Raw genomic sequence first — 45,808 nt, 5'->3', positions numbered from 1 at the left:
TTGTGGGGGCCCGAGACTCCCCCCGACAGCGAGTGGGGGGGGGGGGGGGGGGGGCCCGGCGCGGGGGGGGGGGCGCGGGGGGCGCCCCCCCCCCCCCCCCCCCACGCCACCGCCGCGTTCGAGGCCCAGCAGGAGGCCGGCTCCCGGACCCCGCTGCTGGACGTCCTCGTCGACCCGGCGAGCGGCGCGAACGCCTTGGTCTTCCCCACCTGCGACTTCACCGCGAACAGCATCCTGGTCGGCCGGGACGCGAGTGGTGCGGGCGTCGGGATCTTCTGGTCCAACTTCGACGGGTGATCCGCGACGGGCTGTCGCTGTGACGGCGGGCGTGGCTTCGGCTGCGGCCGCGCGAGGAGGGCGGGCGGCGGATCAGCGGCAGAGGGCCGTGTCCACGACCTGCTCCAGGCGGCGGGTGACGGCGCCGTCCGCCGGGATCTGCGTCACGGCGATGTTGACCGCCCGGCCGTCGTCGGTGGCCCCGCCCCGGGTCTCGAAACCCGGGATGTCCCCGCCGTGGCCCCAGTAGACGCCGCCGCAAGACAGCGGGCGGCTGATCAGTCCCAGCCCGTAGCCGGCGCCGCTGTCCGCGATCGGGACGGTCGTGCGCATCTCGGCGAGCTGGGCCGCCGGGAGCAGGCGTCCGCCGAGCAGCGCGGTGAAGAACTGGTCGAGGTCGGCGTTGGTGGAGATCATCTGGCCCGCCGCCCAGCCCGCCGAGGGGTCCAGCTCGGTGGTGTCGATCAGCGGGCCGCCCGGCTTCTCCTGGCGGTAGCCCTGCGGGTGGGCCTCCCGGATGCTCCGGTCGCCGGTGCCGGGGAAGGAGGTGTGGCGCAGCCCGATCCGCTGGACGATCCGCCGGTCGATCTCCTCGGCGAGGGGGCGGCCGGTCACCTTCTGGACGAGCAGGCCGGCCAGCACGTAGTTGGTGCTGCTGTACTCGAACTTCTCGCCGGGCGCGGAGCCGGCCTTGTGCCGGAAGGCCATGTCCAGCAGCTCGCGCGGCTCGAAGTACCGCTGCTGGAGGGTGGCTTCGTCGATGTCGCCCTCGTAGTCGGGCAGGCCGCTGGTGTGCTGGAGGAGCTGGCGCACGGTGATGCGGTGCCCGTCGATGCCGTCCCCGCGGACGAGGCCCGGCAGGTAGGTCTCGATCGGTTCGTCGAGGCGGACCTTCCCCTCGCCGACCAGTTGCAGCGCCACGACGGCGGTGAAGGTCTTGGTGTTGCTGCCGATCCGCACCTGGCTGTCCTTGGGCACCTTCGCGCCGGTGGCCAGGTCGCCGACGCCCGCCGTGTAGGCCTGGGTGCGGCCCTTGCGGTCCTTGACGGTCGCCAGTGCGGCGGGCAGCTTGTCCTGCCGCACCAGCGCGTCCAGGCCCTGCTGGACGGTGTCGGGCTTGGCGGCGGCGGATGCGGCGGTCGGTGTCAGGACACCCGCCGCCAGGACGCCGGCCGCCATCGCCACGGCCACCGAGGCCGCCACGGCGCTGCGCCGCCGGGGGGTGCGAAGCCTCTGCCAAGTCTGCTCACGCATACGTCAACTCCTGTGAATCGTAGGGAAACCGAAGGGAATTCGTCGGGAACACGGGCGCTGGGGGCGGTCGACCGCCGGTCAGCCCCGGTGGAACTGCTGCTGGACGCACTCCCGGTACTGCCGGAAGCTGTCGGGCCGGTAGCACGGCTGCGTCCGGTCGGCGTACCAGGCCAGCAGGACGGCGGCCAGGACGGACCCCGCGATCGCGAGGAGCGACAGCACCACGCCCGCGTTGGCCATGCCCCGGCCGGTACCCGTCCGCCGGGCCCTCCGCAGGGCGACGGCGCCCAGCACCAGGCCGAGGACGCCGAACAGGCCGCCGACGACGACGATCGAGGTGACCGCGCCGAGGACCCCCAGCGTCAGCGCGGCCACGGCCGGGCCGTTGCGGCGGGCCGGGGGCCGTACGCCGTGGTGCGGGCCGGGGCCGGGGCCGGGGCCGGGGCCGGGGTCGTGGTGCGGGCCGGGGGTGGGGCCCTGCCCGGGGGCGGGGTCGTGCCCGGGGGCCTGGCGGTCCAGGGTGCGGACGTCCGTCCGGGGCTCGTCTTCTCGGGTGTGCAACGGCCGTCCTCTCGTCAACTGGCAGGACACGATCCTGACTTCCGGAGCCCCGGGCGCACATCGCGGAAAAGCGGGAAAAGGCCCTCCCTCGATCGGGGGAGGTGGCCGCTGACCTGGCCGGACATACTGGCAGACATGATCAGGGGAATCCGGCCGCTGCTGCGCGGCTCCACGTACACGGGCGCGCTGTTCGCCTACTGCGGCGCGCTGGGGAGCCTCGCGCTGCTGCCGGTCGTGATGGTGCCGGCCCTGGCGTGGCGGTCCGCTCCGTACGGGGTGCAGGTCGTGCTGACCCTGCTGGTCTGGGCGGTGCTGATCGGCGTGGTCGGGCTGGCCCGCACCACGCGCCGGGTGCTGGTCGCGTCCGCCCGCCGACTGCTGGGGGTGGCGCTGCCGGATCCCGGTGCTGCCGGAGCGTCGGGAACGGCCGGGGCGGCCGTCGCCGACCGCTGGCGGACGCCGCTGTGGCTGCTGCTGCACGTGGCCCTGGGGTGGACGGGGGCGCTGGCCAGCGGCCTGCTGCTGCTCGCCGGCCTGTCGCTGCCGGGAGGCTGGCTCGACGGCCGGGCACAACTGAGCCTGTTCGGCCGGTCGGCGTCGGTGGCCGATGGCGGGTGGAGCTGGGCGGTGGCCGTCGTGTGCGTGCTGCTCGCGGTGGCCGGGTGCGCGGCGGTGGCGGCGGCCCTGCGGTGGCTGGCGCCGCGCCTGCTGGGGCCGTCGGCCGCCGAGCGGCTCGCGCAGGCCGCCGAACGGGAGCGCCGGCTCGCCGAACGCAACCGGCTGGCCCACGAGTTGCACGACTCGATCGGGCACACCCTGACGGCGGCCACCATCCAGGCCGCCGTCGCGGGCGAGGTGCTCGACGCCGACCCGGTGACGGCCCGGGCCGCCATGCGCAGCATCGAGGAGTCGACCCGGGCCGCGCTGGAGGACCTGGACTACGTGCTGGGCGTGCTGCGCGAGGAGGAGGCGGGCACCGCGCCCACCCGGACCCTGGCCGACCTGCCCGAACTCCTGGACCGGCTGCGGCACGCGGGCGCCGTGGCGGAGCCGGAGCTGTCCGGCGACCTGGCGCAGGTGCCGGGGACGATCTCCCGGGCGGCGTACCGGATCCTCCAGGAGGGGCTGACGAACGCGCTCCGGCACGGGGCGGGCGGCCCGATCACCGTCCGGGTGGCGGCGGGGCCGGACGCGCTGGAGCTGCGGGTGGTCAACCAGGTGGGGGCGGTCGCGGGGGCCGGGGTGGGCGGTTTCCCGACGTCCGGGCACGGCCTGCCCGGGCTGGCCGAACGGGTGCGGCTGCTGCACGGCGAGTTCGAGGCCGGACCGGTCGGGGGCGGGCCGGCCGGGGACGGGTCGGTCGGGGGCGGGCCGGCCGGGGACGGGTCGGTTGGGGACGGGCCGGCCGGGGACGGGTCGGTTGGGGACGGACCGGCCGGTGATGCGCGCTGGCGCCTCGCCGTCCGACTGCCGGTCCGGGCGGCGGTGTGAGCACCGCGCCCGAGGCTCCCGTCACGCTGCTGATCGCGGACGACGACGCCATCACCCGCAGCGGTCTGCGCACCCTGCTCGGCGTCCAGCCCGGGATCGAGGTGGTCGGCGAGGCCGCCGACGGGGTGGAGGCGGTCGAGCAGGCGCTGCGGCTGCGGCCCGACGTCGTCCTGATGGACGTGCGGATGCCGCGCCGCAACGGGATCGAGGCCACCCGGCAGCTGCTGGCGGAGTCCACCGAGCCGCCGAAGGTCGTGGTGATCACCACCTTCGAGAACGACGGCTACGTCACCGCCGCGCTCAGCGCCGGGGCCAGCGGCTTCGTGCTCAAACGCCTCCCCGTCCGGCAGATCGCCGAAGCGGTACGGGTGGTGGCGGCGGGCGAGGCGGTCCTCTTCCCGGCGGCGCTGCGCCGGATGGTCGCCGCCCGGCCGCTGGACTCCGCCGAGGCCCTGCCGCAGGCGGCGCTGACCGGGCGGGAGGAGGAGGTGCTGCGGCTGATGGCCACCGGGCTGTCCAACCCGGAGATCGCCGAGACGCTGGCGGTCAGCCTGGAGACCGTCAAGACCCACGTCGGCAACGTGCTCACCAAGCTCGGCGCCCAGAACCGCACCCACGCGGTGGTGATCGCGTACGAGTCCGGACTGGTGGTGCCGGGCTTCACCGGTTGAGCCTGCCTCACCTGCCGCTCCCGGCCCCTACTAGGCTGGGCCGGTCGGTCGGCTGGACGGCCGACCGGCTGGACGGCCGGACGCGCCTGGGGGAGGAAACGGCACGTGACCTTGTCGGAACACGATCCGCGGGAGATCGGCGGGTACCTCCTGGAGGGCAGGCTCGGCGCGGGCGGGATGGGCGTCGTCTACCGCGCCCGATCGGTGTCCGGGCGGCAGGTGGCGGTGAAGGTGATCCGGCCCGAGCTGGCCGCGGACGCCGAGTTCCGGGCCCGGTTCCGGCAGGAGGTCACGGCCGCGCGCAAGGTCAGCGGGGCATTCACCGCGCCCGTCCTCGACGCCGACCCCGACGCCCCGGCGCCCTGGCTGGCGACGCTCTTCGTCCCCGGCCCCTCCCTGGGCGAACGGGTCTCCGGCCAGGGCCCGTTGACCCCGCCCGAGGTGCGCAGGCTGGCCGCCGGACTCGCCGAGGCGCTCCAGGAGATCCACCGCGTCGGACTGATCCACCGCGACCTCAAGCCCGGCAACGTGCTGCTCGCCGAGGACGGGCCGCGCGTCATCGACTTCGGCATCGCGCGCAGCGCCGGCGAGACCCAGTTGACCAGCACCGGCGTCGCCGTCGGCACCCCGCCGTTCATGGCCCCCGAACAGTTCCGCAACGGCACGGCGACCACGGCCACCGACGTGTTCGCCCTCGGCTCCGTGCTGGCCTTCGCCGCCACCGGGCGCGGCCCCTTCGGCGCGGACTCCTCGCACGCCGTGGGCTTCCGGGTCGTCTACGAGGAGCCGGACCTGGCCGGGCTGGCGCCCGAGCTGTACCCGCTGATCATCGGGTGCCTGGCCAAGGAGGCGGAGCAACGGCCCACGGTGGAGGGGCTGTTGAGGATGACGGGGGAGGCGGCGAGGGAACGGACGGTCCAGCTGCGGACGGGGCCGGTGGCGCCTGCTCCGGCCTCGGCTCCTGCTCCTGCTCCTGCTCCTGCGACCGTTCCGGCTCCGGTCGTTCCGACGCCCACGGCCCCCAACCCGGTCGCCCCGGCGTCGGTGCCGCCACCGGCGCCGCCGACCGTACCGCCGTACCTGCCCACCGCCCCCTCCGCCGCTCTCTCCGTCGCTCCCTCCACCACCCCCGCCGGTCGATCCCGACCGCGTAAGGCCCTGCTGATCGGCGCCGCCGTGGCCGCCGCCGTCATCGCCGCGGCGGGCACGCTCGGCTACCTCACCTGGCACTCCGGTGCGCCGGAAACCGGGCAGGCCGGGCAGAGCGGTCAGACCGGCCCGTCCGCCGTCGCCTCCGGGGTCAGCTGCGCCCCGGCCGGGCAGGCCACGATCGGCGTGGACGGGATGGAGGGCGCCCTCGTCGAGCGGTGGACGGCGGATTTCGGCAAGGCCTGCCCGGGCAACCGGCTCACCTACAAGGGCCCTGCGGCCCCCAGCGCCGAGGACCCGTTCAAGACCGCCAACGCGACCCTCCTCGCCGACGGCGGGCTCGACGCCGCCGGATTCGACACCACGCTGACCGATCAGCAGGCGGTCACCTACGGCAAGCACTGTGCCACCGGCCAGGTGTCCCAGCTCCCGGTCACCGTGGCCCCCGTCGCGGTCGTCTTCAACGTGCCCGGGGTCGTCGACCTGGTGCTCGACGCCCCGACGCTCGCCAAGATCTTCCGGAAGCAGATCCAGTCCTGGAACGACCCGGCGATCAGGGCGCTCAACCCGGCCACGGTGCTGCCCGGTTCGCCGATCGACGTCCGGGTCCCGGCCGGGCTGTCCTGGTCCGCCTACGTGTTCTCCCAGTACCTCGGCAAGGCCGCGCCCGCCGACTGGCCGTACGAGGTGGGCGCGGTCTGGGACTCCGAGGCGAAGGCCCGGCCGGGGGCGACCGAGGCGAGCATCCCCGGCGCCGTCGCCGGTGCCCAGGGGTCGATCGGCTTCGTCCCGCTGCGGGACGTCGGGAACCTCCACGCGGCCCGGGTGCGCACCGGTGACTCCGACGCGGCCCCGAGCACCGCGACCGCCACCACGATGGCCGCGACCGGCACGGCGGAGACCTCGGGCGGCAAGGTGTCGGTCAAGCTCGACTACCAGAGGCCGGTCAAGGGCGGCTATCCGGTGGTCGGCTTCGGCTACCTCGCCTTCTGCGGGAGCGGCGGGAACTCCGCCGTCGTGGCGGGCCTCGCGTCCTACGCGGTCAGCGGCCCGGGCCAGGCGAGCGGCGAGTCGATGAAGTACGGCACGCTGCCCCCGGCAGTCGTCCAGCAGGTGCAGGGGGTACTGGCCGGGCTCCGCGCCCAGTAGCGGCGCCGGAGGCGCGCCCGGTCGGCCACAGCGCCGACCGGGCGCGCGCAACGGATCCGCCGGGGTCGCTACTCCTCGACCCGGACCTTGTCGGCCTGCAAGCCCTTCTGGCCCTGGACGGCCTCGAAGGAGACCTTCTGGCCCTCCACCAGGGACTTGAAGCCGGTCGACTCGATCGCCCGGAAATGCACGAACAGGTCGGGGCCGGACTCCGGGCTGATGAACCCGTAGCCCTTCTCGTCGTTGAACCACTTCACGGTGCCGTTCTGGCGCTCGGCCATGCCTACTCCTCGGGGTCGGGGCGCGGTGCCGTCGCGTGATCCTCTCACGGAGGGCGCGTGAGTCGACACGAAGAGTAGTCGAGCCGCCCTAGGTGTGCCGGGGTCGGAGCGCCGCCGAGGCGGCGACGAGGAGGTCGCGGAGGGCGGTGGCGGCGGGGGAGGGCGCGGCGGGCGTGAGGACGACCTGGTCGGCGGTGGTCGAGGGGCCGGTGAGGGGGATGACGTGCAGCCCCGGAGGCCGGTGGTCGAGGGCGGACTCGACGGTGATGCCGATGCCGGTGCCCGCGGCGACGTGGGCGGCGATGGCGTGGACGCTGTCGGCGGTGCGGATGATGCGCAGGTCGGCCCCGCCGATCCGGAAGGCGGTGAGGAGGCGGTCGCAGAGGCCGCTGTTGATCTGGTGGGGCCAGGTGAGCAGGCCGGTGGTGGAGAGTTCGGCGGTGCTCAACTCGGCGTGCCCGGCCAGAGGATGGGCCTCCGGGACGAGGGCCATGAAGCGCTCGGTGGAGAGCACCCGGGCCCGTACGCCGGTGATGCCGCCGGTGGCCCAGCCGATGCCCAGGCCGATGGTCTCCGCGCGGAGGGCGGCGACCAGGGCGGTGGTCGGCATGGCCTCCGGCACGATCGTCACGTCGGGGAAGCGCTCGCGCAGTTGCGGGAGGCAGCGCAGCAGCAGCTGGTGGCCGGTGTACTCGGCATGGCCGACGACGAGGGTGGTCCCGGTCCGCTCGCCGGCGGCGAGCGCGCGGCCGCGCTGCTGGAACCCGCGCAGCTGGGCGAGGGTGGCATGGGCGTCGGGGAGCAGGGCCGTGCCGAGCTCGGTGAGGGAGACCCGGCGGCTGGTGCGGTCGAACAGTCGGCCGCCGAGGGTGTGTTCCAGGCGCCGGACGGCGTCGCTGACGGTGGGCTGCCCGCGGTGGAGACGGGCGGCGGCGCGGCCGAAGTGCAGCTCCTCGGCGACCGCGACGAATGCTTCCAGTTCGATCCTGTCCACCGTCCCACGGTAGCGCGACCGGCCCGGCGATCGATCGGTGCCACCGATCGCTGCATGCCGGAGTTCGGCGTTGATGCCGGACCGCGCACGGGCTGAGATGGGAGGACAAGCAGCGCAGTCGATCGACGAGAACGGTGAAGAGACATGGCAGTCAACGGTGTTGAGTCCGGCCGGGCAGTGCCGGCGGTCACGGTCGGCGTGGTGTTCCACTCGGTGCACGGCCACACCCGGGTGCTGGCCGAGCACCTCGCCGCCGGCGCCCGGCGGGTGCCGGGCGCGGAGGTGCACCTGGTCGAGATCCGGGCCGAGGACGTCAATGCGGGCCGCTGGCACGACCCGGAGGTGCTGGCCCTGCTGGACCGCTCCGACGCCATCGTGTTCGGCAGTCCGACGCTGATGGGCAGCGTGTCGGCGGTGTTCAAGGCGTTCATGGAGGCCGCGTTCACGCCGTTCGTCACCCAGAGCTGGAAGGACAAGCTGGCCGGCGGGTTCACCATGTCGGCTTCGCAGAGCGGCGACAAGCTCGCCGTGCTGGAGCAACTGGCCGTCTTCGGTGCACAGTTGGGCATGCAGTGGATCGGCGTCGGCGACATGCCGGGCAACAACTGGAGCGGCGGCAGCCGGGACGACGTCAACCGGCTGGGCTCCTGGCTGGGGCTGATGAGCCAGAGCAACGCCGACCAGGGGCCGGAGCACGCCGGGTCGCGCGGGGACCTGGCCACCGCCGAACGGTACGGCGAGCGGATCGCCCGGCTGGCCCAGCGCTGGGTGAACGCGGTGCCGTACGAGACGACGCGGATGACGGAGCACGAGGCCCGTGCGCTGTCGGCGATCCTGCGGGAGGCGGGGGTGGAGGTGTCGGGTGTGCCAGGTGCGTCGGGGGCGCCGAGTGCGCCGGGGGTGCCGGCGGCGGGCTGAGGGGGTGGGCTGAGGGGGTGGGTCGCCGGGGCCCGGGGCTGGCGGCTGGGCGGCTGTTGGGCTCCCGGCGGCGGATCCGATACGGTTGCATCGGAATGTCCCGGGGTGGAGCCCGGAGGCGGGTGGAATCGGGCGGAGTCGGAAGGTGCGTGGCGGATGCCCAAGCAGGTCGACCACGAGGAGCGGCGCCGACGGATCGCCGACGCCGTCTGCGCGCTGATCGACGCCCAAGGCCTGGAAGGCGCGACCCTGCGGGACGTCGCCACCCGCGCCGACGTCTCCATGGGCGCCGTCCAACGCTGCTTCCGCAACAAGGAGGAGATGCTCCGGTTCGCCCTCGGCCACATCGGCGCACGCGTCACCGAACGGGCCCGGGGCCGACTCGTCGCCGGCCCCGCCCAGTCCGCCGCCAGCACGGTCGGCCACGTCGTCGGCGAAGTCGCGCTGCTGCGCGAGGAACACCGCGCCGAGGCCCGGATCTGGCTCGCCTTCCTCGCCGCGGCCGCCGTCAACCCCGCCCTGGCCGCCGACCTGCGGGCCGGCTACACCGACCTGGAGGGGCTGCTCGCCCGACTCGTCGCCGAGGCCGCCCCCACCCTCGACCCCCGGCGCGAAGCCCGTACGCTGCTCGCCCTCGCCGACGGGCTCACCGGACACGTCCTCATCGGCCACCGGACCACGGCCGAGGCCGAGGAACTGCTGCACGCCCATCTCGCGGGGCTGTGGCGGGAGCGTTAGGCGTCTCCGTCGGCTGGCTCCGTCAGCTGGCTCCGCCGGGCGTCTCCGCCTGGTGTCCCTGCCGGGTATCTCCGTTGCGGGGGTGGGGCTTTGCGGCGAGGATCCTGTTCGTGCCCGACTCCTGGTCCGAACTGACGCCCTATCCGAAGATCCCCACGAAGGGGCGCCCCGACGCGCCCGGCAGCCGGGAGTGGACGGCGGCGGAGAAGGTCCACGGCGCGCACTTCGCGGTGGTCTGCGAGGGCGACGCCGTACGGGCCGCCAAGCGGCGCGACCTGCTCGGGGACGAGGACCTCGACGCCTTCTTCGGCGTCAGCCGGATCTGGCCCCGACTGCGCGTCGCGGCGGGCCGGTTCGCGGCGGCGGTTCGGGCCGGCCGGGGCGGCGACGCCGTCGTCACCGTGTACGGGGAGCTGGCCGGCGGCCGCTACCCCCACCCCGGGGTGCCCGCCGCCCCCGGGGTCGAACCCGTGCAGACGGGCGTCTGGTACGACCCCGGACTGCGCTGGCTGCCCTTCGACGCCACGGTGGAGACCGCCGACGGCCGCTGCTGGCTCGCCGACCGCGAACTCCGCTCCGCCGCCGACGCCGCCGGGCTGAGCTGCGTCCCCCTGCTCGCCCGTGGCCCGCTGAACACCCTCCAGGACCTGCCCGCCGCATTCCCCAGCCGGGTGCCGGCCCTGTTCGGACTGCCCGAACTCGCCGACAACCTCGCCGAGGGCTACGTCCTCAAGCCCGCCGGCGAATGGCGCGAGTCCGGAGCGGCCCGCCCGGTGCTCAAGGTCAAGCAGAAGGCATTCGCCGAGGACGGGCGCTACGACGGCGCCCGCCCCTACCTCCCCCCGCCTGAGGGTGCCGCCGGCGTCCCCGCCTGGCTGCTGGTCCAGGCCTCCGCCCTGCTCACCCCGGCCCGCGCGGCCGCCGCCGTCAGCAAGCTGGGCCCGCGCACGGCCCCGGACGCGGTCGCGGCCGAGATCGCCCAGGACGTCACCGACGAACTCGCCGAAGCCCTCGGCGGCTTGGAGCCGGCCACCGCGTCGGCACTGCGGGACGTCCTCCGGCCCGCCGCCGATGCCCTGGTCCTCTTCGACGCCCAGGGTCGGGCGCGGCGGTGGGGGCGGGGGCGGTCCTGAACGTACGTCCGTGTGATGCGCGGATGGGACGGACGTCCGTCTCGGACGCGCAATGGGACGGACGTCCGTCCCAGGCTCCCGCTGGGACGTACGTCCGTGTCAGACGACCAGTCGCACGGTGCGTCCGTCCTGGACGTCGAGTGGGGCGGACGTCCGTCCCAGGCGCGCGCCGGCACGTACGTCCGTATCAGACGGCCACGCCGGACACCCGTGTGAAACGCACGTCCGTGTGCCCGCCCGCCGCCGGGGCGCGCGCCGTCCGCTGTGCGCCGGTTCGGCGCTGCGCGAGGGGTTCTCGGGAACGGGCTCTTATTGTACTGTCCGTCTAATAAGGCGGGTGAGCGGGAACCCGCAGGGGCAGGCACCAGGAGGCAGCCATGGCTCTCACCCGGCAGACGCCGGCGGACCGGAACGGCCACGGGGCGGCGGAACACGGCCACACGGCGGCCGACGACGACGTCTCGAAGCGGCTGCTGGAGTCGGCCGCCACCCTCTCCTACGACCCGATGACCGAGATCGACTGGGACGCGCCCCTCCCCGAGGAGCACTACGGCCTCAACCCCGAGTGGAGCACCCTCTACGGCACCCGGCTGTGGGACGAGATGACCGAGCAGCAGCGGATCGCGCTCACCCGGCACGAGGTCTGCTCGATCATGAACACCGGCATCTGGTTCGAGATGATCCTCCAGCAGATGGTGCTGCGCGACCAGTACCTCAAGAACCCCGCCAACGCCGAGTTCCAGTTCGCGCTCACCGAGATCGCCGACGAGTGCCGCCACTCCATCATGTTCGCCCGCGCCTGCCAGAAGATGGGCGTCCCCGCCTACCGGCCCAACAAGGTGATCGCCCAGGCCGGGCGCGCCTTCAAGGCCCTCGCCAAGGGCGAACTCGCCTACGGCGGCATCCTGGTGGCCGAGGAGGTGCTGGACGTCATGCAGCGCGACTGGATGCGCGGCGAGAACGTCCTGGAGATCGTCCGCGGCAGCTCCAGGATCCACGTGGTCGAGGAGTCGCGGCACATGAAGTTCGCCCGGCAGGAGATCCGCGAACGGGTGCGCCACGCGGGCCCGGCCCGGCGCCGCGCCTCGGCCACCGGCATCGCGATCGGCGCGTACGTCATCGTCAGCAGCATGGTCCACCCGGGCGTCTACAAGGCCGTCGGGCTGGACGTCGCCCGCGCCCTCGACGAGGTGAAGGGCAACGAGCACCGCAAGGCGATGATGCGCAACAGCTCCCGGCACCTGATGGCCTTCCTCGCCGAGACCGGGCTGATCACCAGCCGTTCGGCGGCGATCTACCGCCGCGTGCACATGCTCTGACGATCCGTCACCCACAGCGAGGACCCACCCCGGCCATGGCCTACGCGATCACCCGGACCTGCTGCAACGACGCCTCGTGCGTGTCCGTCTGCCCGGTCAACTGCATCCACCCGACCCCGGAGGAGCCGGAGTTCGGCACCACCGACATGCTCTACATCGACCCGCAGGCGTGCATCGACTGCGGGGCCTGCGCGGACGCCTGCCCGGTGGACGCGGTGTACCCGGTCGACCGGCTGCGCGGTCCGGACGTCGTCTTCGGCGACCTCAACCGCGACTGGTACCGCGACCACCCCAACGACCACGCCTGGGGCGCGCCCGGCTTCCCGCGCAGCCTGCCGGGCGAACTCGGCACCCTGCGGATCGCCGTGGTCGGCACCGGTCCCTCCGCCGGGTACACCGCCCAGGAACTGCTGCGCTGCACCAGCGCCGAACTGACCATGATCGACCGGCTGCCGGTCACCGGCGGCCTGCTGCGGCACGGCGTCGCCCCTGACCACCAGTCCACCAAGCGGATCGCGGAGAGCTTCGCGAGCGTCTTCCACGACCCCCGGCTGCGGATGCACCTCAACCTGGAGGTCGGCACCGACGTCACCCACGAGGAACTCGCCGCGCACCACCACGCGGTGGTGTACGCGGTGGGCGCGGCCGCCGACCGGAGGCTCGGCGTGCCCGGTGAGGACCTGCCCGGCAGCCTGCCCGCGACCTCCTTCGTCGGCTGGTACAACGCCGACCCGACGGTGCCCGCCGACGCGGTCGAGCTGTCCGCCGAACGGGTCGTGGTGGTCGGCAACGGCAACGTCGCGGTGGACATCGCCCGCATCCTGCTCACCGACCCCGACCGACTCGCCGTCACCGACATCGCCGACCACGCCCTGGCCGCGCTGCGCCGCAGCCGGGTCCGGGAGGTCGTGCTGCTGGCCCGGCGCGGGCCCGAGCAGGCGGCCTGGAGCGCACCGGAGTTCCTGGCGCTGCGCCGGCTGCCCGGTGTCGAGCTGGTGGTCGAGGACCACCCGCAGGTGCGGGCGGCGATCGAGGCGGCCGCGCCGGACTCGCGGGCCGCGCTGCTGGCGGGTCTGCCGCTGGTGAGCACCGGGGACGCGGGCGGCGAGGGCGGCGAGGGCGGCGAGGGCGCGCAGCCGGGGCCGGGCCGGCGGATCGTGCTGCGCTTCCTGTCGACCCCGGTGGAGCTGGCCGGGGCGGACGGCCGGGTCGCCGGGCTGACGGTCGAGCGGACGCGGCTGACCGGGGACGGCGTGCCCGACGGGACGACGGGGGAGCGCGAGACCCTGCGGGCCGGGCTGGTGGTGCGCTCCATCGGGCACCGCGGCGTGCCGCTGCCGGGGCTGCCTTTCGACGAACGGACCGGGACGGTCGCCCGGCGGGGCGGCCGGGTCGTCGACCCGGCAACCGGGCAGGCGCTGCCGGGCGCGTACGTGGTCGGCTGGGCCAAGCGCGGGCCCTCCGGCGGGATCGGGGCCAACCGGGCCTGCGCGCGGGAGACGGTGGACGCGCTGCTGGACGACGCGGTGGCCCGGGTGCTGCCGGAACCCCCGGCGGGGCGGGCGGAGTTCGAACGCCTGGTGCGGCGGCGCCGGCCGGACGCCGTCGGGTTGAAGGAGCTCCGCGCGGTGGACCGCGCGGAGCGCGAGCGCGGTGCGGCGCAGGGACGGCCGCGGGTGAAGCTGGCGACGGTGGCGGAACTGCTGGCGGCGGGCCGGCGACGCTAGGGCCCGTCCTACGGCCTTCCGGAGGGGCCCTGCGCGGGGGGCGGCCCGCTCCGGGAGCCGCCGGTCGGCTCCACGGTCCTGCCGGTCGGCTCCACGGCCGTGCCGGCATCGGAGCCCTCCGGGTAGAACTGCCGTGCCCAGCGCCGGAACAGCCCGATCGAGCGCTCCCCGGGCACCAGTCGCGGCTGCGCCAGGTAGCGCTTGTGGGCGAGCACGGGCCGGTCCTGCTTGATGATCCGGACCGAGGCCTGGAGTGCCAGCCAGGACGCCGCCCGGTCCACGGCCCGCGCCGCGCCGACCCCCGGCACCGGTACGGTGGCGGTCACCGCGAAGCGCACCAGGGTGCGCCAGGGCGCGAGCGGTGTCGGCAGCACCCACACCAGCAACGAGCTGCCCAGGTCGGGGAGTTCGGCCGTCAGCCGCATCATGCCCAGCCCGGCCAGGGTCACCGGCTGGTCCAGGCTCACCGCACCCAGGCCCGGGAACCGGGTGGTGGTGCGCTGGTGGACGGTGAACAGCGGGCCGTCCGGCTCCGGTGGTGCGCTCTCGCGGGTGTCCAGGCCGTGCAGCACCGCGACGTGCCGGAAGTCGACGCTGTTCTCCATCACCTCCTGCGGGTGGGAGAGCAACTCCCCGCTCCACCAGGCCAGCGGCCGCACCCCGACCGCCGGCGGCAGCTCCCAGGCGGGCGCGGCGCCGTCCGGCCCGTCCTCCGGCCCGTTCCCCGGCCCGCCCCGCCAGACGAACAGCGCGCCGTCCCGCTCGACCAGCCGGCGCCGCGCCAGCTCGCCGCGGAACCGGGTGCCGTCCGGGGAGCCCGTGCAGGAGCCGTCCGGGGCGAAGGCGAAGCCGTGGAACGGGCAGACCAGCTCCTCGCCCCGCACCCGCCCGCCCGCGCCGAAGTGCGCGCCCAGGTGCGGGCAGTGCGGCCCGATCGCGCGCACCGCGCCCCGCCGCGTCCGGTACAGCACCACGTCCTCGCCCATCAGCCGGGCGGTGCGCACCCGGCCGGGTGGCAGGTCGCGGGCGCGGCCCACGCAGAACCAGCCGCTCGGGTACGGCAGCGGGGCGGAGTGCTCGGCCATGGCGGTCACCTCGGTGGCTTGACGGCGGTGTGGACGTACCAGGCGATGTGCTCGCGCACCGCGTACATCTCCACGGTGGAACGGAGGTTGAGCCAGCGCGCCGGGTCGCCGAGGCGGCGCAGCAGCTCCCAGGGCAGCCGGAAGTACGCGTGCACCGCCTCGGTGGTCGGCAGGTAGTAGGGCGTCGCGTCCAGCGACTCCTCGACCTCGAAACCGGCCCCGGCGAGCAGCTGCGGCAGGGTGCCCGCGTGGTAGAGCAGGGCGCCGGTCATCGCCATCGCGTCCAGGTACGGTTCGAGCAAGGCCCGTGCGGGTGCGGGTAATTGGTCCACCGGGCCGGTGCTCATCGGGCCGAGCAGCACCAGCCGCCCGCCCGGGCGGAGCACCCGGTGGAACTCGGCCAGCGCGCGGGCCGGGTGGTAGGAGTGGACGAGGGTCTCCATCGAGTAGGCGCCGTCGAACCCGCCGTCGAACCCGCCGTCGGGGAAGGGGAGTTCGTGGTAGTCGCCCCAGTGGAAGTCGGTCCGGTCGGCCAGCGCGGCGCGGGCGCTCAGCCGGCGGGCCTCGGCGAGGTGGAAGTCCAGGACGTCGACCCCGGTGACCAGCAGCCCGAAGCGGGTCGCCATCGCCCGGGCCACCACCCCGGCCCCGCAGCCCGCGTCCAGCACCCGCGATCCGGCGGGCAGCGCCAGCTTCTGCCCGAGCACGTCCTGGAGTTGGCGCTGGGCCCGCCACAGCCGCCACTTGGACTGGCCGGGCTCGGTCCACCCCCAGTGCCGGGCGTTGCGCGCCACCCGGGTGTAGAACCACCGGCTCCCGGCGCGTCCGTACACCCGGCGCAGCGCGGTGAGATCGAGTTCCTGGGCGACCATGCCGTCACGCTAGCGGCGGGCCCGTCACCCCACCCGGCGGCACCACGGGCGGTTGCGCCGCCGGGAGGGTTCGTACGGTCGTCGGACGGGCTGATCAGCCGACCAGGGTGGCGCGCAGCCAGGGCACGATCAGCCCCATCGCCTCGCCGAAGCGCGAGATCGCGCAGTGGCCGGTGTCCGGGACGAGTTCGACCCGGGTGTCCCGGCGCCCGGTGAACACCAGGGTGTCGTGCTGGGGGACGTGCACGTCGTCCGCGCCGTTGACCACCAGCATCGGCCCGTTGGCGTCCCGGTCCAGCAGTGGGCGCAGGTCGAAGGCGGCGAACGCGTCCTCGCGGGCCGTCGGGCCCGGCATCGCGTCGAAGCCCAGGGCGTTGCCGACGATGCCGTCCATGCCGAAGGCGAAGCCGCGGCCGCGCGCGAAGGACCGCTCCACCGGCCCGCCGAGCACCGCCGCCGCGTCCACGGCGTCGGTCAGGCCGGTGCGGGCCGCGTAGTAGCCGCCCATCGAGATGCCGAAGTGGCCGACCCGGCCGCCGCCGAGGGTACGGGCGAAGGCGATCAGGCCCTCGGTCACCTCGGCCCCGCCGTCCGGGGTCATCGGCAGGTGGGCGGTCTCGCCGGTGCCCGCCAGGTCGAACAGCAGCAGCCGCACCGGCAGGGCGAGTGCCAGCTGCTCCCACATGCCGTGCAGGTCGGCCTTCCAGGAGTCCACCCCGCCGCTGGCCAGGAGTACCGGCGCGTCGGCGGGCAGGCCGGGGGCGGCCATCAGGTGGACGGGCAGGGAGGTGGTGCCGCCGCGGTACGGGACGGTGACGGTACGGCGCTCGAACTCCACCGGGAAGCCGGGGGCGGCCAGGACGTACTGCTCGATCTGGCGGGCGAGCGCGGTGCGCTTGGGGGCGTCGGCCAGCGAGGGGAACTTGGCCCAGCCGTACGCCTGGGCGGCCTCCCGGTGCCGTCCGGCGGCGGCGTGCCGGGCGGCCAGGGCGGACCACTCGTGCACCCAGCCGCCGGGCCGGTCGGGCCACATCTCGGTGACGGCGGCGCGCACCGCGTCCACCTCGGCGGCGGGCAGGCCGAGGGTCATCTGGGGGTGGCGCTCGGCGAACAGGTCCTGCGGGTCCAGGGGCCAGGTGAAGGACATGGTGGTGCCTCCCGTGCTGCTGGGTCTCTCGACGTTCCGGTTCTTAAGGCCGGAACTCTTGCGTTAGTGACTATGCGCCTGGCGGACCGTAAACGCAAGTACTCCTGCGTTAAGCTGGCCTCCGAGCCGAACGAGGGGACCGCCGCATGACCGAGCAGGAACCGGAACCGGAACCGGAGCCGATCCGCCGCCGCCCCGGCGGGCGGGCCGCCCGGGTGCGCCAGGCCGTCCTGGCCGCGGCCATGGAGGCCCTCGCCGAGGGCGGTCTCGCCCGGCTCGGCATCGCCGACGTCGCCGCCCGCGCCGGGGTCAACGAGACCACCGTGTACCGGCGTTGGGGCAGTCGGGAGAAGCTGGCGCTGGACGCCATGCTGACCGCCAGCGACGAGGGGATCCCCGTCCCCGACACCGGGGCCGTCCGCACCGACCTGGCCGCCTTCGCCCGCGCCCTGGCCGACTACACCGCCACCCCGCTCGGCCGTGCCGTCGTCCACGCGGCCGCGCACAACTCCGACGACCCGGCCCTCGCCGAGTCCTGGCAGGCCTTCTGGCAGACCCGCCTCGACCGGGCCGGCGTCATCGTGCACCGGGCCGTCGAGCGCGGTGAACTCCCGGCCGGCACCGACGCCCGCCTCGCCCTGGAACTGCTCTGCGCCCCGATCCAGACCCGGGCCGTGCTCGGACACCGCTCGGTCGACCCCGACCTGCCGGAACGGCTCGCCGACGCCCTGCTGGACGGGCTGCGCGCGCGGGCCTGACGGGCGGGTCTGACGCGGGTCTGACGCGCGGGCCTGACGGGCGGACGCGCAAGGGCCGGTGACTCCAGGGGAGTTCACCGGCCCCTCGCCGAGCAGCCGAGAGCCGATCAGTCGAGCAGCCGGGCAGCCGGGCAGCCGAGCAGCCGGGCAGCCGGGCCTCAGGCCGGGCCGGCCGCGCCGTGCAGGATGCCGCCGCCGTCCCGGCCGCGCAGGGCCAGCGCGGCCGGGAGGACCGCCGCCGGCAGCGCGACGGCCGCGCAACAGGCGGCCAGCACGCCCATCACCGTCCACGGCACCAGCACGGGCGTCGGGCCGACCAGCGCGGTCAGCGCCGTCCAGGAGCCGCCGACGCTGATCGCCGTGCCCAGCCCGCCCAGCAGGGCACCGGCCGTCACGCAGAGCAGGGTCTCGACCGCCACCGTGCGCAGCACCTGGCCCCGGGTGGCGCCGGCCAGCCGCAGCAGGGACAGCTCCCGCCGCCGGTCGCCGGTCGTCATCACCAGCGAGTTGGCCAGCGTGATCACCGCGTAGCCGATCGCCAGGCCGAGGATCATCAGCAGGGCGTTCCAGGAGTCCCGCGTGGTGCTGTCGGTGGCGGCCGACCAGACCTGCTCCGGCGTTTCGAGCCGGGCGCCCAGCCCGTCCACGGCCGTCCGCAGGGCGGCGGCGGCCTGCGCGCGGTCGGCGCCGGGCGGCAGCCGCAGGTCGATCCGCTCGGCCAGGGCCGGCCCGCCGACCCCGCTGGTGACGGCGTCGGGGTCGGTCACCCAGGCCTGGACGGCCTCGGCGCCGGTGCCCAGCAGGGCCGCGACCCGCAGCTCCCGCGGGGTGCCGTCGGCCAGCCGGACGGCGATCCGCGCGCCGACCGCGGGCGAGCCCGGCCAGGTGCGGCTGAGCACGACCGAGCCCGGGCCGAGGTCGGCCAGCGAGCCGGCGACGACCGGGAGCCGGTCGACGGCGGCCAGCGCGGCCGGGTCCGCCGTCGCGGCGCGGAAGGGCACCAGGGCCTGGCCGTCGTCCACGGCGGCCATGAGCGAGGTCGGGGTGATCACCGCCGCCCGCACCCCGGGGACGGCCCGGACCCGGTCCGCCACGGTCCGGCTCAGCCCGGGGGTGCCGGCCGGCACGACCACCAGGTCGGCGGCGGACAGCTGGGTGCGGGTCTCGGTGACCTGGGCGCGGTCGATGGTGTCGATGCTGCCGACCAGGCAGCCGGCGAAGGCGACGATCAGCACCACCGGGGTGGTGGTCGCGGCGGTGCGCCGGAAGGCCGTCAGCGCACTCTGCCGGGCGGTCGCCCAGACGATGCCGCCGCCGTCCTCGACGGACCGGCCGCGCAGCCGGGCCACCAGTGCGGGCAGCGCCGTCAGCAGCCGGATCGCCGGCCCGGCCAGCACGGCCGCCAGCAGCACGCAGCCGGCCACGATCGGCAGCAGCAGGGCGAGCGCGTCGGCGACGCTCGCCGCTGCGTCCGGCCAGCCGCGGGCGGTCAGCGCGAGGGCGGCGATGCCGCCGCCGAGCACCAGCAGGCCGCTCGCCCAGCGGAACGCCAGGGCGGCGCGCGAGGTCCGCTCGGCGTCCGCCTCCGCGAGCGCCTCGCCGGGGCTGATCAGGCCGGCCTTCACTGCGGAGGACAGCACGCCGGTGAGCGCGGTCAGCAGCCCGATCGCGCCTGCGACGAGCAGCCCCCACCCGGTCACCGGGACGGTGAACCCGTCCGGCACCAGGTCGTGGTCGACCAGCCAGCGGCCGGCCGGCGCCGCCCCGACCGCGCCGAGCGCGCACCCGGCGGCGGAGGCCAGCACACCGACCACCAGCGCCTCCCGGAGGACCAGGGCGCGCAGCTGGCGGCGGGTGGCGCCGATCAGCCGCAGCAGGGCGAGTTCGCGGCGGCGCTGGGCGATCGACAGCGCGAAGGTGCCGCCCACCACGAACACCGCGGTGCCGCCGGAGACCGCGGCGGACAGGCCGAGCGGCGTCTGCACGCCGTCCAGCCGGGCGGCGACCTCGGCGTGGTGCGGGTCGGCCTGGGCGCGCTCGGCACCGGTGAGCACCCGGGCCACGCCGGCCCCGCCGTTGGCCTCCACGGCCCGGCGTACGGCGTCGGCGGGGCCGAAGGCGGCCAGCGCGCCGACGGCGGGGCTGAACCGGGCGGCCCGGGCGTCGGTGAAGAAGACGGCGTGCTCGAAGGCCTCGGCCCCGGTGACGCCGGAGACCGTCGCGGTGTGCGGGCCGTCGGCGGTGACGAACCGGACCGACCGGCCGATCTGCTCCGGGCGGCCGCCGCCGAGCACGACCTGGTCGTCGGTGGCGGGCGCGGTGCCCGCGGTGAGCCGGTAGCCGCCCAGGGCGGCGCTCGACCAGGCCCGGCCGACCTGGTCGCGCGGGCCGTCCGCGAGTTGGGCGTAGAAGGTGTGGTCCTCGACCGTGCGGCCGGTCGCGGCCACGGCGGCGAGCAGCCCGGCGGGCAGGCCCGGCTGGGCGGGGACCTGGGTCGGTTGGACGTCGCCGCCGCCCGCGGGCGTGAAGTCCACGTTCAGGTCGGCGATCACCAGCACCGGGGCCTCGGAGAAGCGCTGGCGCCCCTGGTCCGGGACGCCGACGGTGGCCGAGATGACCAGGAGCGAAGTGGCCAGCAGGGCGACGCCGCAGGCCAGGGCGACGAAGCTGCCGACGAAGGAGGCCCAGCGGAGCCGGACGGAGGCGAGGGCGAGGCTCAGCATGCGAGGGCCTCCGGGGTACGGGCCTCCACCGGGTCGGCCTCCACCGGGTCGGTCTCCAGCGCGGTCATCCGGGCGGCGACCTGCTCGGCGGTCGGCCGCTCCAGGGAGCCGGCCAGCCGTCCGTCCCGGAGGAAGAGCACCCGGTCCGCGGACGAGGCGGCGACCGGGTCGTGGGTGACCATCACCACCGCGCGGCCGGGGTCGTCGGCCATCCCGCGCAGCAGGGTGAGCACCTCGCGGCCGCTGCGGGTGTCCAGCGCGCCGGTCGGCTCGTCGGCGAGCAGCACCGCCAGGCGGGTGATCAGCGCCCGGGCGATGGCGACCCGCTGCTGCTGGCCGCCGGAGAGCTCGCCCGGCCGGTGCCCGGCCCGGTCGGCGAGGCCGACGGCCGCCAGCGCGGCGGCCACCTCCGCCGCGGCGGGGCGGCGGCCGGACAGCCTGGCCGGGAGCGCCACGTTCTGCGCCGCGGTCAGCGCGGGCAGCAGGTTGAAGGACTGGAAGACGAAGCCGATCCGCTCCCGGCGCAGCACCGTCAGCTCCTTGTCCCGCAGCCCGCCGAGCACGGCACCGTCCACCCGCACCTCGCCCCGGTCGACCGCCTCCAGCCCGGCGGCGGCCCGCAGCAGCGTCGACTTGCCCGACCCGGACGGCCCCATGACGGCGGTGAAGGTGCCGAAGGGGAACCCGACGGTCACGTCGTCGAGCCCGACGACGGGTTCGGGCCCGCGCCGGTAGGTCCGGCGGACGGAGCGGAGTTCGACGGCGAGGTCGGTGGCGGGGGCGGCGGCGTTCATGATCCCCATCCCACCGCCCGGGGCGGGGGCGGCTCAATGGCCAGGGGTTCACTTCCGGGGGTACAGCCAGCTACACCCCCTCGCACCACCGGCGCTTCAACCGCTCCCAGCGCTGCGCCTGCTCCGGGGTCAGGGTGCCGCGCAGGTCGGCGAGTTTCAGGAGCTGGGCCTCGGCGTCGGCGCCCAGGGGTTGGGCCTCGGCGCGGTAGTGGTCGGTGAGCAGGGCGTCGAGTTCGGGGCGGGTGAGGGCCGGGTCGAGGCGCTGGGCGAGCTTGGCCATGTTGCGGTAGGAGCCCTGGAGCAGGAACGGCGGCTCGGTGCGGGCGCGGTCGTCCTGGGCGGCGGAGGCGAGGTAGGCGCGGTTGACGGCCAGGACGGTGCCGCGCAGGTGGAGCAGCCCGGCCAGGACGGCGGTCATCCGCTCGACCTCGGCGGCCGGCCAGGCGCCGGTCAGGGTGCCGCCCGGGGTGCCGCCGGCGCGGGCGAGCAGGGTGTCCAGGTCGGTGCGTTCGGCGGTGGCGAGCGGGGCCAGGTGGGGGCTGGCGGGCAGGGCGTTCTCGACGAAGCTGAGCGCGAAGAGGTCCTCCCGGCCGGCCACGGCGTCGCCGAGGTTCCACACGTCGGCCCGGTTGGCGAGCATGTCGGGGAGCCGGAAGAGCCGGCCGGACTCGGTGTACGGGTTGGCGGCCATCACCACGGCGAAGCGCTTGCCGCGCAGGTCCCACTCGCGGGCCCCGCCGTCCGCGACGCCGTCGATCCGGCGCTGGGCGTCGCACAGCGGGATGAAGCGCTGCAGGAACTCGGGCGAGGTGTGCTGCACGTCGTCGAGGTGGAGCAGCACGTTGTCGCCGGCGTGCAGGGCGAAGTTGAGCTTCTCCAGTTCGCGCCGGGCGGCGGCGTCGGGGGCCTCGGCCGGGTCCAGCGAGGTGACCCGGTGGCCGAGTGCCGGGCCGCTGACCGAGACCAGCAGCAGGCCGAGCCGCTCGGCGAGGTACTCGACCAGGGTGGTCTTGCCGTAGCCGGGCGGGGAGACCAGCAGCAGCAGGCCGCTGCGGTCCACGGGGCCGCCGGGGCCGGCGGTGCCGAGCTGCTTGGCGAGGTTGTCGCCGATCAGCGGCAGGTACACCTGGTCGATCAGCCGGTTGCGGACGAAGCCGTTGAGCGATGCGGGCCGGTACTGGTCGAGCCGCAGCCGGGCGTGTTCGGCGGCCAGCAGCTCACCGCGCAGCCGCTGGTAGGCGCGGTGCCCGGGGACGTCGACCGCCTCGAAATCGCGGACCCGGGCGAGCAGTTCGTCCAGGCGGAGGTCCAGCGCGCCGCCGCGAAGGCGGGGGTGGTCGCCGAGCAGTCCGGTCAGCCGGGTGCCGACGGCGCCCTCGGCGCGGCGGCGCGGCAGCGTCGGGCAGAGCAGTACGGCGGCGGCCTCGGCGAGGTCGCCCGGGTCGGCGTCGGAGGCGGCCGACTCCAGCCAGGCGGTGGCCAGTTGGTGCCGTACGGGGAGCAGGGAGGGGTCTTCCGGCAGGGCGGTCAGGGCCTCGGTCAGCCCGGCGGACTCCGGGGCGGCGTGGAACTTCTCCAGCAGTGCGCGGGCCCCGGGGGAGTAGGCGAACTCCAGTGTCTCGGAGGCGAGTTCGGCGACCAGGTAGGGTCCGGCCGGTTCGGCCCCGGCCGCGCCCGGGCCGGACCCGGTCGGGGCGAACTCTGCCACGGCGGCCGACAGTTCGGCCGTCAGGGCGGCCAGCGCCGGCACCGCGCCGCCGTACGCCTGCCGGGCGAGGCCCAGCGAGCGGGCCCGGGTGTGCCAGACCAGCCGCTGCCGTTCGTCCGCGCCGTGCGCCCAGTACAGCTGGGCGGCCGCCCGGGCCGCCGCCGGGTGCCGCAACAGGCCCGCCTCGGCGCGGAGTTCGAGCAGGGCGCGGAGCACCAGCGCGGCGTCGTGGTCGTGCACCCCGCGCTGGTAGCCCTCGTCCGGGCGCCGTTCGGCGGCCCGCCGGACGTACTCCAGCAGGTCGCCGTCGGGCTCCCCCGGCTCGGCGGCCAGCAGCAGGCTCGCGGCCAGGTACTCGGCGCGGTAGAGCGCGGGCGTCTCGGAGGGCAGCGGCCGGTCCCAGTACCGTTCGGTGGCGGCGAAGGCCGGGTCGGTGACCGGGGCGCGGTAGTCGGTGCCGGTGAGGGTGAAGGCGGGCCGGCCCCGCCAGGGCAGCAGGGTGAGTTCGGGGCGCTGGGTGGTGACCGCGAACAGGTGGCGGCCCAGTCGCAGGGTGCCGGGGCCGTCTCCGGCGAGCTCGGCGCGGTCGCGCAGCGCCCGGTGGGCGCGGCCGCGCGCGGCGCGCAGCCGTCCGGTCAGCTCCTCGGCCCGGACCCGGTCGCCGAGGGCGGTCAACTGTCCGGCGAGGTCGCGGAGTTTGACGGCCGTCGGGTCGGCGGCGAACGCGGCCTCGATCTCCTCGAGAGTGCCCAGGGCGGCCAGCCGCCGGTGCAGGGTGTCGAGGATCCGTTCGGCGGAGGCGGCCAGCCGGTCGGCCCGGCCGGCCCGCTGCTCCAGCAGGTGCTGGCGGCGGGCGGTGAGGGCGTCGTGGATCTCGGTGCGGCGTTCGGTGAGCTGTTCGCCGAGCGCCGGGTCGGCGTCGGCGAAGCGGGTCTCCAGCTGCTCGATCCGCAGCAGCAGGCGGCCGAGCCGGTCGTCGCAGGCCTCGGGGGTGTCGGCGGCGGCCAGCGCCGCGGTGACGGCCTGGGCGAGCAGCGCCGTCTCGGCGGCGAACTCGGCGGCGGCCTCGCGGGTGCGCAGCTCGCGGCGGCGGACGGTCAGCGTGCTGCGGGCCCGGTTGAGCAGTCCGAGGACGTCGGCGAGCCGGTCCAGGATGGCGGTGCGGGTGGTGGCGTCGGCCAGGTCGAGGGTGCCGACCAGCTCCGAGACGGTCTGCAACGCCTCGCTCTGCGCCGTGAGTTCGAGGCCCAGCGGCTCGGCCTCGGCGGCGGTCGCCAGCGCGGCGCAGCGCTCGGCCAGCTCGCCGGCCCGGCGCCGGTGGGGCTCGAAGGCGGCGGGTTCGGCGAGCTGGACCACTGCTCGGTCGGCGGCCTCGGCCAGCCCCTCGGCGAGGTGCTCGGCCAGCGCGTCGATCCGTTCCGCCCGGGCGCGCGGCAGGTCCCGCAGGGCCTCCACCCGGCCCTGGGCGCGGCGCAGCGCGGCCAGCCGGTCGACCCATTCGGCGGCGTCGGCGATGGTCTCGCCGCGCGCCGTGCGCAGCAGGCCCTCGACGTGTTCGGCGGTCTCCTCGGTGCGGGCGGCGGCGTGGGCGGTGAGCTGGGCGACCGCCTCGTACTCGGCGATCACCTGCCGGGCGGTGTCGCGGATCTCGGCGAGCGGTGCGGCGAGGTCGCCGAGGCCGCTCTGGCCGAGCCAGTGGTGCCGGTCGGCGGTGCGGGTGCAGGCGGTGAGCACGGCGTGGTGCCCGGCCGGGGTGTCGGCGCCGGCCGCGGCCAGCCGGGCGAGGGCGAGGCAGTCGGCCAGGCCGCGGACCAGGTCGGCGTTGCCGATCCGGGCCAGCGGGCCGGTGCCGGGCGGCTGTTGGGCGGCGTGCCGCTCGCTGGTGAACGGGCTCTGCCAGAGCTGGACGGGGTGCAGCCGGGTCGGGCCGTCCTCGGCGGGGCGCAGCGCGATCAGGGTGCCGTCGTCGAGCAGTGCGTAGCCCTGGCAGGCGAGCGGGGCGGCGGCCTCCTGGCGGACGGAGTTGTACGGCTGGAGCAGCGCCCGGCCGTCGGTGGCGGAGCGGAACTCGTACAGCAGGTCCTCGCCGTTGGGGGAGAGGACGGTGCGTTCGTAGGCGAGGCCGTCGACCGGCTGGTCGAAGGTGCGCACGGTGCCGTCGGCGAGGTGGCAGCCGCCGGGGAAGGCCACGCCCTGGTCGGCGGGCAGCCGCAGGCAGGCCTGGCCGAGGGCGTCGATCCGGGTGACCCGGCCGGTGGGCAGGTGGACCACCAGGTGCCGGACGGTCTCCTCCTGGTACGGGCGGACCCGCACCAGCAGCAGGGTGGCGAGCCGGGCGTGGGCGACCTGGGCGTCGGCGAGGGTCTGGAGGGCCTCGGCGAGCGGTTCCCGGTGCAGTTCGCGGCCGTCGGGGGTGGTGAGGGTGAGCCGGCCGCCGTCCACGCCGAGGTGGAGTTCCCCGGCGAGGCCGGCGCGCGGTGCGGTGCCGGGGGCGGCGGGCAGCTGGTCGTCGCGGGTGAGCGGGGTCCAGTCGAGCTGGCGGCCGTCGGCGGGGGTGTGGTCGCGTTCGCCGCGGCCGTCCTGGTAGGTGGCGCGGTCGTCGTCGAGGCGCCAGCGCAGCACCCGGACGTCGGTGGCGGCCGGGCCGGTGCGGAAGACGGCGAGCAGCCGGCCGCCGACCGGGCGCAGCCGTTCCAGCCGGGCGTCGCGGAAGTAGCGGCGCAGGTCGGTGAGGTCCTGGCGCAGCCGGGGGTCGTCCAGCAGGGTGCCGTCGGCGGGGGAGAGGTCGTCGGGCCGGTGGAGGGAGAGGAGGTCGGTGAAGTCCTCGGTGCCGCCCTCCGCCTCGGCCGGGCGGGTGCCGAGCAGCAGTCGGCCGCCGACGGCGGTGAGGTCCTGCGGCAGGCAGGCCCGGGCGGTGGTGAGCCGCCCGGTGCCGGTGAGCCGTAGTTCCCCGCCGCCGAACTCGGCGACCCGGCGGGTGTTCAACGCCTCCGCGCGGTCGGCGAGTTCGGCGGCGGCCCGGGCGAGCCGGCCACGCAGGACCTCGTAGCTGCCGGCGTCGGGCCGGGCGTCGTCGAGGGCTTCCACGGTCATTCCCCTGGTGTTCGGCGGGTGTCTGCCTGCTGCTGCTCGGCGGGTGACTACTTGCTGCCGTTCACGGCGGCGCCGGTGAGCGCCCCGATCGGGGTCTCCGCGATGCCCAGCTTCCGTGCGGAGTCGAGCAGTTGGCGCAGCTGTCCGGCCTGCTCGCCGCCGCCGCCGATCAGCTTGAGGAGCAGCGCGGACACCGTCAGGTTCTGCACGTCCGCGGTGGAGACCGAGGACAGCACCCGGGTGAGGTCCTTGGTGAAGTCGGCGCTGCCGTCCAGCCAGGGCCCGGCCAGGGCCTGGGCGGTCTGCGAGTGGCCGACGAAGGCGTCCACGCTCTTGCCGGCCGTCACCGACTGCACCAGCCGGTCGAAGAAGACCGAGTCCCCGCCGACGATGTCGATCTTGGCCTTCTCCAGCCCGGCGGCGACCAGCGCGGCCTGCGCCTCGGCGATCTGCCGCTGGGTGTCCAGCCCGGCCAGGCGGACGTCCTTCTCGGCGGCCAGCCGCAGCCGGTACTCCTCGTGCCCGCGCGAGGCCTCGTCCAGCTTGGCCATCGCCGCGGCCTTCTCGGTCAGGCCCTCGGCCTCGGCCTTGAGCTTGGCGCCGACCTCCAGCGCGCTCGCCCTGGCCTTCTCGGTCTGCACCACGGCCTCGGCGCGGCCGACCTTCTCCACCGCGGCGGCCTCCTGCTCCCGCACCTGCACCCGGGCCAGGCCCTCGGCGGCGGCCTCCGCCCGGACGCCCTCGGCCAGCTTGACCTTGGCGGCCGCGTCCAGTTCGGCGGCCTGCTGCCGGGCCTCGGCCAGCACCAGCGACTCGCGGGCCTTGTGCGAGGCGGCCTGCTCGGCGGCCTCGGCGGCCTTGATGTCCTTGACCAGCTTCTCCTGGGCCTCCGCCTCGGCCTGGATGACCACGGCCTTGCGCATCCGCTCGGCCTCCTCGACGGCCCGCAGGGTCTTCACGGCCTCCTCCTGCTCGGCGACGGTGCGCTCGACCGCGACCCGCTCGCGGACCACGTCGGCGACCTCCCGGCGGCGGGACTCGACCTCCTTCTGCTTGGCCATCACGGCGAGTTCGGTCTCCCGCTCGCGGCCGACGACCTCCAGCAGGCGGTCCTTCTCGATCCGCTCGTTCTCCACCGCGATGACCCGCTCGCGGTTCTTCTGCGCCACCGCGACCTCGCGGGCCTGGTTCTCCCGCTGCACCCCGAGCACCTCCTCGGTGCGCAGGAAGGCGGTCTGGGCGGTGAGCCGCTCCTCCTCCTGCACCCGGGCGATCACCGCGTCCTCCTTGGCCCGCAGGGTCTCGATCTCGCGGCGCTGGCGGATCTCGGCGTCGGCCTGGCGGCGCTCCAGCTCCAGGACTGTCTCCCGGGCGTCCACGTTCTGCCGGGTGATCTCCTTCTCCTCGTTGCGCTGGTACTCGTTGGTGCGCACGTGCTCGATCGCGGTCAGCTCGGTGATCTTGCGGATGCCCTGGGCGTCCAGGATGTTGTCGCCGTCCAGCTGGCTCATCGGGGTCTGTTCGAGGTGGTCGATGGCCGCGTCCTCGAGGGTGTAGCCGTTGAGGTCGGTGCCGATGACCGCGATGATCTGGTCCCGGAACTCGTGCCGGTGGGTGTACAGGTCGGTGAAGTCCAGCTGCTTGCCGACGGTCTTGAGCGCCTCGGCGAACTTCGCCGCGAAGAAGTCCTGGATCGCCTGCGGGTCGCTGGCCCGGGCGGTGCCGATCGACTGGGCCACCTTGACGACGTCCTCGACGGTCTTGTTCACCCGGACGAAGAAGGAGATCCGGATGTCCGCCCGGATGTTGTCCCGGCAGATCAGGCCGTCCCGGCCGGCCCGGTGGATCTCCACCGTCTTCGCCGTGATGTCCATCAACTCGGCCTTGTGCAGGACCGGCAGGACGATCGCCCCGGTGAAGGTGACGTCCACGCTCTTGGTGCGGGAGACGATCAGGGCCTTGCCCTGCTCGACCTTCTGGAACAGGCGCCCCACGAAGAGCAGCGCGGCGAGCAGGATGAGCAGCACGACGGCGATGAGTACGCCGAAACCCACGGCGATGGTGTCCATCACGGAGTCCTTTGACGGGATGGTGGTGCGAAGTGGTTGACGGGGAAGCTGTATTGACGAGGCGTCAGAGGCCCGGCGGGGACGGGTCGAACGGCGCGACCAGGAAGTGCTCGCCGTCCGCGTCGTAGTCGTAGATCAGTGCGGTGCGCCCGGCGGTGAGCTCCGGTTCCGCCTGCGGGGTGCGGACCTGCACGGTGGCGGTGGAGCCGTCCCCGGCGGTCACCTCGGCCTGTCCGAAGTCGGCCGTCACCCGGCCGGTGCGGATCACGCAGACCCGGCCGACGAAGTCGCCCCGGGTGACCGGCCGGTCCTCGGGGAACAGCCGCCGCAGCGGTCGGACGAGCACCCGGGTGCCCGCCCAGGAGGCGACCAGCGCGACGACGAACACGCCGCCGCGCGCCGGTGCCCCGGAGGTGAGGACGGTGCCGGACAGGCTGACGAACCAGGCGAGCGCGACCAGCAGCGACACCGCCACCGTCGCGGGCACCCCGCCCAGTCCCAGCGCGTCCAGCACGCCCCCGTGGTGGCCCGTGCCGTGGGCTCCGTCGGCGGTCCCCCCGTCGGCGGTCCCCCCGTCGGCGGTCCCCCCACCGGCGCCGTGCCCGCCGGACGCCCTGTGGGCCACGTTCCCCCCGACACCGTGCCCCCTGGCACCGTGTCCGACGTGACCCGCCGGGCCCACATGTCCGGCGTGCCCGGCACCCAGGTGGTGCCCGACGCCGTGCCCCCCGTGCACGGCGTCGAACCCCAGGCCGCCGATCAGCATCAGCAGCCAGTACCCGACGACCACCACCAGCGCGAAGCTGAACAGCGCCGTCGGAAAGGCCAGCGCGGCCGCGAAGAAGTCCCCCGTCCCGGCCATGCCCCCCGCCTTTCCCCCGGCACCGGGCATCGGCGCCGCAGAGATCATGGCAGCGGGCGGGGCGTTCGCACATTGCCAGGATCCGGCAATCTTTACGGCCTTTTGACACCCTGGTACGCGCGCTGCCCGTGACACTGTGACGGTCGGGCAACAGAACGGACTTGAGCAGGTCACCCGGGGTTTCGGCGGGCCGGGAGACGCGTCGCGGAAGGCGGGGCGCGGGAGCCCTACAGCGGCTGTTCCGGCCAGTTCAGCAGCCGCGCGCCCATCGCCGCCGTCTCCAGGGTGAAGCGCTGCAACGCGTCCGAGGGGTCGTAGCCCGTGAGCGCCTTGATCCGCTCCAGGCGGTAGCCGAGGGTGCGCACGCTCAGCCCCAGCCGACGCGCCGCCTCCGCGTTCACGTACGCCGCCTCCGCCTGCACCGCGATGGTGTCCAGCAGCGGACGGGCCCCGCCGCGCGCCTCGGTCAGCGGGCCGAGGACGCTGCGCACCAGGTCGGCCATCGCGGCCCGGTCGCGCATCAGCACCGGGAACACCAGCAGCTCCTCGGCCTTCAACTGGCAGGCCGACAGCCCCAGTCGCTGCGCGTAGTCCAGCGCGTCCAGCGCCTCGTCGTAACTGCGCAGCACCCCGCTCGCCCCCGAGTGCCGGCGGCCGGTCGCCACCCGCAGCACCGGCCGGTAGCCGGGCCCGGGGCGCAGCGTCAGCTCGGCGAACGCCTCCAGCACGGCCCGCTCGGAGTCCGGGGCGATGCAGACCAGCCGGCCGTCCTTGCTGGCGAGCAGGACGTCCCGCTCGCCGAAGCGCCCGGTCAGTTCCCGCTCCACCCGGTGCAGCATCGGGTGCACGTCCGCGAACGGTTCGTCGCCCACCGCCACCGCCACCGTGTACGCGCCCGCCAGCCGCAGCCCGAACCGCTCCGCGCGCTCGGCGAGCAGCCCCAGGTCGCTGCGGCCGTGCAGCAGGTCGTCGATGAACTCCCGTCGGGCCGCCTCCTCCTGACGGACCGCCAGGCGCTGGGACCGCTCGTGGCCCTCGCCCAGCGCGGCCAGCGCGGCGTCGGTGGCGGCCAGCACCGCGTCACCGGTCCGGCGCAGCTCGCCGACACTGCTCGCGGCGGCCGTCCCCGGCAGCGTCTGCCAGGCCCGCCGGGCCGCCGCCAGGCAGTGCGAGACCACCTCGCGCAGCCCGTAACCGGCCTCGGCGCACTGCTCGCCGAGCCGGCGCAGCGCCTCCAGCTCGTCCCGGCGGGGCAGGCGCCCGGTGCGGGAGGTGTCGGCGAGCAGGGCGAGGTACGCCTCGGCCAGCTCGTTCGGTATGTCGCACTCGTCCGTCTCGTTCACCGTTACTGCCAACCCCCGTGTGGCCTGCGATTTCGGCGCTGAACGTTATCAGGATCCATACGCCCGGGAGCCGTTCCCGCTACCGCTCGCGGAAGTGCAGCACGAAGCGCGCGCTGCTGCCGTCGATCCGGCGCCGGACGTACAGCGACGGCGTGCCGTCCGGCGTGCAGCTGACCCCCTCGCGGACCAGCAGCGGGGTGCCCGCCGGGACGCCCAGCAGTTCGGCGTCCGCGAGGTCCGCGCCGATCGCGCCGAAGGCCCGCCAGTCGTACTCCAGCTCCACCCCGGCGGCCCGGGCCAGGTCCAGCACCAGGTTCCCGGCGTGGCCGGGCCGTACCAGCTCGGCGGGCAGCGGGCCGAACGGCACCCAGTAGCTGCACGCGGCCCGGGCCCGGCCGCCGAGGCGGATCACCGAGTCCAGCCGGTGCAGCTCGCCCGGCGCCCGGCCCAGCTGGCGGGCCGCCTCCTCGTCCTCGGCCGAGCCGGTCACCGGCGGGGCGGCCACCACGAACTCGCCGTCGCCGCGACCCCCCGCCGGCACGGCCTCGTGCACGCTGCCCAGGTCGAAGCGCTGGCTGCGCGGGTCCACCGCGATCGAGACCCGGACGGCGGGCGGGCGGACGAAGGTGCCCACGCCCCGGCGGATCTCCACCACCGCGGCCCGCTCCAGCTCCGCGACGGCCTGCCGCACGGTCAGCCGGTTCACGCCGAACTCGGCGCTCAGCTCCGGCTCGCTCGGCAGCCGGGCGCCCGCGGGGTAGCCGCCCGCGTCGATCCGGTCCTGGAGCCGGCGGGCCAGCCGGCGGTAGACCGGGGTGTTCGGGCTGTCGGGGGGAGTGCTCGGAGGGTTCTCGGGAGTGCTCGGGGGAGTGCCCGGGGGAGTGCCCGGGGGGTTCGTCGCCACGGACCGATCCTACGAAGCCGAGGGCCCCGCCCCGGGTCGCCGTGGCGGGCCGGCGGCGGTGGGATGGAGGGGTGCCCCGCGCCCGCCGGGGGAATTGGACATCTAGACGTCTAGATGTCCTACTGGACGTTCAGCCCTCCCGTGTGCGGCTTCACCGAAAGGCCCTCGCATGTCCCTGGTCAACTTCCGCGACTCCGCCGTCCTCAGCGACCCGGAGGGCCTGCTGATCCGCCCCGGCGTGCTGTACCGCTCCGCCCAGCCCTTCCCGGCCGCCGACGAGGCCGTCGTCGCCCAGCTGCGCGCCTGCGACATCCGCACCGTCGTCGACCTGCGCGACCCCCGCGAGACCCGGCCCGACGACTGGGCCGCCGCCGAGGCCGCCGGGATAGCCGTGGTCGCCGCCCCGGTGAACCCGGCCACCGACGCCCTCACCGCCCACATGGCGACCATGACCACCGCCGCCGACCTCGGCGAGTTCTACCTGCTGCTCGCCGAATCCGCCCCCGAGGCCGTCGCCGCCGCCGTCGAGGCCACCACCCGCCCCGGCGCCGTCCTGCTGCACTGCGCCGCCGGCAAGGACCGCACCGGCCTGCTCACCGCCCTGCTGCTCGACCTCCTCGGCGTCCCCGCCGACCGGATCGTCGAGGACTACGCCCGCACCGCCGAGGCCCTCCCGCAGATCTTCGCCAACCTCGCCGAGCGCCACCGCACCGCCCTCAACGACCGGGGCACCGCCACCCGCGTCACCGACTCCGAGGGCCGCACCCTCACCATCCCCGCCCCGCTGCTCCAGGCCCCGGCCGAGGCGATGTCGGTCTTCCTCGGCCACGTCCGCACCCGTCACGGCGGCGCCGAGGCCTTCCTCCCCGCCTGCGGCGTCCCGGCCGCCACCCTCGCGGCCTTCCGCAGCAAGGCGGCGGTGCCCGCAGCCCCCGCAGTCTGACGGGCCAGGGCCGGGGCCGGGGCCACCGGAGGGGGCGTCAGACGTCCCGGCGCCGCACCACGACCACCGTCACCGCCACCGAGACGACCGCCCACGCCCCCATGGTGATCCAGGAGTCCAGCACGCTCGGCGCCCACTTGCTGATCGTGGTCGAGGAGTCGGGGTTGTAGGTGAGCAGGTTGACGGTGTCCATCGGCAGGTGGGCGCCAATCTCGTGCAGCCAGCGGTAGCGGTCCCCGCCGAACATCAGCGGCAGGATGAAGAACAGCAGCACCAGGGAGACGATCGAGGCGGTGGCGTGCCGCAGCACGGCGCCCAGGGCCATCCCGATCAGCGCGCAGACCGGCACGATCAACGCGTAGGCGAGGACGGCCTGGAGGCTGACCCCTTCGGTGATGGAGAGCCCGACGTGCCGGGAGGCCAGCATCGCGTTGCCGCCGAAGAAGGACACCGTGGACACCACCGCCCCGGCCAGCGCGGTGATCCCGCCGACCAGCAGCACCTTGGCGGCGATCACCCCGCGCCGGTCGGGCACGGCCGCGAAGGTGGTGCGGATCATGCCGGTGGTGTACTCGCCGAACACGGTGATCGCGCCGAGGCTGCCGGCCGCGATCGCCATCAGGTAGCAGGCGGTGCTGCTGAGGCTGTGGTAGAGCGCGTCGTACCGGTACGGCGGGAAGCCGGGCATCGGCCGCGGCGGGTGGTCGATGTACGTCAGGTCGGAGTGGACGGCGTTCAGGTTGATCCCGATCGCGACCAGCGAGGCCAGCGCCAGCACCCAGTACGTCGACCGCAGCGAGCGCAGTTTGATCCACTCGGCGGCGAGCAGGTCGGTGAACCGGGGCGCGGGTTCCGTCGAGCGGGCGCTCTCGGTGCGGATCAGGGTCGTGGTGCTCATCGGCTCTCTCCTGCCAGGTACTCGACGCTGTCGGCGGTCAGGGACATGAACGCCGACTCCAGGGACGACGTCCGGGTCGCCAGCTCGTGCAGCACCACGCCGTGGCGCAGCGCGAGTTCACCGATCCGGGCCGCGGCCATCCCGGTGACGACACCGAACTGCGGCTCCGACAGGCCGACTTCGGCCCCCTCGGTGCGCAACACGGGCACCAGTTGGGCGAGTTCCGGTGCCCGGACGGCCACGCTCGACTCCGCGTACCGGGCCGAGAACTCGCCCAGGCTCTCGTCGGCGATCAGCCGGCCGCGGCCGATCACCACCAGCCGGTCGGCGGTGTGCTCCATCTCGGCCATCATGTGGCTGGAGACGAAGACGGTGCGGCCCTCGTCCGCGAGGCGGCGGAACAGGCCGCGCACCCAGAGCACGCCCTCGGGGTCGAGGCCGTTCAGCGGCTCGTCGAAGAGCAGTACGGGCGGGTCGCCGAGCAGGGCCCCGGCGATGCCCAGGCGCTGCTTCATCCCCAGCGAGTAGCCGCCGATCCGCCGGTCCGCGGCCTTGCCGAGGCCGACCTCGGCGAGCACCTCGGCCACCCGGCCGAGCGGGATCCGGTTGCTGCGGGCCAGTGCGGACAGGTGGGCCCGGGCGCTGCGGCCGCCGTGCACGTCCCCGGCGTCCAGCAGGGCGCCGACGTGCCGCAGGCCGCGCGGGCGGCCGGCGAACGGCACCCCGTCGACGGTGACGGCGCCCGCGGTGGGGGTGTTGAGGCCCAGGACCATGCGCAGGGTGGTGGACTTGCCCGCGCCGTTGGGCCCCAGGAAGCCGGTGACGGTGCCCGGCCGGACGGTGAAGGTCAACTGGTCGACGGCCGTGGTGGCGCCGTACCGCTTGGTCAGTCGCTCGATCTCGATCACGGGGACAACGCTGCCGGTCGGGGGCGTGATCGGGCATCGGGCGGCGGGCCACAACCGGGAGCGGCGGCCCCCGCCCCGGGGATTACGCCCGCGGGCCGATGCGCCGTCCGACGGCCCGCCGCTACCATCGCGTCATGATCACCGAACCCCGCCCGCCGCTGCTCAGGCGCCTGCCCGCGGGCGTGTGGGTGGCGGCGTTCTGGACGTCCATCGTGGTGTTCCGGTTCTTCACCCGGGACAACGAGTTGAGCCACCTGTTCAATTACGACGGCAACACCGAGGACATGGCCCTGGTGGTCACCGCCGTGGTCACCACGCTGGTCGCCTTCCTGCTGGTGCGGCTGCCGCTGGCGGCGGTCGCGGTCGCGCTGGCGGGTGGCGTCTTCTCGCTCGGGATGTGGACGGTCACGGCGACCGCGCCGGTGCAGTTCCTGATCGCCGAGGCGGTGGTCGGCTACTGCGTGGTCACCCGCTCCCGCCTGCTCTCGACGATCGCGGTGGCGATGCCGCTGACCGTGCTCGCCACGCTGTTCGCCTGGGGCGCCGTCAACGGCTACCCGGTGAACCCGTACGCCTACCTGGGCATCGCCGCGACCGTCCTGATCGCCTGGCTGATCGGCAACACCGTCCGCCAGGGCCGCGCCCACACCGAGGCGCTGCGCGGCCGCGCCGCCGAGCAGGCCGTCACCGCCGAACGGCTGCGGATCGCCCGCGAGTTGCACGACATGGTGGCCCACAACATCGGCATCATCGCGATCCAGGCGGGCATGGGCAGCCGGGTCATGGACACCCAGCCCGCCGAGACCCGCAACGCGCTGAACGCCATCGAGGCCACCAGCCGGGAGACCCTGGCCGGGCTGCGCCGGATGCTCGGCGCGCTGCGGCAGGGCGAGGGCGAGTCCGCACCGCTCGAAGTGGCGCCCGGGCTGGACGAGTTGGAGCGGATGCGGGAGAAGGCGGCCGGCGCCGGGGTGCGGGTCGCGCTCAGCCGCAGCGGCGAGGCCCGGGCGCTGCCGCCCGAGGTGGACCTCGCCGCCTACCGGATCGTCCAGGAGGCGGTCACCAACGTGGTCAAGCACTCCGGCACCCGGGACTGCCACGTCACCGTCGCGTACGCGCCCGAGCACCTCGCCGTCACCGTCGTCGACCTCGGCGCCGGCACGCCCACGGCCACCCCCGGCACCGGCTACGGCCTGGCCGGGATGCGCGAGCGGGTCGCCCTGCTGGACGGCGAGTTCAGCGCCGGCCCGCGCCCCGGCGGCGGCTTCCGGGTGGCCGCCCTGCTGCCGCTCCCGGCCGTGCCCGCCGGGAGCCCCGAACCGACCCCCCTGGAGGTGGGACCGTGATCCGCGTCGTCCTGGTCGACGACCAGCCGCTGATCCGCACCGGCCTGCGCGTGCTCATCGCCGACGCCCCCGACCTGGAGGTGGTCGGCGAGGCCGGCAACGGCGCCGAGGCCGTCGACGTGGTCGCCCGACTGCGCCCGGACGTCGCCGTGATGGACATCCGGATGCCCGGCATGGACGGCATCGAGGCCACCCGCCGGATCCTCGCCGACCCGGACCTGCCCACCCACGTGCTGGTCCTGACCACCTTCGACGACGACGACTACGTGTACGGCGCGCTGCGCGCCGGGGCGAGCGGCTTCCTGGTCAAGGACCTCGCCCTGGAGACCATCCTGGACGGCGTCCGGGTGGTCGCCGCCGGGGACGCCCTGCTCGCGCCGGGCATCACCCGCCGGCTGATCGGCGAGTTCGCCGCCCGCCCAGACACGGCCGCCCGGCCGCGGACGTCCGCCGAGGGCATCACCGGGCGCGAACGCGAGGTGCTCACCCTGGTCGGCCGCGGCCTGTCCAACACGGAGATCGCCGAGGAACTCACCATCAGCGTGGCCACCGCCAAGGCGCACGTCGCCCGGCTGTTCACCAAGCTGGGCGCCCGGGACCGGGTCCACCTGGTCATCCACGCCTACGAGTTCGGGCTCGTCGCGCCCTCGTGACGGTGCCGCCCCGGTGGCCGGCCCCGGACAGCGCGAAGCGCCGGGGCGGGCCCGCACAGCCCGCCCCGGCGCTTCCCCCGTACCGGATCGTCAGGGCACAAGACCCCTCCGGCCCGTCCGATCCGTCGGTCCCGTCAGCTCCCGAGCTGCCCCACGCTGCTCGGGGGACGGCGTTCGGAGGCGTTCAGGCGACGTCGGTCGGTCCCCGACCGTTCGGTCCCCGACCGCTCAGTGCCCGACCGCTCAGTGCCCGACCGCTCAGTGGACGATCGCGTGCGAGATCTGGCACCCGCTGACCGCGTTCGACCAGGTCCCCTGCATCGCGAACGAGCCGGTCGCGAAGGCCACGTTCTGCGAGCCGCCGGTGCCGCCGACGCCCTTCCAGGCGCACTTGTCGGCGTTCTCCGAGCCGGAGGAGTCGGTCCAGCCGCCGGCCGGGTTCTGGTCGGTGACCGTCTCCGCGTACTCGTGGCCGAACACCATGGTCACGCCGTCCAGCAGGCCCGCACTGCCGCTGTTGACGTAGTTCTGGCCGCAGGAGGTGCCCATGTCGGTCACGTACGGGTCGTTGCTGAACGCCACGTCGCCGTAGGGGGAGGTGGCCGCGCCGCCGGTCAGCGTGGTGTCGCCGTTCCAGTCGTGCCAGGCGCAGAAGTTGCCGGTCGAGGTGTTGAACCCGTCCGGGTGGGTGCCGGTCGGCGAGAGCACCACGTACTGCACGTTGCGGTTGGCGGCCGCGGTGGTGTTGCCGAAGTGCCCGGCGGCCTTGATGGCCTCGTTGGCGATCTGGTTGCCGGTGGCCTGGCCCGGGGCGGTGGCCGAGTTGTCCACCCAGACCCCGGCCAGCGCGCCGCCGGTCGGGTAGCCGACGTGCGCGGCGGTGGAGCCGCAGGTGGTGGCGCCCTTGGCGACGCCCTCGCAGTACTGGGTCATGACGCCGGACCAGGTCTCGCTGTTGGTGCCGAGGCCCTTGTACAGCTGCTGCGCCCGGACGGCCTCGCCGGACGGGTCGCCGGACAGGGTGGTGTAGCCGTTGGCGTCGGTGCCCGCGGTGCCCCACTGGGAGCCCCAGAAGACCACGTACACCTTCGGGGCGCCGGTGGTGACGCCGATGCCGTCGACCCCGCCGCCGTACTTGAGGTTGGTGGTGCGGCTCGCGGCCGCGGAGGCGGCGTTGGCGTGCTCGGCGGCCTCCTTGGTCGGGACGGTGCCGTGCCGGTACGGGTGGGACTGCCCGGCGAACTCGCTGCCCGGCTGGTCGGCCTGGGCGGCCGGCGCGGCGGCGAAGCCGGTGGCGGCCAGCGCCAGCGCGCTGAGCCCGGTCAGGGCCCGGACCCGTGCCCGGCGGGAAGTGGGGGAGATGCCCATCGTGAGGGTTCCTCTCTCATGCCGACCGCACGCCGGTGGGGGCGCGGCGACACCGTGGGGGACAAAGGGGGAGGAGCGACGACGGCAGGCCGGTGTCCACCGACCGCCCGTCAGGGACGGTCGGTGAAACGGGGATGGGGGACCGGTTCACTGCCGACGGCGGGAAGCAAAGCACCGCCGCGGAAACCGGGTCAACGACGCCGGGAGTAAGACCAGCCCCAAGAGCGGCCCCGGACGAGGTATTGAACGTCAAAAACCCGCAGTTGACAGGTGGTTGACGCGCTTGACGAAGACATGCCTCAACAGTTGAAGGGGCCTTCTACACCGTATGGCGGCCCGCCCCGGCCCGCCCCGGCCCGCCCCGGCCCGGCCCGCCGCCCGGCTCAGCGCTGCGCGCCCTCGACCTCCGGGTCTTCCGTGCCCTGGACGTCCGCGCCCTGGAGCTCCGTGCCCCGGACCTCCGTGATGCGCATGATCCGCCCGTGCGAGTCCAGCACGACGTCGTAGGCGTTGCCGTGGCAGCCGTACGGATCGGCCGGGTCGCGTTCGGCCAGGCAGTCGTTGAGGTGGGTGACCAGTTCGTCCAGGTGGACGGGCCGCGCGCTCTCCCCGCGCGGGCGGTCGATCAGGGTGGCGGTGACGCCGGCCGCCGCGAAGCCGTAGTGGACGGGCGAGCCGGTGGCCTCGTAGCGGGGCGGGGTGCAGGCGAACTGGGCGGGCTGGGCGGTGAGTTCGGCCGGGCCGGCGGCGACCACGACCAGCACCTGGTGGCCGGGCCGCAGGGCGGGCGCGGTGCACTCCGGGGCGGGGTCGACGGGTGCGCCGGGTGCGGCGGCGACGGTGCCCGCGGCGGTGCCGGTGGCGGTGTAGGCCTCCTCGTCGGCGAAGTCGTCGTCGCCGTCCAGCAGCGGGTCGTCCAGGCCCTCGTCGGCGAGGGCCTCGGCCGAGGAGGCGGCGGTCACCGTCGGGCGGGAGTCCGCGGGGGTGCAGCCGGTGAGTCCGGCCAGGGTGAGTCCGGTCAGGGCGGCGGCGGCGAGGAGGGTACGGGGCACGGCCATGACACAAGTCTCCCCGGGCGGCGGCGGTGGTCGGTACCCGGGTACCACGAGCGGCGCGCACCGTACGGTTCCCGCCCCCGCCGGACGTGCGGGTCCGGTGGGGGCGGGAGGTTCAGGGGGCAGGCGCCAGGTGTCGGACGCCAGGGGCGAGGCGCCAGGCGCCAGGTGTCAGACCGTGACCGCCGGCTGCGCCTCGTACGCCCCGCGCACCCGCGCCTGCGCGGCCGCGTCCACGCCCAGGTGGTCCAGCCCGAGCAGCGCGGCGCCCAGCACCGGCGGCGCGACGACCACCCGCGGCTCGGCCAGCGGCGCGGCCCGGGCCAGCCGCTCCCTCAGGTTGTCGAGCAGCAGCGGCTGCCGGGAGGCGAGCACCCCGCCGCCGAGCACCACCGGGGTGGCGGAGTCCAGCAGGTCCAGCCGGCCGAGGGCGACCACGGCCAGCCGGACGATCTCGTCGGCCTGCCGGTCGATCAGCTCCCGGGCGACGGCGTCCCCGGCGTTCGCGACCGCGAACAGCACCCGGACGATCTCGTGCAGCCGGCTGGCCGGCAGGTGCCCGAGGTGGACGGCCTCGGCGACGGCCCCGGCGCTGGACAGGCCGAAGTGCTCGGCGATGGCCGCGGCGAGCCCGGTGGGCCCGCCGCGCCCGTCCTCCGCGCGGACGGCGTGCCACATGCTGCTGGCGGCCAGTCCGCCGCCGCCGCCCCAGTCGCCGGTGAGCTCGCCGAGGGCCGGGAAGCGGGCGGTGCGCCCGTCCGGCAGCAGCCCGACGCAGTTGATCCCGGCGCCGCAGACCACCGCGACCCCGCGCGGGCCGTCGGTGCCGGCCCGCAGCAGGCCGAAGGTGTCGTTGACGACGGTGTTGCTGAGCCCCCACGGGTGCGATTCCAGGGCTGCGCGCAGCGCCTCCTCCTCCACCGGGAGGTCGGCGTTGGCCAGGCAGGCGCTGACGTGGCTGGTCAGCACGCCGCGGAAGGACGGGAATCCGGCCGCCGCGGCGGCCTCCTCGACCAGCGGGGCGAGGCCCGCGACGGCCGCCGCGCCGCCGATCTTCTGCGGGGCGAAGCCGCCGCCGCGGGCGGTCCCGCGGACGGTGCCGTCGGCGCCGATCAGGGCGACGTCGGTCTTGGAGTTGCCCGCGTCGATGGCGAGGACGCCGGGCAGGAGTGGTTCGGGCTGGTGGGTCATCAGGTCCCCGCGGCTCGTACGTGGCCCGGCCGCGAGCTCCGGCCGGGGACCGGGCCCCCACGCGGGGGGCCCGGTGAGGGCTCTCAGGCCCAGGAGAGGTGCTCGCGGTTGTGGGCGAGCAGCCGGTCCGTGAGCCGGTCGGCGAGTTCGATCTGGCCGACCAGCGGGTGCGCGAGCAGGGCGTCGAAGACCCGGTCGCGGCCGCCGCGCAGGGCGGCGTCGAGCGCGAGGTGCTCGTACGAGGTGACGGCGGCGACCAGGCCGGCGAACAGCGGCTCGACCGGCCGTTGCGGCAGCGGCCGCACGCCGCGGGCGTCCACCTCGGCGGGCACCTCGATGACGGCGTCGTCCGGCAGGAACGGCAGCACCCCGTCGTTGCGGGTGTTGACGACCTGGACGGAGGTCCCGCCGCCGGTGCCGAGCAGGGCGGCGATCAGCTGGACGGCGGCCTCCGAGTAGAAGGCCCCGCCGCGCTTGCCGAGCAGTTCCGGCTTGGTGTCGAGGGCCGGGTCGGCGTACAGCTCCAGCAACTGCCGTTCGATCTCGGCGACCTGGGCGGCCCGCGAGCCCTGCACCCTGAGCTCCTCGACCACCGCGTCGTGCTGGTAGAAGTAGCGCAGGTAGTAGGAGGGCACCACGCCGAGCCGCTGCACGAAGGCCTGCGGCAGGTGGAGGTCCTCGGCGATCTCCTTGCCGAAGTCCCGCAGCAGTTCCGGCAGCACCTCGCGGCCGCCGGCGGCCCCCGGGCCGTCCAGCAGGGTGACCCCGCGCTCCCAGGTGAGGTGGTTGAGCCCGACGTGGTCCAGCCGGACCAGCTCCGGGTCCACCCCCAGGTGCCCGGCGAACTTGCGCTGGAAGCCGATGGCGACGTTGCACAGCCCGACGGCCTTGTGCCCGGCGCTCTGCAGGGCCCGGGTGACGATGCCGACCGGGTTGGTGAAGTCGACGATCCAGGCGTCCGGGTTGGTGCGGCGGACCTGCTCGGCGATGTCCAGGACGACCGGCACGGTGCGCAGCGCCTTGGCGAGCCCGCCCGCGCCGGTGGTCTCCTGGCCGACGCAGCCGCACTCCAGCGGCCAGGTCTCGTCCTGGTCGCGCGCGGCCTGGCCGCCGACCCGCAGCTGGAGCAGGACGGCGTCGGCATCGGCGACGCCCGCCGCCAGGTCGGTGGTGACGGTGACGGTGGCGGAGTGGCCCTGCTTGGCGAAGATCCGCCGGGCCAGTCCGCCGATCAGCTCCAGCCGTTCGGCGGCCGGGTCGATCAGGACCAGTTCGCCGACCGGAAGGGTGTCGCGCAGCCGGGCGAAGCCGTCGATCAGCTCCGGGGTGTACGTCGAACCGCCGCCGACGATGGCCAACTTGAGTGCGGACATCAGCCCTTGACCCCTGTCAGTGTCACGCCTTCGATGAAGGCCTTCTGTGCGAAGAAGAAGAGGACGATCACCGGTGCCATCACCAGCAGGGTGGCGGCCATGGTGAGGTTCCAGTTGGTGTGGTGGGCGGCCTTGAACGACTCCAGGCCGTAACTGAGCGTCCAGGCCTGCTGGTTGTTGCTGGCGTAGATCTGCGGGCCGAAGTAGTCGTTCCAGCAGTAGAAGAACTGGAACAGGGCGACGGCGGCGATGGCCGGCTTGGCCATCGGCAGCACGACCCGCAGCAGGGTGCGCAGGTCGCCGCAGCCGTCGATCCGGGCGGCCTCCAGGTACTCCTTGGGGATGGTCAGCAGGAACTGGCGCAGCAGGAAGATCGAGAAGGCGTCGCCGAAGGCCATCGGGATGATCAGCGGCCAGAGCGAGCCGCCGAGGCCCAGCTGCTTGGTCCAGAACAGGAACATCGGGATGACGGTGACCTGCGGCGGCAGCATCATCATCGCGATGACGGCCATCAGGGCCAGGTTGCGGCCGCGGAAGCGGAACTTGGCGAGCGCGTAGGCGACCGGCAGGCTGGAGACGACGGTCAGCAGGGTGCCGGCGCAGGCGTACACCAGGGTGTTGCGCCACCAGGTGAGGAAGCCGGGGGTGTGCCAGACCTGGCCGTAGTTGCCCCAGTTCCAGGAGGTGGGCCAGTAGTCGGTGGTGAGCGCCTGCTGGTCGTTCATCACCGAGGTGAGGAAGACGAAGACGAAGGGCAGCAGGAAGAACAGCGCGGCGGCGATCGCCAGCGAGTGCACCGCCACCCAGTTGAGGAGCGCGCGGCGCCGGGCGGCGCGGGCGGCCGCGGTGCCGGTGCGGGAGGCGCCCGCGGGGGGCTTCGGGAGCGTGGAGCTGAGAGTCATGGTCGGGTCCTCACTGTCCGCTAGTCGTCGCTCGCCATGAAGCCGGACTTGCGGCGGAGCAGGATCGAGGTGACGGCCATCGAGATGACGAACAGCACCATCGCGACGGCGCAGGCCGCACCGTAGTTGAAGCGCTGGAAGCCGAGGTTGTAGACCATCTGGGGCAGGGTCCAGGTGGAGCCCTGGGGGTAGCCGGGTTCGAACTGCTGGCCGGAGTTGCCCGCGATGCCGCTGGCGACCTTCCCGGCGACGATCGCCTGGGTGTAGTACTGCATGGTCTGGATGACCCCGGTGACCACCGCGAACATGATGATCGGCGAGATGTTCGGCAGCGTGACGTACCGGAACCGCTGGAACGGGCCGGCGCCGTCCAGTTCGGCCGCCTCGTACTGCTCCTTGGGCACGTCCAGCAGCGAGGCCATGAAGATGACCATCAGGTCGCCGATGCCCCACATGGCGAGCAGGGTGAGCGCGGGCTTGGACCAGTCCGGGTCGGCGAACCAGCCGGGCTGCGGCAGGCCGAGCTCGCCCAGCAGGTGGTTCAGCGGGCCGGTGCCCGGGTTGAGCAGGAAGGCGAAGGCGACGGTGGCGGCCACCGGCGGGGCCAGGTACGGCAGGTAGAAGACGGTGCGGAAGAAGCCCGCGCCGGTCTTGACCTTGGTGATCAGCATCCCGATGCCGAGCCCGAAGGCGACCCGCAGCGACACCATGATCAGCACCAGCCACAGGGTGTTGCGCAGGCCCTGCCAGAAGGTCGGCAGCTGGTTGAGGACGTAGTCCCAGTTCTTGAGGCCGTTGAAGGTCGCGGCGCCGATGCCGTTGTACCGGGTGAAGGAGAAGTAGGCGGTGGAGACCAGCGGGTAGACGAAGAAGACGCTGAACCCGATCAGCCAGGGGGAGAGGAAGGCGAGGGTGCGGGCCGCCTCCCGGCGGCGCTTCCGGCGCAGCAGCTGCTGCGTGGAGGGCGTCGCCGGGTCGGTGGTCGCGGCGCCCTTGCGGGTGCCGAACGCGATTGACATGGGGTGCTCCGTGGACCGTTCCCGCTACTTCGCCTGGGCGATGTCGGTGTCGACCTGCTTGGCCGTGGCGGCGAGGCCCGCCTTGAGGTCGGTCTGCTTGCCGGACTCGTAGTCGTAGCCGAGGTTCTGCAGCGAGACGATGTAGGCGCCGCCGTTGACGCTGGCCGGGGTGGTGCCCGAGTTCGGGTTCTTGGCGACGTCCAGGAAGGTCTTGAAGTTCGGGTCGCTGACCAGCTTCGGCGAGCTCAGCGCGTCGAAGGTGCTCGGCACGTTGTGGATGGCGTTGGCGAAGTTGACCACGGCGTCCGTGTCGGTGGTCAGGAACTTCACGAACTCCCAGGCCGCGGTCTGCTTCTTGCTGGTGCTGGCGATGCCGACGATGGTGCCGGTCTGGTAGCCGCGGCCGTAGGTGTCGGCCTGGTCGTCCGGCACCGGGAACGGCGCGGTGGCCCAGTCGAAGTCGGGCTTGTTCTCGGCGAGCGAGGCGGTCCGCCACTCACCGTCGATGGCCATCGCGACCTGACCGGTGTGGAAGGGGTTCTTGGCGCTGAACTCCTCGCCGAAGGTGGCGCGGTACTTCTCCAGCTTGGCGTAGCCGCCGAGCTGGTCGACCATGCCCTTCTGCCAGTCGAGCATCGCGGCGACCTTGGGGTCGGCGGCCAGGTTCGACTTGCCGTCGGCGCCGAAGTAGGTGGCGCCGTACTGGCCGAGGAAGTGCTCGGTGGTGGACTCGTAGCCGTGGTACAGCGGCATGAAGCCGAGCTGCTTGTACGAGTCGCCGTCGGCGAGCGTCAGCGCCTTGGCGTCCGCGGCGAACTCGCTGAAGGTCTTCGGCGGCGCGGAGATGCCGGCCGCGGCGAAGGCCTTCTTGTTGTAGTACAGGCCGTACGCGTCGCCGAGCAGCGGCAGCGAGCACTGGTTGCCCTGGAACTGGGTGTAGTTGAGCATCGCGGCCGGGAAGGTCTTGGCCGCGTCGATGCCGCTCTTCTGCAGCTGGGGCTTGAGGTCGATGAACGCCTTCGTCGAGCAGAACATGCCGACGTTGTTGGTGGTGAAGGAGGACACCACGTCCGGCGCGTCGTCCCCGCCGGCCCGCAGGGCCTGGTTGACCTTGTCGTCCGCGACGTTGCCGACCGGCTTGACGTGGATGTTGGGGTGGGCCTTCTCGAAGGCGGCGATGGTGTCGTTGATCGCCTTCACCTCGTTGTCCTGGCTCCAGCCGTGCCAGAAGGTGATGGTGACGTCCTTGCCGCTGGCGGAGTCGTCGTTGCCGCCGGACTCGCTGGAACCGGTGCAGGCGGAGGCGAGCAGGGTCAGGACGGCGCTGCCGGCGACGGCGGCGACGGTGCGGCGGCCTCTGCGGGAGGGGGTGGCGTGCACTTCGAGGTCCTCCTGGGGGTGCGCGGACAGGCGTCATTGCCTCGGGGCCCGCGTAGGGGTTGGGGGAGAGGTGGGTGCAGGGCGTCTTGGAGAGCGGGAGCGGGAGCGGGGCGGGAGCAGGGAAGCGGGGGGAGCGGGGGAGCGGGGAGCGCTAGTGGGTGGAGAAGACCGCCTCACGGGCGTCCGTGAGGGCCCGTTGCAGGGCGCCGAGCAGGACGGGCGAACCGGACAGGGCACTGCTGCGGATCTCCGGCCGGGCGTGGCAGACCCGGGCCAGTTCGTCCTCGACGAGCGCGCGCAGGCGTTCGCCGCCCGCGTTCGGCACCGCGCCGGAGAGGACCACCAGCTGGGGGTCGACCACGGCGACGATCACGGACAGCCCGACGGCGAGCCGCCCGGCCAGTTCGGTGAGGAACGCGTCGCCGGCACCCGGGGTCTCCAGGGCCTTGGCGACCGACTCCTCGGCGGTGGGCGCGCCGAGCCCGTGCTCGCGGGCCAGGGTCCGGACGGCGACCGCCCCGACCTGGTCCTGGAAGCCGCCGAACTTGCGGCGCCGGGCGTCCCACTCGACCGGCGAGCCGGGCACCGGCATGTAGCCGACCTCCCCGGCGCCGCCGGTGAAGCCGCGGTGCAGCCGCCCGGCGATCACGACCGCGGCGCCGACCCCCGACTCGGCCCAGAGCAGCACGAAGTCCTCGAAGCCGGCCGCCGCACCGGAGACCTGCTCGGCGACCGCGGCCAGGTTCACGTCGTTCTCGATCGACACCGGCGCGCCGATCGCCCCGGTCAGCTCCTCCACCAGCCGCGGCGAGTGCCAACCGGGCAGGTGCGAGGCGTAGCGCAGCTTCCCGGTGACCGGGTCCGGCGCACCGCCGAGCCCGATCGCGACCGTCCGCAGACCCCCCGCGGGCACCCCGGCGGCGCGCACCGCCTCGGCGACGGCCGCGGCCACCCGCGGCACGGTCCCGGCGGCCGGGACGCCCTTGGTCGACACGGTGTGCTCGGTCAGCGTGTTGCCGGTGATGTCGGCGACGGCGACCCGGATCCCGCTGTTGGTGACGTCCAGCCCGGCCACGTACCCGGCCGCCGGATTCACCTGGTACAGCTGCGCGTTGGGCCCCGGCCCACCCTCCGTCGTCCCGACCGGCAGCACCAGCCCGGCCGCCTCCAGCCGGGACAGCAACTGCGAGGCCGTCGGCTTCGACAACCCGGTCAACGCGCCGATCTGCGTCCGGGACAACGGCCCGTTCTCCAGCAGCAGTTCCAGCGCGGCCCGGTCGTTGATGGCGCGCAACAGGCTCGGCGTACCGGCGAGTGGAGCCTTGGCGGTGCTCTTGGTCATGCCGGGATCCTCCCCTTCCGCCGCCCCTGCGTGAACTGTTAGGAAACTTTCCAGTCGCTCGGAACAGGACCGTACGATCCCCGTCAGCACAGTGTCAATGCCCCCCACACCCTCGGATGCCGAAGCGTTACCGGACCCACGGCGGGCCCCGCCCCCACCCAACCGGGGGCGGGACTCCTGAAGAAGAGGGGATTGCGGTGTGGCCCCTCGGCGCACCGAGAGACGACACCAATGGAAACGAAGTGAAATGGGGGAGGTCGTCTTTCGGGCTCTCGCTGGATCGTTGAGGGCTTCCTTGAATTGCTTGCGGTGGGCCCCCGGGCGGCGCGGGGGCCCGCCCGCAAAAAAACAAAAAAACCAAATAGGGGTGTGGGTGATAATATGGTGAAAATATAATAGAAAGTCGACCTG

Annotated in this window: 36 protein-coding genes; 12 read left to right on the top strand and 24 right to left on the bottom strand. The window is 74.5% G+C overall.

Going from position 1 to position 45,808, the window contains the following annotated elements; translation table 11 throughout:
* Positions 1–369: 369 nt before the first annotated feature.
* Together ACFWXO_RS11040 and ACFWXO_RS11035 are read right to left on the bottom strand one after the other, a co-directional pair.
* Positions 370–1,530 (bottom strand): serine hydrolase domain-containing protein, encoded by a 1,161-nt coding sequence (locus tag ACFWXO_RS11040; protein WP_380523257.1) that lies wholly within the window; start codon positions 1,528–1,530, stop codon positions 370–372.
* A gap of 78 nt (positions 1,531–1,608) precedes the next feature.
* Entirely contained in the window at positions 1,609–2,091 is a 483-nt protein-coding gene (locus ACFWXO_RS11035; protein ID WP_380523256.1) for a DUF4190 domain-containing protein, read from the bottom strand.
* Positions 2,092–2,226: 135 nt separating this feature from the next.
* Between ACFWXO_RS11035 and ACFWXO_RS11030 the strand changes: the two genes are divergently transcribed.
* From ACFWXO_RS11030 to ACFWXO_RS11020, 3 genes are all read left to right on the top strand, one after another.
* Positions 2,227–3,582 (top strand): sensor histidine kinase, encoded by a 1,356-nt coding sequence (locus ACFWXO_RS11030; protein ID WP_380523255.1) that lies wholly within the window; start codon positions 2,227–2,229, stop codon positions 3,580–3,582.
* On the top strand, positions 3,579–4,253 hold the full coding sequence (locus ACFWXO_RS11025) for a response regulator (RefSeq protein ID WP_380523254.1): 675 nt from the start codon (positions 3,579–3,581) through the stop codon (positions 4,251–4,253). The genes ACFWXO_RS11030 and ACFWXO_RS11025 overlap by 4 nt, the downstream gene beginning before the upstream one ends.
* Positions 4,254–4,358: 105 nt before the next feature.
* The gene (locus ACFWXO_RS11020; protein ID WP_380523253.1) at positions 4,359–6,551 is read left to right on the top strand and encodes a serine/threonine-protein kinase; all 2,193 of its coding nucleotides are present in this window, start codon (positions 4,359–4,361) and stop codon (positions 6,549–6,551) included.
* Between the two features lie 68 nt (positions 6,552–6,619).
* Here ACFWXO_RS11020 and ACFWXO_RS11015 read toward each other — a convergent pair whose 3' ends face one another.
* Positions 6,620–6,832, bottom strand: a complete 213-nt coding sequence (locus ACFWXO_RS11015) for a cold-shock protein (protein WP_380407577.1) — start codon at positions 6,830–6,832, stop codon at positions 6,620–6,622.
* Between the two features lie 88 nt (positions 6,833–6,920).
* Positions 6,921–7,826 (bottom strand): LysR family transcriptional regulator, encoded by a 906-nt coding sequence (locus tag ACFWXO_RS11010; protein WP_380523252.1) that lies wholly within the window; start codon positions 7,824–7,826, stop codon positions 6,921–6,923.
* A gap of 144 nt (positions 7,827–7,970) precedes the next feature.
* On the opposite strand from ACFWXO_RS11010, the gene ACFWXO_RS11005 reads away from it, so the two are divergent.
* From ACFWXO_RS11005 to ACFWXO_RS10985, 5 genes are all read left to right on the top strand, one after another.
* Positions 7,971–8,744 carry a flavodoxin family protein gene (locus ACFWXO_RS11005; protein WP_380523251.1) on the top strand — a complete coding sequence of 258 codons (774 nt, stop codon included), beginning with the start codon at positions 7,971–7,973 and terminating at the stop codon, positions 8,742–8,744.
* Positions 8,745–8,900: 156 nt separating this feature from the next.
* Positions 8,901–9,482 (top strand): TetR/AcrR family transcriptional regulator, encoded by a 582-nt coding sequence (locus tag ACFWXO_RS11000; RefSeq protein ID WP_380407583.1) that lies wholly within the window; start codon positions 8,901–8,903, stop codon positions 9,480–9,482.
* A gap of 110 nt (positions 9,483–9,592) precedes the next feature.
* Positions 9,593–10,615 (top strand): RNA ligase family protein, encoded by a 1,023-nt coding sequence (locus ACFWXO_RS10995; RefSeq protein WP_380523250.1) that lies wholly within the window; start codon positions 9,593–9,595, stop codon positions 10,613–10,615.
* A gap of 377 nt (positions 10,616–10,992) precedes the next feature.
* Positions 10,993–11,934, top strand: a complete 942-nt coding sequence (locus tag ACFWXO_RS10990) for a diiron oxygenase (RefSeq protein ID WP_380523249.1) — start codon at positions 10,993–10,995, stop codon at positions 11,932–11,934.
* Positions 11,935–11,969: 35 nt separating this feature from the next.
* On the top strand, positions 11,970–13,661 hold the full coding sequence (locus ACFWXO_RS10985; RefSeq protein WP_380523248.1) for an FAD-dependent oxidoreductase: 1,692 nt from the start codon (positions 11,970–11,972) through the stop codon (positions 13,659–13,661).
* 8 nt (positions 13,662–13,669) lie between these two features.
* On the opposite strand, the gene ACFWXO_RS10980 is transcribed toward ACFWXO_RS10985, so the two are convergent.
* The 3 genes from ACFWXO_RS10980 to ACFWXO_RS10970 form a co-directional block, all read right to left on the bottom strand.
* Positions 13,670–14,746 carry an aromatic ring-hydroxylating dioxygenase subunit alpha gene (locus ACFWXO_RS10980; protein WP_375888205.1) on the bottom strand — a complete coding sequence of 359 codons (1,077 nt, stop codon included), beginning with the start codon at positions 14,744–14,746 and terminating at the stop codon, positions 13,670–13,672.
* Positions 14,747–14,751: 5 nt separating this feature from the next.
* Complete coding sequence (locus tag ACFWXO_RS10975; protein WP_380523247.1) at positions 14,752–15,618, bottom strand: methyltransferase domain-containing protein; 867 nt, start codon at positions 15,616–15,618, stop codon at positions 14,752–14,754.
* Positions 15,619–15,712: 94 nt separating this feature from the next.
* Complete coding sequence (locus ACFWXO_RS10970) at positions 15,713–16,765, bottom strand: alpha/beta fold hydrolase (RefSeq protein WP_380523246.1); 1,053 nt, start codon at positions 16,763–16,765, stop codon at positions 15,713–15,715.
* 146 nt (positions 16,766–16,911) lie between these two features.
* Here ACFWXO_RS10970 and ACFWXO_RS10965 point away from each other — a divergent pair, with 146 nt between their 5' ends.
* Entirely contained in the window at positions 16,912–17,523 is a 612-nt protein-coding gene (locus ACFWXO_RS10965; protein ID WP_380523245.1) for a TetR/AcrR family transcriptional regulator C-terminal ligand-binding domain-containing protein, read from the top strand.
* Between the two features lie 158 nt (positions 17,524–17,681).
* Here the strand turns inward: ACFWXO_RS10965 and ACFWXO_RS10960 are convergent, their stop codons facing one another.
* The 7 genes from ACFWXO_RS10960 to ACFWXO_RS10930 all read right to left on the bottom strand — a co-directional run bounded on the left by ACFWXO_RS10960 (position 17,682) and on the right by ACFWXO_RS10930 (position 31,019).
* Entirely contained in the window at positions 17,682–20,246 is a 2,565-nt protein-coding gene (locus tag ACFWXO_RS10960) for an ABC transporter permease (RefSeq protein ID WP_380523244.1), read from the bottom strand.
* The gene (locus tag ACFWXO_RS10955; RefSeq protein WP_380523243.1) at positions 20,240–21,040 is read right to left on the bottom strand and encodes an ABC transporter ATP-binding protein; all 801 of its coding nucleotides are present in this window, start codon (positions 21,038–21,040) and stop codon (positions 20,240–20,242) included. The genes ACFWXO_RS10960 and ACFWXO_RS10955 overlap by 7 nt, the downstream gene beginning before the upstream one ends.
* 70 nt (positions 21,041–21,110) lie before the next feature.
* Entirely contained in the window at positions 21,111–25,841 is a 4,731-nt protein-coding gene (locus ACFWXO_RS10950) for a DNA repair ATPase (protein WP_380523242.1), read from the bottom strand.
* Between the two features lie 47 nt (positions 25,842–25,888).
* Positions 25,889–27,910 carry a flotillin family protein gene (locus tag ACFWXO_RS10945; protein ID WP_375888221.1) on the bottom strand — a complete coding sequence of 674 codons (2,022 nt, stop codon included), beginning with the start codon at positions 27,908–27,910 and terminating at the stop codon, positions 25,889–25,891.
* A gap of 64 nt (positions 27,911–27,974) precedes the next feature.
* Complete coding sequence (locus ACFWXO_RS10940) at positions 27,975–28,772, bottom strand: hypothetical protein (protein WP_380523241.1); 798 nt, start codon at positions 28,770–28,772, stop codon at positions 27,975–27,977.
* 227 nt (positions 28,773–28,999) lie between these two features.
* The gene (locus ACFWXO_RS10935) at positions 29,000–30,115 is read right to left on the bottom strand and encodes a PucR family transcriptional regulator (RefSeq protein WP_380523240.1); all 1,116 of its coding nucleotides are present in this window, start codon (positions 30,113–30,115) and stop codon (positions 29,000–29,002) included.
* Positions 30,116–30,194: 79 nt separating this feature from the next.
* The gene (locus tag ACFWXO_RS10930) at positions 30,195–31,019 is read right to left on the bottom strand and encodes a GntR family transcriptional regulator (RefSeq protein ID WP_380523239.1); all 825 of its coding nucleotides are present in this window, start codon (positions 31,017–31,019) and stop codon (positions 30,195–30,197) included.
* Between the two features lie 169 nt (positions 31,020–31,188).
* Here ACFWXO_RS10930 and ACFWXO_RS10925 point away from each other — a divergent pair, with 169 nt between their 5' ends.
* Positions 31,189–31,962, top strand: a complete 774-nt coding sequence (locus tag ACFWXO_RS10925; RefSeq protein WP_380523238.1) for a tyrosine-protein phosphatase — start codon at positions 31,189–31,191, stop codon at positions 31,960–31,962.
* 37 nt (positions 31,963–31,999) lie between these two features.
* Here ACFWXO_RS10925 and ACFWXO_RS10920 read toward each other — a convergent pair whose 3' ends face one another.
* Positions 32,000–32,860 carry an ABC transporter permease subunit gene (locus ACFWXO_RS10920; protein WP_380523237.1) on the bottom strand — a complete coding sequence of 287 codons (861 nt, stop codon included), beginning with the start codon at positions 32,858–32,860 and terminating at the stop codon, positions 32,000–32,002.
* Positions 32,857–33,768: an ABC transporter ATP-binding protein gene (locus ACFWXO_RS10915; protein ID WP_380523236.1), complete on the bottom strand. Its 912-nt coding sequence runs from the start codon at positions 33,766–33,768 to the stop codon at positions 32,857–32,859. Before ACFWXO_RS10915 ends, ACFWXO_RS10920 begins: the two co-directional genes overlap by 4 nt.
* 134 nt (positions 33,769–33,902) lie before the next feature.
* On the opposite strand from ACFWXO_RS10915, the gene ACFWXO_RS10910 reads away from it, so the two are divergent.
* Positions 33,903–35,114, top strand: coding sequence for a sensor histidine kinase (locus ACFWXO_RS10910; RefSeq protein ID WP_380523235.1), 1,212 nt, complete (start codon positions 33,903–33,905; stop codon positions 35,112–35,114).
* Positions 35,111–35,767: a response regulator gene (locus ACFWXO_RS10905; RefSeq protein ID WP_380407619.1), complete on the top strand. Its 657-nt coding sequence runs from the start codon at positions 35,111–35,113 to the stop codon at positions 35,765–35,767. The genes ACFWXO_RS10910 and ACFWXO_RS10905 overlap by 4 nt, the downstream gene beginning before the upstream one ends.
* 258 nt (positions 35,768–36,025) lie before the next feature.
* Here the strand turns inward: ACFWXO_RS10905 and ACFWXO_RS10900 are convergent, their stop codons facing one another.
* The 8 genes from ACFWXO_RS10900 to ACFWXO_RS10865 all read right to left on the bottom strand — a co-directional run bounded on the left by ACFWXO_RS10900 (position 36,026) and on the right by ACFWXO_RS10865 (position 45,397).
* Entirely contained in the window at positions 36,026–37,135 is a 1,110-nt protein-coding gene (locus ACFWXO_RS10900; RefSeq protein WP_380523234.1) for a hypothetical protein, read from the bottom strand.
* A gap of 383 nt (positions 37,136–37,518) precedes the next feature.
* Positions 37,519–38,193 carry a hypothetical protein gene (locus ACFWXO_RS10895; RefSeq protein WP_380523232.1) on the bottom strand — a complete coding sequence of 225 codons (675 nt, stop codon included), beginning with the start codon at positions 38,191–38,193 and terminating at the stop codon, positions 37,519–37,521.
* Positions 38,194–38,361: 168 nt separating this feature from the next.
* Positions 38,362–39,381: an N-acetylglucosamine kinase gene (locus tag ACFWXO_RS10890; RefSeq protein WP_380523231.1), complete on the bottom strand. Its 1,020-nt coding sequence runs from the start codon at positions 39,379–39,381 to the stop codon at positions 38,362–38,364.
* 83 nt (positions 39,382–39,464) lie between these two features.
* Complete coding sequence (locus ACFWXO_RS10885; protein WP_375888251.1) at positions 39,465–40,754, bottom strand: 6-phospho-beta-glucosidase; 1,290 nt, start codon at positions 40,752–40,754, stop codon at positions 39,465–39,467.
* On the bottom strand, positions 40,754–41,656 hold the full coding sequence (locus tag ACFWXO_RS10880) for a carbohydrate ABC transporter permease (RefSeq protein WP_375888253.1): 903 nt from the start codon (positions 41,654–41,656) through the stop codon (positions 40,754–40,756). The genes ACFWXO_RS10885 and ACFWXO_RS10880 overlap by 1 nt, the downstream gene beginning before the upstream one ends.
* A gap of 20 nt (positions 41,657–41,676) precedes the next feature.
* Positions 41,677–42,675: a carbohydrate ABC transporter permease gene (locus tag ACFWXO_RS10875; RefSeq protein WP_375888255.1), complete on the bottom strand. Its 999-nt coding sequence runs from the start codon at positions 42,673–42,675 to the stop codon at positions 41,677–41,679.
* A gap of 24 nt (positions 42,676–42,699) precedes the next feature.
* On the bottom strand, positions 42,700–44,055 hold the full coding sequence (locus ACFWXO_RS10870) for an ABC transporter substrate-binding protein (RefSeq protein ID WP_380523230.1): 1,356 nt from the start codon (positions 44,053–44,055) through the stop codon (positions 42,700–42,702).
* A gap of 151 nt (positions 44,056–44,206) precedes the next feature.
* Positions 44,207–45,397: an ROK family transcriptional regulator gene (locus tag ACFWXO_RS10865; RefSeq protein WP_375888260.1), complete on the bottom strand. Its 1,191-nt coding sequence runs from the start codon at positions 45,395–45,397 to the stop codon at positions 44,207–44,209.
* Between the last annotated feature and the right edge of the window lie 411 nt (positions 45,398–45,808).

It is taken from the genome of Kitasatospora sp. NPDC059088 (genome assembly GCF_042738155.1).
GTDB lineage: Bacteria > Actinomycetota > Actinomycetes > Streptomycetales > Streptomycetaceae > Kitasatospora.
The sequence above is the reverse complement of the archived record's forward strand: the minus strand, read 5'-3'. Positions and strand labels throughout refer to the sequence as shown.

Coding starts and splice junctions, on each gene's coding strand:
- ACFWXO_RS10880 (WP_375888253.1), bottom strand. CDS start 41,656: ATGACTCTCAGCTCCACGCTCCCGAAGCCCCCCGCGGGCGCCTCCCGC.
- ACFWXO_RS10920 (WP_380523237.1), bottom strand. CDS start 32,860: ATGAGCACCACGACCCTGATCCGCACCGAGAGCGCCCGCTCGACGGAA.
- ACFWXO_RS10900 (WP_380523234.1), bottom strand. CDS start 37,135: ATGGGCATCTCCCCCACTTCCCGCCGGGCACGGGTCCGGGCCCTGACC.
- ACFWXO_RS10885 (WP_375888251.1), bottom strand. CDS start 40,754: ATGTCCGCACTCAAGTTGGCCATCGTCGGCGGCGGTTCGACGTACACC.
- ACFWXO_RS10990 (WP_380523249.1), top strand. CDS start 10,993: ATGGCTCTCACCCGGCAGACGCCGGCGGACCGGAACGGCCACGGGGCG.
- ACFWXO_RS10945 (WP_375888221.1), bottom strand. CDS start 27,910: ATGGACACCATCGCCGTGGGTTTCGGCGTACTCATCGCCGTCGTGCTG.
- ACFWXO_RS10975 (WP_380523247.1), bottom strand. CDS start 15,618: ATGGTCGCCCAGGAACTCGATCTCACCGCGCTGCGCCGGGTGTACGGA.
- ACFWXO_RS10955 (WP_380523243.1), bottom strand. CDS start 21,040: ATGAACGCCGCCGCCCCCGCCACCGACCTCGCCGTCGAACTCCGCTCC.
- ACFWXO_RS11015 (WP_380407577.1), bottom strand. CDS start 6,832: ATGGCCGAGCGCCAGAACGGCACCGTGAAGTGGTTCAACGACGAGAAG.
- ACFWXO_RS11005 (WP_380523251.1), top strand. CDS start 7,971: ATGGCAGTCAACGGTGTTGAGTCCGGCCGGGCAGTGCCGGCGGTCACG.
- ACFWXO_RS10980 (WP_375888205.1), bottom strand. CDS start 14,746: ATGGCCGAGCACTCCGCCCCGCTGCCGTACCCGAGCGGCTGGTTCTGC.
- ACFWXO_RS10875 (WP_375888255.1), bottom strand. CDS start 42,675: ATGTCAATCGCGTTCGGCACCCGCAAGGGCGCCGCGACCACCGACCCG.
- ACFWXO_RS10890 (WP_380523231.1), bottom strand. CDS start 39,381: ATGACCCACCAGCCCGAACCACTCCTGCCCGGCGTCCTCGCCATCGAC.
- ACFWXO_RS10895 (WP_380523232.1), bottom strand. CDS start 38,193: ATGGCCGTGCCCCGTACCCTCCTCGCCGCCGCCGCCCTGACCGGACTC.
- ACFWXO_RS10940 (WP_380523241.1), bottom strand. CDS start 28,772: ATGGCCGGGACGGGGGACTTCTTCGCGGCCGCGCTGGCCTTTCCGACG.
- ACFWXO_RS11040 (WP_380523257.1), bottom strand. CDS start 1,530: ATGCGTGAGCAGACTTGGCAGAGGCTTCGCACCCCCCGGCGGCGCAGC.
- ACFWXO_RS10965 (WP_380523245.1), top strand. CDS start 16,912: ATGACCGAGCAGGAACCGGAACCGGAACCGGAGCCGATCCGCCGCCGC.
- ACFWXO_RS10910 (WP_380523235.1), top strand. CDS start 33,903: ATGATCACCGAACCCCGCCCGCCGCTGCTCAGGCGCCTGCCCGCGGGC.
- ACFWXO_RS10985 (WP_380523248.1), top strand. CDS start 11,970: ATGGCCTACGCGATCACCCGGACCTGCTGCAACGACGCCTCGTGCGTG.
- ACFWXO_RS10950 (WP_380523242.1), bottom strand. CDS start 25,841: ATGACCGTGGAAGCCCTCGACGACGCCCGGCCCGACGCCGGCAGCTAC.
- ACFWXO_RS10970 (WP_380523246.1), bottom strand. CDS start 16,765: ATGTCCTTCACCTGGCCCCTGGACCCGCAGGACCTGTTCGCCGAGCGC.
- ACFWXO_RS10865 (WP_375888260.1), bottom strand. CDS start 45,397: ATGACCAAGAGCACCGCCAAGGCTCCACTCGCCGGTACGCCGAGCCTG.
- ACFWXO_RS11030 (WP_380523255.1), top strand. CDS start 2,227: ATGATCAGGGGAATCCGGCCGCTGCTGCGCGGCTCCACGTACACGGGC.
- ACFWXO_RS10960 (WP_380523244.1), bottom strand. CDS start 20,246: ATGCTGAGCCTCGCCCTCGCCTCCGTCCGGCTCCGCTGGGCCTCCTTC.
- ACFWXO_RS10925 (WP_380523238.1), top strand. CDS start 31,189: ATGTCCCTGGTCAACTTCCGCGACTCCGCCGTCCTCAGCGACCCGGAG.
- ACFWXO_RS11000 (WP_380407583.1), top strand. CDS start 8,901: ATGCCCAAGCAGGTCGACCACGAGGAGCGGCGCCGACGGATCGCCGAC.